This window comes from Streptomyces inhibens (genome assembly GCF_003389455.1).
GTDB lineage: Bacteria > Actinomycetota > Actinomycetes > Streptomycetales > Streptomycetaceae > Streptomyces > Streptomyces inhibens.
On sequence record NZ_QUAC01000028.1, the window covers coordinates 1 to 54,728 of the forward strand.

Sequence of the window (54,728 nt, forward strand, 5' to 3'; positions counted from 1 at the left end):
TCGGCCGAGCCACCCCACACCCCCGGATCAACGGTCCCGGAGTGATCCAACCACCTCGAAGATCATTTCGTTAGGAGTTCTTATAGGGGCTGACCGGTACAGCGGCTGCGGAAATTCAGTCCTCCAGCAGCCGCGCCGCGAGATGCTCGATGCGGTCGTGCCAGGCGTCCAGCGCGGTGGCGGTGTCGAAGCCGTGGGGGCCGGTCTGGGTGAGGACGAGACGGGCGCCATGGCCGGTGCCCCGGCCCAGCTCCCAGCGGACCGTGCCCTGCCGATGCCAGCGGTACGCGAGGACCGACGGGGCCGCCACCTCGGTGACCGGCCCGGCCGGCACCTTGTGCGTCGTGAAGCCCTCCGGCGCGGGCGCATCCGCGATGGGCTCGTCTCCCGAGGTCAGCGCGGCCCAGACGGTCTCGGCAGGCCGTACGAGCTGGCGCTCGAAGCGGATCCGCGGGCCGTCCGGGGTGTCCTCGACCACACCGTGCCCGAGATCGAACTGCTCCAGATAGGCCTCGTGCAGCTCGCCGGTGTCGGGGTCCACCGCCGTCGATTCACCGTCGAGCAGCTGCGACAGCGCGGTGAGGCACAGATGCCAGCCGGAGGCGAAGCTGGCGCTGCCGAACCGGTCGCCGAAGGTGTGCACCAAGGTCAGCAGCGAGCCTTCCCCGTCCGGGGTGAGCTCCCAGCGCAGATGGTCCTCGCCCCAGGTGAAGGCGAACAGCCGGGGCTCGTCGGCATCGGTGACCGTGCCGGTCATGGTGATATCGCCGACGCCGGGCATGGTGAAGGTCATCGCCCCGCCGGGCCGGAGCTCCACGGTGACGTCGGAGGGGAACCACTGCCCGATCTGTGCCGGATCGGTGATCGCCGACCAGACCTTTTCGGGCGGATGGGCGAGCCGGCGCTCCATGTGCAGCGCGGTCCGGCCGTCGGCGGTGGTGAGGGTGTCGGAGTGGGGGTTCATGGCTGATCGTCCTCCATGGCGTCGAGATGCCGTTCCGGAGCGTCCAGGCTCCCGGCCCGCAGATGCCGGCTCGGGCAGTACCCGCCCGTGGATCACACACACGCCGGATCGGTCACCGACGGCTCCTCGCGCTCGACCGGCGCGAGGCAGGGCGCCGAGCTCAGTGGCGCATCGGTGAAGAAGCGGACCGCCAGGTCCGCGACGTCCTGTGCGCGTTCGAGCACCACCCAGTGATCGGCGTCGGGGATCGTCAGAAAGCGGCTGTCGGGAATGGTGGCCGCGAAGTCCCGCTGCCGGTCCGGGGAGGTCACCGTGTCGTGCTCGCCGCTGAAGACGAGCGTGGGGACGTCGGCCAGCCGGCCGGAGAAATCCGGACGGTCCGACATCGCACGGCGCAGCGAGTCGACGGCATGCCGTGAATGCCGGGCGGCATGCATCATCGAGCGCCTGACATAGCGGTAAGCCAGCTTCCGCCGTGTGACATGCCGGCGGGCGTCCAGACACATCAGCGCCTCGGTGACCAACGTGGCGAAGTCCTCGGTATTGCCGCGCGCGAGGTGGTCGGCGGCCCGGCGCCAGAGGTCCAGCTGCGCGGCGCTGATGTGCGCGGGCACGCCGCCGAGGGCGAGCCGCGCGATGCGTTCGGGGAAGCGCCGGGCGCACCCGTAGGCGAGGCCCGCCCCGTAGGAGAAGCCGAAGAGATTGATCTGCGGTACGTCCAGATCGTCGATGATCGACTCGATCGCCGCGCACATGAGGTCGTTGCTCGGTCCCGGGGGCAGCGGGTCGGCGCTGCCCATACCCGGCAGGTCGGCGGTCACCACGTCGGCCACCGGCCCCACATGATCTTCCATCTGCGGCCAGCCGAACATCCCTTGCAGCGCGCCGCCCAGCACCATGACGGGCTCGGTGATCCGCTCCGGCTGCCGCAGCCGCCGGTAGGCGAAGGACACCCCGCTCACCGACAAGGATCGGATCGTTTCCTCGTACATGTCTGCTTCCTTCTCGGGGAGACCGGCGGGAACGGCCGGATGGGCGTCGGCCGCTAGCGGGTCAGTACGAGCGCGGCGTTGTGGCCGCCGAAGCCGAGCGAGGTCTTGACCGCGCAGTCGAACGCCGCCGGCCGGGCCTCCTGGCGCACGATCTCGACCGGGATCTGCGGATCCGGGACCTCAAGATTCGCGGTCGGCGGCACCAGCTGCTCCTCCAGCGCGAGGACGGTGAGCGCGGCCTCGATGCCGCCGGCGGCGCCCAGCGTGTGCCCGGTCATCGCCTTGGTGGAGGTGACCAGCGCATGGTCGCCGATCACCCGCTGCAGCATGGTGGCCTCGATGAGGTCGTTGACCACCGTCGAGGTGCCGTGCGCGTTCACATGGCCGATGTCGCCGGCCTGTACCCCCGCGTCCGCCATCGCGCTGCGCAGGGCCCGCTCGATGCCGTTGCCGTCGGGGTCCGGGGCCACGGCCGCGTAGGCGTCGCTGGAGGCGCCGTATCCGCGGACATGAGCACGGACCGGGGCCCGGCGCGCCGCGGCGTGCTCGGGCCGCTCCAGTACGAGGAGGCCCGCGCCCTCGCCGACGACGAAACCGTCCCGCCCCGCATCGAACGGGCGGCAGGCCGCGGCCGGATTCTCCCGGCGGGTGGAGACCGCCTTCATCTGGCAGGCGCTGGCGATCAGCAGCCGGGAGATCGGCGACTCCGCGCCGCCGGCGATGGCGATATCGCAGACCCCGGCGCGCAGCAGCTGGTGTGCGGTGCCCAGCGCGACGGTTCCGGAGGAGCAGGCCGTGGCCACGGCCAGGCTGGGGCCCCGCGCGCCGAGATCCATGCAGACGCTGCTGGCGGCACTGTTGACGACGGTCAGTGGCGCGAGCTTGGGGGAGACCCGTCGTGCGCCGCGCGCCGCCATCGCGACATGCTGCTGGTCGTAGAAGGTCACTCCGCCGTGCGCGGAGCCGATGACCACCGCGACGCGGCTGCCGTCCCAGGTGTCCGTGTCCAGACCGGCGTCGGCGATCGCCTCGCGGGCGGCGACCACCGCGAGCTGCGAGAAGCGGTCCATCAGCCGCTGGGTCGCCACGCCGAGCAGCTCGGTGGTGTCCAGATCGGCGGTGTACATGAAGTCGCAGGGCAGATCGGCGAGTTCCTCTTGGTGGGCCACTCCGCCGGGCGAGGTTTCCTGGGTGACGGCGTGCCAGGTGGCCTTCGCCCCCACGCCCGCCGCGGTCACCATGCCCAGTCCCGTCACGGCCGCGGAGAACGGCTGCCGGCGGGCCGTCACGCCGGAACCATGCCGTTGACGGCCGCCACCAGCCGGCCCACGGTGTCGCGCGGGGTCAGCGGCACCTCTTCCAGGTCGATGTCCAGCTGGTCCTCGATGAGTACCCGGAGTTCTTCCAGGGCCAGGGAGTCGATGCGCAGGGTGCGCAGCGGGGTCTCGTCGGTGACGTCGGCCAAGGCGACCCCGAATCGCTGGACCAGCAAGGCGTTGACAACTTCTGCCGCATTCACGTGGCGCTCCTCCGCTTGTTGTGGGCGTGCTGCCAACCGCGTCCTGGGCGGGTGTTCGCCGGCGGCCCCGGCTGGTTTGGCCACCCTTTATACGCCTTCGTCCCGATGACTCCCCAGCCTTGGTAGCTCAATGGAGTGATGGGCTCGCCAGGGCGTATGACGGGGTCACGCCTCGCTTTGCGGGCGCTGCGGAAGACATCTACGTTCCTAACGCCGCAGGCGGGCGAGAGGCACGGCAGGGCGCCGGCGGACTGGGGAGGTTTTGGTGTCAGGCCTCGTCGAGTGCGCTGGTCACGCGACCCAACAGGCCCCGGAGCGTGCGGAGTTCATCGATCGTGAGGCCGGTCGCCGCCAGCATCCTGCGGGGGACCGGCAGGGCCTGTTCGCGCAGGTCATCGCCGTCGGCGGTGAGGTGGATGGTGACCGACCGCTCGTCCTCGGTGCTGCGCTCGCGGCGGACCAGGCCGGCTGCCTCCAGGCGCTTGAGCAGCGGGGAGAGGGTGCCGGAGTCCAGCCGGAGCTGTTCGCCGATGGCCTTGACCGGCTGCGAGCCGTGCTCCCACAGGACCAGCATGACCAGGTACTGGGGGTAGGTCAGGCCCAGGTCCTTGAGGGCGTCCCGGTAGACGCTGCCGAAGGCGCGCGAGGCGGCGTGCAGCGAGAAGCAGACCTGGTGGTCGAGGCGGAGCAGTTCGGCGTCGGGGACCGGAGGCCTGGTCGTAGGGGTCATGGGGTCCAGGTTAGCTCGCCGTAAGCGATTTAGTTGTGCGCAACTGAGTTGCTGGCAATTTAGATGTGTGCGATTGTTGCCGTCATCGGGCGGCCGGGGAACGGCCGCCGCGCCAACGAAGGGGAACTGTGATGGACGCGCTGTACACCGCTGTCGCCACCGCCAACGGCCGCGAGGGCCGCGCCGTCAGCTCCGACGGCAAGATCGACCTCGCCCTGGCCATGCCTCCCGAGCTGGGCGGCAACGGCGCCGGCACCAACCCGGAGCAGCTCTTCGCCGCCGGTTACGCGGCCTGCTTCGCCAGCGCGATGAGCAATGTCGGCCGCCAGATGAAGATCGACACCAAGGATGTCTCGGTCACCGCCGAGGTCTCCATCGGCAAGGACGACACCGGCTTCGGCCTGGCCGTCGTCATGCGGGTGGAGCTGCCGGCCGCCCTTGAGGGCGAGACCGGGCGGCAGCTGGTCGAGGCGACCCACCAGTACTGCCCGTACTCCAAGGCCACCCGCGGCAACATCGATGTCGCGCTCGTCATCGAGTAAGGCCGCGACGCGCCCGACGGACCGGCCCCGGCGATGGCGTGGGGGCCGGTCCGTCGGGCGGATGCGGATCAGGCCGCGCGCGGAGTGCTGCGGCGCGGATGGCTGCGGATCAGCTCGGCGTAGTGCCGGCCGCTGTCCTTGAGGGTGCGGGCCTGTGTCGCATAGTCGACATGGAACAGGCCGAAGCGCTTGTCGTAGCCGTAGGCCCACTCGAAGTTGTCCATCAGCGACCAGGCGAAATATCCGGCGAGCGGTGCGCCCTGACGGGCCGCGCGGGCGCATGCCGCCACATGCTGATGCAGATACTCGGTGCGCTCGGGGTCCTCGACGGTGCCCTCGGGGCGGACCACGTCCGGGTAGGCGGAGCCGTTCTCGGTGACGTAGATCTTGCGTGCCGCGTAGTCATGGGTCAGCCGCAGCAGCAGGGTCTCGATGCCGTGCGCGTCGATCTCCCAGTCCATGCCCGTACGGGGGACATGCGGCCGGCGCACCTGCCGGGCGAACGGCGGTGGTCCGGCCGGCTCGGCGGCGACCACGGCCGGGAAGTAGTAGTTCAGCCCCAGCCAGTCCAGCGGCTGGGCGATGGTGTCCAGGTCACCGGGGCGCTCCGGCAGCTCCACGCCGTACACCTCGCGCATGTCCGCGGGGAAGCCACGGCCGTGCACCGGGTCGAGCCACCAGCGGTTGGTGTGCCCGTCCATCCGCCGCGCCGCCGCGGCATCGGCCTCGGAGCCGGTGGCAGGCTCGACGGTGCTGAGATTGTTGACGATGCCGACCTCGGCATCCGGTGCCCCGGCCCGGATCGCCTGTACGGCCAGGCCGTGCCCGAGCAGCAGATGGTACGAGGCGCGCACCGCCGCCGTGAGATCCGTGAGGCCGGGCGCCATCCGGCCTTCGAGATGGCCGATCCAGGCCGAACACAGCGGCTCGTTCAGCGTCGCCCACTGCCGGACCCGGTCGCCGAGCTTCCCGGCCACGACCGCGGCGTACGCAGCGAAGTGCTCGGCGGTCTCCCGCACGGGCCAGCCGCCGCGGTCCTGGAGCGCCTGCGGCAGATCCCAGTGGTAGAGGGTGGCGCACGGGGCGATGCCCGCTTCGAGGAGGCCGTCGACGAGCCGGTCGTAGAAGGCCAGACCTCTGGCGTTGACCCGGCCGTCGCCCTCCGGCACGATCCGCGGCCAGGCGAGCGAGAACCGGTAGGCGCCGACGCCCAGTTGACGCATCAGGGCGATGTCCTCGCGCCAGCGGTGATAGTGATCGCAGGCCCGGTCGCCGGTGTCGCCGTTGTCGGTCTTCCCCGGGGTGTGCGAGAACGTGTCCCAGATGGAAGGCGCGCGGCCGTCCTCGGCGACCGCTCCCTCGATCTGATAGGCCGACGTGGCCACGCCCCATGCGAAGTCGTCCGGCAGGGCGGCGAAGTCGATCCGGTCGGTCACGGCGTTCCTTTCCGTGGGGGGCCTTTCGGCACGGTTCATTTGACGGCCCCGGCGGTGAGCCCGGCGACCAGATAGCGCTGGAGCAGCAGAAACCCGGCGACCACCGGGACGCTGACGACCAGGGACGCGGCCATGACCTGGTTCCAGTAGACGTCGTTCTGTGTGGCATAGCCCTGCAGACCGACCGACAGGGTGCGGGTGGTGTCATTGGTCATGACGGACGCGAACAGCACCTCGCCCCACGCGGTCATGAACGCGTACACGGCGACCGCGACGATCCCGGGGAGCGCGGCCGGCACCACGACCCGGAAGAGCGCACCGAGCGGACCGCAGCCGTCCACGTACGCGGCCTCGTCCAGCTCCCGCGGCACCGACGCGAAGTAGCCGGCCAGCATCCAGATGGAGAACGGCAGGGAGAACGTCAGATAGGTGAGGATCAGCCCGCCGCGGGAGCCGTAGAGCGCGACGCCGGTGGAGTTCCCGATGTTGACGTAGATCAGGAACAGCGGCAGCAGGAAGAGGATGCCCGGGAACATCTGGGTGGACAGCACCGTGAGGGTGAAGACCCGCTTGCCGCGGAAGCGGTAGCGGCTGACCGCGTAGGCCGCGAAGATCGCGATGAGCACCGAGCAGAGGGTGGCCGAGCCCGCCACGATCAGCGAATTGGTGAAGTACCGGGCCAGCGGCACCGTCCGCCAGATGTCGAGATACGGACGGATCGTCAGCTCGCTCGGCAGCCAGTGGAAGGTGCCCGAGACATCCTCCAGCGGTTTCAGCGAGCTGCTGAGCATCACATAGACCGGGAGCAGGACGAAGCCGGTCAGTGCGGTGAGGAAGATCCGGCGGATCCAGCGGAAGGAGCGGGGCGGGGCGGTGGGGGAGCGCCTGCGGACGGCTGTGCGCGGCGGGCGGTGAGCGGTGCTAGCCATCGGCATGCTTCCTTCCGCGCGAGGTGGCCAGCAGATAGCCGGCCGTCACCACCAGCAGGAACAGCAGCAGCAGGACCGACATGGCCGAGCCGGTACCGAAGTTCCAGGTGACGAACGAGGACTGGTAGATGTGGAGGGAGAGCAGATCGGCGGCCTCCGGGGCGGCCTTCCCGAAGAGCACATATGGCGTGTTGAAGTCGTTGAACGTCCACAGGAACAGCACCAGCACCAGCACCTGGTTGACCGGCCGCAGCGACGGCAGGGTGATCCGCCGGATCTGCCGGACGAGGCCCGCGCCGTCGAGCGCCGCGGCCTCGTAAAGATCCTTGGGGATGCTCTGCAGCGCCGCCGTCACGACGAGGAAGGCGAACGGCCAGGTCTTCCAGACGGCGACGACGAGCAGCGCGACGAAGCTGTTGTCGCCCAGCAGCCAGAAGGGCCGGCCGTCGGTGAGGTGCAGCTGGTCGTGCAGCACATGGTTGACCAGGCCGTTGTCCCTTTGGAACATGAACGCCCAGGTGATCACGGCGGCGTAGATCGGCAGTGCGTACGGGGTGAGGAAGAGGGCTCGCAGCAGGCCGCGCCCCCGGAAGTTGTCCTGCAGGAAGATCGCGGCCGCGGTGCCGATGAGCCAGCACAGTCCGACCGCCAGCACGCTGAACGCACAGGTGACCAGGAACGAGTGCAGCAGCGCGGCGCCGACCGGTGCGTCGAGGTCGACGGTGACCCGGTAGTTGCCCAGTGCCTTCCAGGGGGCCGCGTCCCAGTTGCCGATGGTGAGCTGCGTCAACTCCTTGAAGCTCATGACGATGCCGATGACCATCGGTACGAGATGGACCAGCAGTTCCAGCAGCAGTGCGGGCAGCAGAAGCAGATAGGGCAGGCCGGCGCGGCGCAGCCGGGCGGGCAGCAGGACCCGGCGGCGCGTGGCGGGGGCCTTGCCGCCAGGACGGCCGCCGCGGCCCGGCGGCGCCTGCTCGCGCGCGGTGGTCGTGGTGGTGGTCATGGCCGGCCGCTCACTTCGCCATCTGCTGCTCGGCCTTGGTCAGCCGCGCCCTGACCGACTCGGTGGTCACGGGATGGCCGGCCGCCGCATCGGCGAACAGATCCTTGATCGCGGTGCCGACGGACGTCTCGAACTGCGCCTCGTCGGCGACCTGGGGGAGCGGCGCGGCACTCCTGGTGAGGGTTTCGCGCAGCACCTTGGTGTCCTGGCGGTTGAACGCCGGGTCCTGCTGGGCGGCCTTGACGGGCGGCACCGAGCCGTAGGTCTTGTTGAGCAGCTTCTGCTCGGCGTCGCTCGTCATGAACTTCACGAACTTCCGCGCGCCGTCGAGATTGTGGGTGTTCTTGAAGACGGCGATATTGATGCCCGCGAGCATGGAGTTGATCTGCCGGCCGGTGCCCGGAGTGCCGGACGGTACGGGTACCGGGACGACGCCCCAGTCGTCCGGCTTCATCCCGTCGGCCGCGAAGGTGGTGGCCGCCGCCTGCCACAGCACCATCGCGGTCCGGCCCTTGGCGAAGTCCCTGAGCGACTGATTCTGTCCGTACTCGGCGTTGCCCGGGGCGATGATCTGGTCCTTGGCCATGAAGTCGACGTACTGCTTGACCGCCGCGACCGCGCCGTCCGAGGTGAAGGTGGGCTTGCCGGCGGCGTCGAAGAAGTCCGCGCCGTGCTGCTTGCCGAGGGCGAAGGCCTGATGGATGTTGTTGGTCAGCTGGCCGCCCTCGGCACCCAGGCCCCACGTGCCGTCCTTGGAGATCTTCTTGCCGTCGGCGACCAACTCATCCCAGGTCGCCGGGGGTTCGCTGATCCCGGCCTCCTTGAACATCTGCTTGTTGTAGTAGAGCGCGTACGTCAGCGAATACAGCGGAACCGCGGCCGGGTCCTTGCCCGCCGCGCCCGTGGCGCCCAGCGCCGGCGCCACGAACCGGTCACGTCCGCCGATCTCGTCGAGGTTCCGCTTGTCCCAGGGGAGCAGCGCGCCGGTGGCCTGGAGGGACGCGGACCAGGTGTTGCCGATGTTGAGGACATCGGGCCCCTGCCCCGATGTGGTGGCCGCCAGGATCCGGTTGAGCAGATCCGGCCACGGAATGACCTCCAGCTTGACCTTGATCCCGGTCCGCCGCTCGAACTTCTTCAGCTCGGGACCGAGGATCTTCTTGTCCGCCTCGACATTCGGCCCCTGGTTGGACGCCCAATACGTCAGCGTCTTGGGGGAGTCGTTGCTTCCCCCGCCACCGGGGCTGGTCCCGCCGCCGCATCCGGAGGCCGCCGCGGCGAGCGCGGTGACGGTGGCGGTGACGGTCGCGGCTCGGAGTATGCGCATGACGGATACGCCTCTCTCTGAGGAGTCCGGAGGTCGGCCATGTTCAGTTCCTGAACGGCCTCATGGCTTAACTTAGGGTGTGAGTTAAAGCCCGAGAGAAGGGCGCGTCAAGAGCCCGAACGGCGGTAGGTTGCGGGCCGGGAGGGAACCAGATGGTCGAGCGCACCCAACGGACCGTGCGTGACCTGCGGCGCGCCAACCGCACCGCGGTTCTGCAACGGTTGTATTTCGACGGGCCCATGAGCCGGCAGGAACTCGGCCCCGCAACAGGCCTCAGTTCAGGATCCGTCAGCAATGTCGTCGCCGAACTCACCGAGGACGGACTGCTGGAGGAGGCCGGCATGGTTGGATCCGACGGCGGCCGGCCGCGCACGCTGCTCCGGGTGGCCCCGGCGAGCGGCGCTCTGATCGGCGTGGACGTGGGAGAGACCCGGGTCAGGGTCGAGCTCTTCGATCTGTCCCTGGCTGAACTGGCAGGCGCCGACCTGCCGTTGGCGAACGGCGAATACGACGTCCAGCTGATCACCCGTCATATCGCCGACGGCATCGCCACCGTCCTGCGCAAGAGCGGTATGGCCCCCGACCGGCTGCTCGGCGTCGGTGTCGGCGTCCCCGGAATCGTCGACCGGACCGGCCCGGGCGGCGCGGTCGTCCACGGCCAGACCATCGGCTGGGACGCCGTACCGCTGGAAGACCTGCTGCGTGACGCCGTCGAACTCCCCGCCGACGTGGGCCTCTTCATCAACAACGGCGCCAAGGCGCTCGGCCAGGCCGAGATGTGGTTCGGCGGCGGCCGCGGCACCAAGGACGCCGTCATCGTGCTCTTCGGCTCCGGCGTCGGCGCCTGCATCGTCACCGACGGCGTCATCCACGGCGGCACCCGCGACAGCGCCGGCGAATGGGGGCATCTGACGGTCAGCGTCCGCGGCCGACGCTGCCGGTGCGGTGCCCGCGGCTGTCTGGAGGCGTACACCGGATCCGAGGCACTGCTGCAACGCTGGCGGGAGGCGGGCGGCCAACTGCCCGTGGACGCCGACGAGGAGACGGCGATCAGCGTCCTGGTCGCCGCCGCTCACCCCCAGGACAGCACCCTCACCCCCGATCCGGTCGCGCTCTCCGTCCTGGACGAGACCGCCGAGTACCTCGGGGCCGGTATCTCGGACCTGATCAATCTCTTCAGCCCCGAACGCGTGCTCATCGGCGGCTGGGCCGGTCTCCAGCTCGGCCCGCACATCCTGCCCGCCGTCCGCACCTACGCCACCGCCTACTCCCTCGCCCACCCCGCCGGCCGCGTCACCATCGACCTCGGCATGCTCGGCCCCGACGCCGTCACGGTCGGCGCGGCGACGCTGCCGCTCGCGGACTTCTTCGCTCAGGGCGGTCGGCGGGCGATGCCGCCGGGGAAGCCGGGGGAGCGGGTGACGGTGCCGGTGTGGCGGACGGCGCTGGAGGGGCGGGTGCGGCGGACGCCGGGGTGAACCGCCGCTCCCGCACCAGCAGCAGCGCCACCGCACAGGCAGCCACTCCTGCCGCGCAGCTCAGTGCGAACGCGGCGCGGAACCCGTAGGCCTGCGCCAGCGGACCGGCCACCACCGCGGCCACACACTGCCCGACGATCAGCCCCGACCCCAGGAGCGCCATCGCCTCGCCCATCCGCGCGGGCGGTGCGATGCGCTCCCCGAGGCCGAACACCGCGATCAGATGCGGCGCCACCGCCGCCCCGATCCCGGCGATCGCCAGCGCCGCGCCGACGAACCCGTCCACGACGAGCAGCGGCAGCGCCAGCAGGGCCTGCGCCACGATCGCGAGCCGGAGCCGGACCGTCGGATCCCGTTTCCCCGGCAACGCCGTGCCGACCAGCCCCGCCAGCGTGCTGGTCACGGCCATCGCGCCCCAGACGAACCCGGCCATGCCCGCATCGCCCAGATGCTTGGACAGCGCGCTGACGCCGGCGTTCGCGGCGCCCCAGATGATTCCCTGCGCCAGCGCCATCGCGAACAGCACCATCAGCGCGGGCGAGATCAGCCGCACTCCGGCCGCGGCCGCCCGTTCGCCCCGTACCGGCCCTGGAGCCGTTGGATGCAGCGCGAACAGCACACCGAAGACGGCACCGAGCACGGCCGCGAGCAGAAGCCCCGCGGCGGGGTGGCACAGGACCACGACCGTGGCCGCCAGCGCGGGCCCGGCCATGAAGGTGATCTCGTCGATCGTGGTGTCCAGGGACAGTGCACGTCCGGTCAACTCCCTTCCCTCTGGACGCGATGCGGTGAGCGCGATCCACCGCGTCCGCGACAGCGCCCCCACCTGAGGCATCGTCACCCCGACCAGGCCCGCCAGCAGCGCCTGCACCACCACCGGCAGCCCGCCGAGCACCGCCCCCACCAGCGCCAGGATCGCCACCGAATTCGCCGCCGAAGCCACCAGGATCACCGGCCGATGCCCCCGGCGGTCGGCCAGCCGTCCGATCGGCGTTCCGCCCACCGCCTGCCCCAGCCACAACATCCCCGCGACGACCCCGGCCCGGCCGATGCCGTCCAGCTCGGTCAGCATCAGCAAGGTGCCGATCGGACACAGCGCGGCGGGCAGCCGGGCCAGGAACGAGATCACCGGCAAGCGGATCCCGGCAACGGAGAACACCGCGCGAAATCTCGTAAAGGCAGCCACAGAAGCGGACGCGGCATGGGCCACGGACGCGGACACAGACGCGGACACAGAACCCCCGATGAACGACTGGGCCCAGTAGATCCGCACCTCGTCACCGGAAACCATCCGCACGTCATCCGAAAGGGCGCCGCCAGAAGCCCGCCGGGTGTGGAGGAAAGCCCAAGTCGGTTCGGGCGCCGACGCCAGGCCGGCGCGTGACCGTGCGCCGGCGCGGCGCGCCGCGATGATTCCGGTGCGGTCCGGATATCTGCCGCCCCGGAATCCGGAGGCGGCCGTACCGGCCCGCGGCTGAGCGCCGCGGGCCGTTTCCTCAGGCGTTGTCGGCCGCGTACACCCGGCGTCCTCCGACGAACGTCTGCAGAACGCGGGTCGACGCGATCTCCTCGTCGGGGCCGTCGAACGGGTCGCGGTCCAGGACGACCAGATCGGCCAGCTTTCCGGGCTGGATGGTGCCGGTGTCGTCGAGGTGGTTCGCATAGGCGCTGCCCGCCGTGTACGCGGCGAGCGCGGCGCCCAGGTCGATGCGCTGCTCGGGCAGGAAGGCCGGTGTCGACGGCGGGTCGTCCGGCGTACGGCGGTTGACCGCGACATGCAGCGCGGCGATCGGGTCGGGGGAGCTGACCGGCCAGTCGCTGCCCGCCGCGAGGGTGGCGCCCGAGCGCAGCAGATCGCCGAACGGGTACTGCCAGGCGGCCCGTTGGGCGCCCAGGAAGGGAATGGTCAGCTCGTCCATCTGCGGCTCGTGGGCCGCCCACAACGCCTGGATGTTCGCGGTCGCCCCGAGCCTGCGGAAGCGCGGGATGTCATCGGGGTGCACGACCTGGAGATGGGCGAGGTGCGGCCGGGTGTCGCGCCGGCCGTTCGCCTGCCGGGCCGCCTCGACCGCATCCAGCGCCTCCCGCACGGCCCGGTCGCCCAGGGCGTGGAAATGCACCTGGAAGCCTTCCGCGTCCAGGCGGGTGACGTAGCTCCGCAGCGCCTCGGGGTCGATGAACGAGATGCCGCTGTTGTCGGACGCACAGCCGCACGCGGTCAGGTAGGGGGTGAGCATGGCCGCCGTATGGTTCTCGGCGATCCCGTCCTGCATGATCTTCACGCTGGTCGCCCGCAGCCGGCCGCCGGTCAACACCGAGCGCTGTTCCAGGAGTTCGGGGATCTGCTCGGCGCCACGCGCCCGGTCCCACCACAGCGCCCCGGTCACCCGCGCGGTGAGCTTCCCCTCGCGCCTGGCGGCCACGTACGCGGGGATGGTGTCGACCATTCCGGGAGCGCGCCCCAGCATCGCGTCCTGCCAGGCGGTCACTCCGTACCCGTGGAGCAGGCGCTGCGCCCTGAGCAGGCCGGCGGTCTGCTCGGCGAGGCTCGGTTGCGGAATCAGGTCGGCGACCAGCTGCATGGCGCCCTCCTGAAGCATGCCGGTCGGGCGGCCGTCGGCGTCCCGCTCGATCCGCCCGTCGGCCGGGTCCGGCGTGCGGGAGGTGAGCCCGGCCCGTTCCAGGGCAACGGAGTTGGCCCAGCCGCCGTGGTGATCGCGGTTGACGAGGAACACCGGGCGGTCGGGCACCAGGGCGTCCAGGAACTCCCGGGTCGGCATGCCGCCGGGGAACGCCTCCAGGGACCAGCCGCCGCCGGTGATCCATGGCGCCTGCGGATGCGCGGCCGCATACCTGCCGATCAGTTCGCGGTAGGCGTCGGCCGTTTCCGCCGCGCTCAGATCGCACTGGGCCAACTCCAGCCCGCCGCCGACCGGATGGACATGCGCGTCCTGGAACCCGGGGATCAGCAGCTTGCCCCGCAGATCGACAACGTCCGTGGCGGGCCCGATCAGGTCGCGGACCTCCGCGTCGTGCCCGACGGCGACGATACGGTCCCCGCGCACCGCCACCGCGCTCGCCCGGCTGCGTGCGGGGTCGACGGTGTGCACGGGGCCGGAGAGGAAGACGAGGTCGGCGGGGCCGTTGCCGGGGGAATCGAGGGTGGTGGCTTCCGGGGTCGGCTCGGGGTCCACGGTGGTGCTGAGGTCCATGTGGCAGTTGCTCCAGTTGCGTTGGGGATATACGTAAGTGTCGCTGGGGTTCGGTGTGCACGGGGGCGGTGGGCGGATCCGGCGTACGGTCAGCCATTCGACGGGCTCGGCAGCGGCGCCCCGTCCGCGTCCATCGGCAAGGTGATCGCATCGGCGTCCGTGCCCCGGCCGGTACGGAAATACGGGGCGCGGCGTACCCACTTGGCCCACGCGGCGGCCGCCAGACCCAGCAGCACGAACAGCGCGGGCAGCGCCAGCATGAACCAGCCGTTGTCGGGGCTCGCCTCGAAGTGATCGGTCATGGTCGCGTAGTCCCAGACGAGGTATGCGCCGAGTCCGAACAGCGTCAGCGCACTGGCCGCCGGGACGACCACGTCCCGTAGCGCGCGCACCGCGCCGCCGCGCAGGCTGTCGCGGAAGCGCACCGCGCAGGCGAGCGCGGTCAGTCCGTAATAGAGGGCCACCGTCAGGCCGATCGAGTTGACGGCGGTGAGGATCATGTCGTTGAGCTTGGGGATGCCGACGGCGAGCACGGCGAGCAGTGCGGCGACGGCCATGATCAGCAGGGTTCCTATGGCGGGGGAGCCGTAGCGCGGGTGCACCCGCTGCCACACCGGGCCCAGCGTCCGGTCGCGGGCCATCGCCAGCGCGCCGCGGGCGGTGGGGATGACGCTCGACTGGAGGGAGGCGAACGCGGAGCACATCAGCGCGGCCAGCGGAAGGGAGGCCCAGGGCTCCGGTGCCAGTTTGCTGCCGAGGAAGGTGAGCGCCTGCGGCCCGTTGCGGATGAGTTCTTCGGTGCTCATCACCCGCTGGAAGGCCAGCGCACCGACGAGGAACAGGCCCAGCATCGCGACCAGCGCGATTAGTCCGCCGCGGGCCGCGTCGGAGGAGCTACGGGTCTCCTCGTTGACGCTGAACGCGGCGTCCCAGCCCCAGTAGAAGAACACCGCGAGCACCATCCCCTGCGCCAGCGCCTGCGGCGAGCCGATGTCGAACGGGTTGAGCCAGGACAGCGAGAACGGCTGGTCGCCGGCGAACAGGGCGTATCCGCAGAAGATCAGCAGGACCGCGTACTCGAAGATCAGCAGCCACATCTGCATCCGGGTCGCGGCCCGTACGCCGGTGATGGCGGTGACCGTGACGGCGACCAGCGCGACCAGCCCGACGGCGGTGCTGATGCCGGTCGAGGCCGGATCCAGCTGGAGCCCGAGCACGCTGTGCAGGCCCAGCTTGTTGAGGAACTGGAGCACGACGGACCCGGTCACCGCACCCGTGTACGCCATGAAGATCACGTTGCCGACCAGCACCACCCACCCGGTCAGAAACCCGGACCAGGGGCCGATCGACCGGCCCACCCAGGTGTAGCCGCTGCCGCAGTTCGGCTCGCTGCGGTTGAGCCGGGCGTACGACAGCGCGATGCCGAGGATCGGCAGGAAGGCCAGTAGCAACAGGGCCGGTGTCTGCCGCCCGGTATACGCGGCCAGCGCGCCCATCCCGATGCCGATGCTGGTGGTCGCTGCGGTGCTGGACGCGGCGATCGCCACCCCGTCCTTCACCCCCAGAGAGCGGCGCATTCTCGCCGGGCCGGGGTCCTGCTGCACTGCGGAGGGCATGGCATTCACTCCTTGGGCGGGGCGGGCCGGACCGGTCGCGGCCAGGCCGTGGGGAAGGCGGAGAGGCGTGAGAAAAGGCGGGGGAGGCGTGAGAGAGGGCGCGGGGTGCGGCGCCGCGGTGGTGATCCGTGCCGGTGTCCGCTGATGAAACCTCCCGTACATTCTTGTGTCAACGGTGTTGACGTAACCTGATGGTTAACTGGCCCGTAGAGGCCCCGGCATCGCCCAGGCATTGCCCAGGTGCGGCCCACGCCGGGGCTCGGGGTGGGAGTGGAGCGGGAGGGGTCCGGTGGCGGAGAGCGAGCGCGTCCCGGCCGAGCGCAAGCGGCGCCGGCCGACCAGTTCAGGCGTCGTCCTGTCGGCCGATCTCATCGTCGACGCGGCCTGTGAACTCATCGACTCCCAAGGCGCGCAGGCATTCACCGTACGCAAACTGGGAGCGGCCCTCGGCGCCGATCCCTCCGCCGTCTACCGCTACTTCCGCAACACCGAGGATCTGCTGCTGGCGGTGGCCGACCGGCTCATCGGCGAGTCCATGGCCGGGTTCGCGCCCAGCGGCGACTGGGCCGCCGACCTGCGCGACCTCGTCCTGCGTGCCTACCGGTCCGCGCTGCGCCACCCGCAGATCGCCGTGTTCAGCACCGTTCGCGTCACCGGCCGGCCCCATGAGCAGCGCGCCGTGGACACCGGTATCGGCCTGCTGCTCCAGGCCGGATTCGACGACGCCACCGCCGTGCGCCACTACCACACGCTTGTCGACACGGCCCTCGGTCACGCGGCCGTGGACGCCGGCGTAATGCGGCTGGCTCCCGCCCAGCGCGCGGCCGACGAGCAGGCCTGGCAGGACGAGTACGGCAGCCTGCCCGCGGACGAGTACCCCAGCGTGCACCGCGTACGGGAGCACCTCACCCTCATGGGAGGGTCGGCCGTCGAGCCCACGCTCGACCTGCTCATCGCGGCGCTGCGGCGAGAGGTGGCTCAGCGGGCGGAGTAGCAAGGTCGGCGCTACAGGTAGGGCGAAAGGGGTGATCCGGGCTTTTCACTCTTCTGAGTGCAAACATGAAGCATGCCCTTTGAACGGCTGATGCACCTTCGGGGACGACAGGAACTGAGTCATGTCCTGGTGCTGATCCCGATCGGGCTGATCGTCGCGGTCTGCACCATCGATGTCCTCGCGCCGCCCGACATCCACCTGGGGCCTCTGCTCGTCGCGGCTCCCGCGATCACCGCGGCCTTCGCCGGGCCCCGTCTGACGGCGGCGATCGGTGCGCTGGCGGTGGCCGCCCAGGTGTTCATCGGCATCGCGCGCGGCGTCCTGTCCACCGAGAACCTCGAAGCGCAGATCGCCGCATTGGTGGTCGTCTCCGCCCTGCTCGTGCTCTTCGCCGTCGTACGGGACCGCAACGAGCGCCGGCTCACCAAGAGCCGCTCGGTGGCCGGTGTGGCCCAGCAGGTCCTGCTCCGGCCGCTGCCCGCGCGCAGCGGCCGGCTTGAGATCGCCTCCTGGTATCTGCCGGCCGAGGAGGAGGCGGAGATGGGCGGTGATCTGTTCGCGGCGGCGCGCACCACGTCGAGCACCCGGCTGATCATCGGCGATGTCCGTGGCAAGGGGCTGCCCGCCTACAGCCACGCCGCGCTCATCCTCGGCGCGTTCCGGGCGGCCGCCCACCGCCAGGCCACTCTGCCCAAACTCGCCATCCATCTGGATGGCGCCGTCCGCTGGGACAGCAGTCAGTGGCGCAATGTGCCGGGGGCTGGGGCTGGGGCTGGGGCTGGGGCTGGAGACGGGGCTGGGGACGGGGACGGGGTAGAGGCGGAAGCGGTAACGGCGGACGGTGCCAGGGCCGATGCCGCTCCCGGCGCGGCCGCCGGCCTCGTCCCCGCTGCTGCTCCAGCCCCCGGCTCCGATCCCGTCCCCGCCACCACTCCCGGCCTCGGTTCCGCCGCCGACCCTGTCCCTGCCACTGACCCCGCCCCCGAACCCGATTCCGCCCCCGATGCCGCCCCCGTCATCGAGACCGACACCGACGAGACCTTTGCGACCGTAGCCCTGCTGGACATCCCCGACCACTGGCCCGTACTCCGCACCATCAGCTGCGGCCACCCGCCCGCGCTGCTGCTGCGCGACGGGCAGGTCATCACCCTCCACCCACGGCGGCCGGCGCTGCCGATCGGGCTGGGCTCGTTGGCCGGCGGCCCGGACTACGAGGTCGAGACGTTCCCGTTCGAGCCCGGAGATCTGCTGCTGCTCTACACGGACGGTGTGACCGAGGCCCGGGACGACAAGGGCCGCTTCTACCCACTGGTCGAGCGCGCCGGCGCCTGGAGCGGATGCAGCCCACAGCTGCTGCTGGGACAGCTGCGGGCGGATCTGCTGGTGCATACGCGGGGGCGGCTGGGCGACGACGCCGCGGCGGTCGCGGTGCGCCGGCTGCCCGGCCCGTCACCGCGCGCCGGGGGCCCGGCCGCTTCCTAGGCCCCGTTCGGACCCGCGGGGCGTCCAGCCCCGTCAGCCGCCCAGCCCCCGCTGGACGGCCAGGCACCCACCACAGTTGTAGTACGTCACATCCCAGTGATCGCCCTCCTTGTAGTAGACGTTCCCGCTGCCGGACTTCCACTTGGAGCCGCCGATGGAGGTGAAGGTTCCGGTGATGTAGTTGGTCAGACACGAGGAGAGGCTGAATTCGACCTTGTAGCCGTTCCAGTGGCTGTACGTGCCGCTGGCGTGGCCGGTCTCGGTGCCGCCGGTGAGGTTGATCGCACAGCCGGTGGCGCCCTTGAGTGTGATCACGCCGTCCACGGTGGCCGAGTTGATCTGGTCGAACGAGGTGCAGGTGGCGTTGTTCCGGTCCGAACAGCCGCCGCTGGAGGACCAGCTGATGCCGGCCGCGCGGAACTTGCTGGTGGCCTGCGCATGGCTGAGCTTGGCGAGCAGACCGGGCCCGGCCTGAGCGGTGGCGCCGGCCGTGTCGGGGATGCCGGGAGCGGCGGCGTACGTGGTGTTGGCGGTGCCCACCAGAGCGCCCGCCGCGAGCATGACAATGCTGAACCCGGTCGCCGCCGTACGTCGGAGTATCGATACCTCCTGGGAGAGGGGTGAAGGCCCCGAGCGTGACCGGGGCGGCGAGGCGCGTCAACAAGGCCGCCCGACGACGAACCGGCCAGCGGGCCGCCGTGGCAGGGGGCGCGGGAGAGGTGCAGGGCGGGGCGGGGCGGGGCGGATGCGAGAGCGGGATGAAGTGCATCACACCTCGAATTCATGGATATATCGGGCGCATCCGTAGAAAAATCCGACCTGTAAATTCCCTTTTGCTCGGTTTCATACCGCTTCGATGCTTCACGCTATGCCATCGCCTCTTCCGGCGATCAAGCCCCCGAGCCGGTGCCCTCCGTCTGACGCTTCCTCAGCGCCGTCCCTCTTGATAGACACGTCCGAATCATCCGCAAGTGGTATGGGACGCGCACGATGAACGACCGCAACACCTCGGACCACCAGATATTCGAGCTCGACCTCGCCGACCACGAAGCCCGGCGGCGGACCGAAGTCCTCGCGGCGCTGGGCGATGCCTGGGACCCCATCGCGGTGATGGAGGGCGAGGCGGACGCGTACCGGCTCCTCTACTCGGGCCTGGACGCGGAGCAGCAGGCCACCTACGACATGCTGGTCGCCGCGGGCGTGCTGCCGGCCTCCGGACAGGGCTGAGCATGCTGCCGCTCGACCCCACCGCCGATATCGGCCGCCGGGCCTGGGTCCCCTGCCCCAGGTGCCAGGACCACCAGGGCTGCGGAACCTGCCTCGACGGCCGCACCTGCGGCGACCACTGGCGCTACCTCCTGTCGAACAAGGGCAGCGTGCTGCATCTGCAGTGCCCCAACTGCACCCACCTGTGGGCCTGGGAGTCGGGCTTCGGAGCGGGCGGCCGCACCGACGGCTGACGGCCGGGGCGCGCTCTGCTACGCCAGGCGCCGTATCGCCTCCTCGTACGCCACATCGAGCGCCTTGTCGGCCGCTACGGCACGATCAGGCTGCACGCCGACGCCCTCCCAGTTCGTGCCCGTGACGGCGTTGATGGTCCGCGCCGTCGGCACGGTGACCGTGATGTGCTCCGTCACCGGGTGCCGGTTGGTGGGGTGCGCACCACCCCGGGTCGTCTCCCCGACGAGTTCGGCCCGCCCGTACGCCTGCAAGGTGTACGCCACGTCCTCCCCGCCGGAAAACGTGGTCGCGCTGGTGAGCACGTACACCGGGCGGTCCAGATAGCGGGGCGCGGGGAGGTGCGAGGCGGTCCAGTACTGCCGGGTGGAGTCGGTGGCGCGCTCGTAGATGTCGTTGAGGTGCACCTGGCCGTCGGGGAAGAAGTAGCTGCACCACATCGCCGCGCCGTCGGGTGCGCCGCCCAGGCACTCCCGTAGATCGAGAATGAGGGCACGGGTGTGCGCGACCAGCTCCATCGCCGCGCCGATCGCCCGGCCGCCCTCCCCGGCGTCGGCTATCCGCCGGACGTCCAGATAGCCGACATTGCCGTCGAGGTGCTCGACGCGACTGATGCCCTGGTTCTCGGCCCTCAGCAGCGCCAGGAAGGCCGCCCGGCCCGCGTCGTCGTCCGCCGGCTCGGTGGACTGGGGCTCGTCCTGCCACAGCAGCCTGAGGTGCTTGTCCGGGCAGGCTTCCTGCAGATGCGCGGTCACCGCCTCGCAGAACGCGGCACCGCTCAGCGCGTCGTACTCGCCGGCCGCCAGCCGGCCCCGGATCGCCCGGTCGGCCTCGGCGGCTCGCTGCGGGAAGACGTAGTCCGCCACTATGCGGCCGAGGGCGCTGTCAATGATCTCTGCGGGGGTGGGCATTGCTGCTGGTCCTCGATTCCGGTCGGGGTGGTGACGGTGTGCCGGGGGCGACGATGGCCGATTCCGGCGCTCGGTGCGCTGCGTGGCGCCGCGGGCGGCGGTAGCGTGCGACGCATGGACCTGCAAGCACGATCGCTCTGGCTGGTGACCGAGCCGCTGCACGCGGTCTGCTACTTCGACGAGAAGTGCCGGGACCTGGGGAAAGACCTCGGCCTCAAGGGCTTCTGGATGGGCTATTTCGCCTCGCGCACCGCTCCTCTGGGAGCCGTGGAACCCGCGGCGGCCACGGCCGTACTCGGCGTGTTCGCCCCAGGGATGGTGGCCCGAGCGCTGCCCGCGGCATGGGACATCGCCGGCCCGGCGCATGTCCTCGACGAGCGTGGCAGCCGCGCCGCACACGCACTGCGCGCGATCGACCCCGAGGTGGAGCACCGAGCCGCCGAGCTGCTGCCCCCGCTCCAGACGATCGTCGACGACGCATCGGCCACCGCGCGGCCCCTGTTCGCGGCCAACCGCGCGCTGTGCGACCACGCCGACCCCGTCGAGCGGTTGTGGCAACTGGTCACCACCCTGCGCGAGTTCAGGGGCGATGCGCACCTTGCCGTGCTCGCCGACGAGGGATTCGACGGATGCGAAGCCCTGGTCCTGGCCGCCGCGGCCGGCCGCGTCCCCAGGGACACCATCCGGCAGGACCGCGGCTGGAGCGAGGAGGAGTGGGCGGCCGCGGCGGACCGGCTGCGCTCCCGCGACCTCGTCGACGCACGGGGCAGTGCGACCGAACACGGTCTGGAGGAACGGGACCGCATCGAGCACGCCACCGACCGGCTGGCCGGCCGCCTCCTGCGTTCGCTGTCCGAGGCGGAGACCGAGGGGCTGCTGGCGGCGCTGGAACCCGTGGTCCGGCGCATCCTGGCCGCGGATGTGCTGCCCTTCCCCAACCCGATCGGTCTGCCGCATCTCGATGAGCCCGTGCTGCGCGGCGGTGGTGACGGCTAGCCCCGCAGGCGTCCTGCCTCCTTCAGCTTCTGACCCAGGTCCATCGTGTCGGAAGCGGGCGGTGCCTGGACCGTGACCGGCTTGTTGACGTCGAGGAAGCGTATGGTCAGGTCGAGCGGGCCCTGGTTCGCCTGCGCGCGCTCGCGGAACTTCAGCATGCGGTGGCCGGGACCGACCCACATATCGAGGTTCAGCTTGCTCACCCCGAGCTGCTTGTACTGCTCGACCACCCTCTGGTGGCGCTTGGCGTCCAGCGGGCTCTTGGCGGCCCGCCGCTTCAGGAGGTCCGCCACGGCGACCGTGCCGGAGTAGTGCGTCGTCCGCACACCGTCCACGGTCTCCTCGCCGACCTTCTTGACGTCATGGGACTGCGGGAGCAAGGACGCCTGCGCCGCCGGGTCCTGGTCGGCCTGCCGCTGCATCCCCCCGAAGCCGCCCGCCCCTTCGGAAACCTTGCGCTTCATGGGGAACTTGATCCAGTGCTTGCCGCCCATCGAGGCCGCCGCGGCCTTGCCTCCGCCCAGATACACCGCGCCCCCGACGAGCCGTACCGAGAACTCGCCCTCCTCCTTGCCCCCGGACGCCTTCATCCGCATATCGATGGCGCGCGGGCGAAGACTCAACGACACCTTGCCCTCCACGGTCCCCGAGCCCGGGATCGTGCCGGAGAGGCGGTAGGACACGGACTTGAGCTTGGCGCCCTTGGCGACGGCCTGCTGCACCGCGGCCACCGGCGTCGCATTGATGCTCTCCGACGCGCCGGACCGGTCACCGGACTTGCCGCCGGACCCCGTACAGGCGGCCGTTCCGCACAGCACCGCGCCGGTGAGCAGCGCCGCCGCCGTACGGGACGACGTACGGGAACGCGCGGAACGGGAAAGCTGAGACATGGTCCCCCCATGAACATACGGAACTCTGAATATGTGACCGATCAAGACAGTAACCCACGGCACTGACAATCCGTGCCGAGTATTTTCCCGGTCGCGTGACCAGGGCATATGGCAGCGGGTGATGTCAGGAGCAGTTCAAGGCCGGGCGTGCAGGGTGATTTTCATCTGGTGGTTCGATGGGTGCTTTGGGGTGCTTTGCCGAGCCAGATCGGGACACCTCCGCTGAAGAGCCGTTGACTGGGTATGGATCCTAGAGAGTTGTGGGACCGCAACGCCGTTCTGGCGGAAGCGTTTTGTCTTGGGGACGAACGTGTGCGGGAGGCGCAGGCCAGACTGGACGAGGCACAGGCCGACCGGTCACGGGTGCTGGCGGCATTTGCGGTGACGGTGGGCAGTACGGGCGCGGTGGCCGGTCTGTTCGGGTTGAACGAGCGCGAAGTGCGGATCGCCCGGCGCACGGTGGGCAAGGATGATGCCCGCGCCGTCGCCGAGGAGTTGCTCGCAGCCGCCGGACCGGCCGCGCCACCCCGGGAGCCCGACGAGGCCTCGCCAGGGCCCGATCTCTCTGCCGAATATTCCCACCAGAACCCGTCCACCGGGACCCGCCCCGCCGGTTCGACGCGCGAGGCCACGGGCGGAACGGGGGCATCGGAACAGACCTGGTCCCCGGCCATGGACGCGGTACTCATCGGCAGTTGGCAGACCGGGGTCGATTTGCGCGAACTCGCCGCCGAATTCGGGCTCGACCTCACCCGCCTGGTCACCCGCGCGCAACAGCTCTCCGCCCAGGGGCGGTTCTATCCGGGCCCGGGGGAAACCCATGCGGGACGCCACCGGCGCGGCCCCGGCGACGTACATGAAGCCGAATACACCATCCCGGCACAGCAGACGGCGTCCTGGAACCCCACGCCTTCCGCGCACCCGATGGCGTCCGCCTGGCACCCCGGCGGGATGCCGTCGGCGGAGTCCGTCCCCGACGTGTCCGCCCTTACCTCCGAATGGGACAACGCCCTCGCCCCCTGGGGCACCATCGCCCCCTCCCACGAGGAGCCCGCACCGTCCCACCAGCCCTGGACCCAATACCACCTCAGCTCCTGATACTCGCCGGCCCGATTCCGCTACGCACGTACGTACCTGTCTCGTCGGCCGCTACGGGTATGCCTGAGGCCGACGCGTCCGCCCCCGGATGTCCCGGGGCGGGGACGACGGGAAGGGAGCAGGCCGGGCCATGGCGAAGGGCGAAGCGCAGGCGGGTGCGCTGAACGGGAAGGTGGCGTTGGTCGCCGGCGCCACACGAGGCGCCGGCCGTGCGATCGCGGTGGAACTCGTCCGCGCGGGCGCCGTCGCCTACGCCACCGGGCGCAGCAGCCGGACCGCGGGCCGGTCGGAGATCAACCGGCCGGAGACGATCGAGAAGACCGGCGAACTGATCACCGCGGCCGGGGGCACCGGGACGGCGCTGCGGGTGGACCACCTGGACAGCGATCAGGTCCGCGACCTCATCCGGCGCATCGACCGGGACCACGGCCGCCTCGACGTACTCGTCAACGACATCTTCGGCGGCGATGCGTACGCCCAGTTCGGCACCACACTCTGGGAGCACGACCTCGCCGGCGGGCTGCGGATGCTGCGCATGGGCATCGACACGCACGCGATCACCAGCCACCACGCGCTGCCGCTGCTGATCCGTCACCCCGGTGGGCTGGTGATCGAGATGACCGACGGGACCGCGGAGTACAACGCCGCCTACCGCCACCACGAGGGCTTCTACTACGACCTGGTCAAGGCCGCCGTGCAGCGGATGACCCTGGCCCAGAGCCATGAGCTCGCCCCGCACCGGGCCTCCGCCGTCGCGGTGACCCCCGGCTGGCTGCGCTCGGAGAACATGCTCGAGGCCTTCGGCGTCACCGAGGAGAACTGGCGGGACGCGACCGCCAACGTGCCGCGCTTCTGCATCGCCGAGTCCCCGACCTATGTCGCACGGGCGGTTGCCGCACTTGCCGGCGATCCGGATGTAGCGCGCTGGACGGGCAAGGTCGTCTCCAGCGGACAACTCGCCCCCCTCTACGGGTTCACCGACACCGACGGTACCCAGCCGGACTGCTGGCGCTACCTCGTCGAGGTCCAGGACCGCGGCCTGCCCGCCGACGACACCGGCTACCGCTGAAGCCTGCCCGGTGTCGCGCCGATGGGACAGTTCGTGCATCAGCCGAGGCGTCCTGGTCCTGACCACTACTGACGCCGACTGCTCGCCCCTCTGACCGAGGCTGGACGGCACATCGGTCATCCACCGTGACGCGGTACAACTCGTGTCCGGTTTGCCCCTTGTCGTGATGGCCTGCGCCCCTCACTGTCGATGTCGACAGCAGTTGATCAGTCAGGAGGCGGCATCTTGTTCTCGCGAGCAGAGCGGTACCGGTCCCGCGGTCGTGTCCTTCCGTGCGCACACCAGGGAGAGAGATGAACACGCCGGACACAGCCATCCGTCTTGAACTTGAACAATTCATCCAGACCACGGAGTTCAGTTGCCTCGGTGCCCGCGCGGCACTGAAGAGGAACGCCCTCACCCATGGGCACTACCGATGCCTGGGCGACGAGGAGTCGGCACGGGCCACCTACCGCGACCTCCTGGACTATGCCCTCGCATTACCGCGAACGCTTTCGAGTCAGAGTTTCCGCACCTTTGTGGCGACGTTCGACGAACCCGGCATTGTCGACGAGCTCGCCCATGAGGAGCTCATATGGCAGCACCTTCAGTTCATGCATGACATCGACAGTCGTACCTACGGCCTCGAACGGGGCGCCACGTCCGACCCGACCCAGCCCAACTTCGGGTTTCACGCCGGCGGGCACGCCTTTTTCATCGTGGGCATGCACCCCGGATCGTCGAGGGCCAGCCGCCGTTTCGTGAAGCCGGCCATCGCCTTCAATTCGCTCGCGCAGTTCATGCTTCTCGGTGAGAAGTTCTACTCGATGCAGGGCGCGATTCGTCGGCGCGAGGTGACGAACAACGGTTCGGTCAATCCGAGTTTTGTGGACTACGAGTACGAGCAGCCGGCGCGCCACTTCTCGGGCCGCTACACCGAAGATGACTGGAAATGCCCTTACGTACCGCGGCACGAGTCACCCGCAGGGGGCATCGCCGGAGAACTCATGCACCCCCGGAGCGACGCGCGGTGAGTCAGGGGGGCGGGCGGTGTGACGGTTCTCGACCCCGCCGGTCGGGCCCGTTCTGAGAGTGCGTGGCGACGGCCGGAGCTTTCAGAGCGGTAACAGGGGCCGTAGCACTGATGCGGTCTGTCAGTCCAGGCAGCTACGGTGCTGCGCATGCTGACCCAACGTCCTGCTCTTGCCCCGGCCGATGCCCGCCTCCTGCTCGCCGAGTCGTCCACGGATCCCCTGGCGCATGTCGCCGTGACCCTGTCGCTGGTCGCCGGCCTACGACCGGATGAGGTGGAAGACCTGCGCGTCGCCGACTACGAACCGTCCGCACCGCGCTTGACTACGGGCACGGAACGGGAGCCGCGCACCATCCAGATCGCGCCAACGGCCCGCCAGGCGCTGGATGTGTACCTTGCGGCGCAGAACGCCGATTCCGACCACTTTCTGCTGCCGCAGTTGCGGCGCGAGCGGGTCATGCGGATCGTGCGTAACACCGCGGTCTCCGCCGGGGTGACGGTCGGCATGTACGCCTTGCGGCAGGCGGCTATCCGGGCCGCTCTCGAGAGCGGGGCACCAGTGCAGCATGTTCACGCGTACTTCGGATTCAAGGAGAAGGACGGGCTGCCGCCGGTGGAGGAGTCGCCGTTGCCGGAAGGGTGGGATGCGGAGATCGCTGCGGTGCTGGAGGAGGCGTTCGTCAGCTGAGGTGCGGCCCGGAATTCGGGCCTTCAGGCCGTGGGTATCGGCCCAGTCGACGACGATGCGCCGAGCGGCTTCGGGAGCCGAGGGGCGAACCGCGTCTCTGGAGCATGGCCGAGGGCCGCAAGTCCGGCGGTAGGTGAAGGATCGTGGCGATCCTCTGACAAAACTGTGCGTCCAGGGCGATGATGTGCGCGTGGACCCAGCCAGCAGCATTGCCACTGCACTCGCCGGACGCATCGCAGGAGAAGCCGTTCAACCTCTGCTGGGCCGAGCCCGGCGCGAGTTGATCAAGCGCGGCGTCAAGAAACCACGGGACGCCGCGAGCGTGCTGGCGCATCTCGGAGGCCCGCACCGGGGAAATCTCAGCACGCTGGGCCTGCTGGACGAGCTCCCCGCCGGCGTGACCGACACACAGATCAAGCACATCGTGCAACAGCCGACGTTCACCGCCCTGGCGCGTCAGCTGATCGCCATTCACCTCTGCACGGATGACCCCTGGCCGATCGGGGAGAGCCGGGAGGAGGCCGCACCGGACCGTCACGACGTGGTGTGGCGGGTGCAACGCGAACGTATCGAGGAGGCGCTCGGCATTCTGTTGTCCGAGTCCCTGGCCGGTACCGATGTCCACGCGCTCACGCCGTACCTCCGGGCGCTCTTCGCCGCTTTGGACCGCGGCTGCCGAGATGTCGCGGCCTCCATGAGACTCGCGCTGTCCGAGTCGGACGGAGGCTTCTCGTGGGCCGGGCACACCCTGGAACTTGCCGCGATCAGCAGCGTGGAACGTCACTTGGCCGCCCTCCGGAGCAAGGGGCGAGCCTCAGCGGCGGAACGAGAGCGCTGGCAGCAGGAATACCTCGATGCCTTTCTGTACCGCAACGAGAAAATAGAGCTTCCCGACCTGGAACTGCGGACTCTCATTCCGTACCGCGAGATCTTTGTCGAGCCGGATGCCGCCATGCTGCAGATGGACGTGAGCGGCAGCTCGGACACCACGGGAACCAGGGAGCCGGTTTCGCGCCTGCATTTCGCCGATATGCTCGACGCCTTGGACCGTACGGTGATCCTCGGCGACCCCGGTGCCGGGAAGTCGACCGTGAGCCAGGTACTCGCCTGCCAATGGTGTGAACGTGGTAAGGGAGTGGCCTTTCTGCTCAAGGTGCGGCAGATCCGGTTCAGTCGGGGCGGGGTCAACCTGGTCGAGGAGATCGAGCGCGCGCTGCGCGACCTTTACCAGAAACCGGCACCGCCCGGAATGGTCGAAGAACTCTTGCTCAACGGCTCGGCCCTGGTCATCTTCGACGGTTTGGACGAAGTGCCGACCACCGTCCGGGGCCGCGATGTGAGCGATGTGATCGAGGCAGCCAGCAACGTCTACCCGCTGTCCCGCTTCGTGGTGACGTCTCGTCGACTGGGCTACTCCTCCGTCCGGCTCGATCAAGAGCTCTTCTGCGACTACGTGCTACGTCCCTTCAACGACGGCCAGGTGAAGGAGTACGTGGGAAAGTGGTTCGTCCGACGCGCCGGCGGTCGCGACGCGACGGTGGACCAGCTGGTAGAGAACTTCATGGAACACAGCAAGACGATCACCGATTTACGCCAGAACCCGTTGATGCTTGCGGTGATCTGTCTGCTGCACGCCGGTTACAACGAAATCCCGCGCAGTCGCCCCAAGATCTACAAAAAATGCGTCGAACTGCTCTTGCGCACCTGGGACTCGCACCGGGGGATCGGTGATCCGGTATGGGACATCGAAGCCTTCGAAGTGGTGCTCGCAGAGATCGCCTATCACACGCTTCTGACCCCCGAATACCAGTACGGAATGACGGAAAGTCAGGTGCGCGAGGTTGCGGCCAAGAACCTGTTGCAGGAAGCCGTACCGGACCGTGCAACCGCGGTGCAGCTCGCGCGACGCATGATCGACCTGTGCCGCGGTCGCGCCTGGATGTTCACCGACGTGGTCGGAGGAATACCCGGCGAGGAACGTTACTCGTTCACGCATCAGAGTTTCCAGGAGTACTTCGCCGCCCAATACCTGGTGCGGCACGCCGACTCTCCTGAGCAGGTCGGGGACGAAATCACCCGCAATATCGTCTCGGGCCGACTTGAGATCTTCTCGCAGATCTGCCTGTCGCTGGCCAGCGGGAAGTTCCAGTACGGTGCCTCGCTGGTCTACCATCACTGCCTGGCCGCGAACTCCGGCCGCTCGGCCGCGGAAGACGCGGCGCTCGTCGAGTTCCTGGCGAAGAGCGCCGATATCATCATGCTCAACGGGAGCGCTCTTCAGCTGACCGCTGACCGCGTCGTCCAGTGCTTGACGAAGGGTACGCACGCCCAATTCGCAAAGCATCTGTTGCGCGCCGACTTCCGGCATGCCGATTCCATGCAAGGGATGGTCGCGCAAGCCTTCGTGCGCTTCCGGGACGATCGCCCGTCCGAATTCGTGCGGATCATGAATACGAACCTCTGGGCATGGGAGAACTGTCTCCAGGAGGGCGTGATCGGCCTGACCGGTGAACTCGGCTTTGCCGGCCGGCTGAGCCGGCTCTTCGAGGGCGGGCTGTACTATCTGCGCGGCGGCGGAGAGTCGTGCACCGCCATGTGGCTCATGCGCCGGCTCGCCGACCCGGCCACCGACCAACCGACACGCGATCGATGCGCTCGGATCCTTGAGCAGCTGGCTGCGCTTACCCCGGACGACATCGTTCCGGAGGATGCTCCCACTCCTCCCTACGCCCTTTTCAAAGGCAGTGAGCGCAGCAGTCGCACCGTTTCCACGGCGTTGCTGAGGTCGCCGCGCTACTCGGTTGACGCGAGGGCCGGTTTGGCGTACCTCACCATGGCATTCTGCGAATTGATGGCGCAGAACCAACCAGGTGTGATCGCGGAATCCCACTCGGTGCTGAATGACTTCATGAGAGCGCGGACCCTGCGGCAGCCCGCACGCCTGCCGGAGGGGGTCGGTCATCTGCCGAGGAAAGATCAGGAACGCATCAGAAGCTGGGCCGCAGGCGACATCGACTTCTTCGAATGGGCCGACGAGAGCGTGGCTGTCTCGTAGTCGGAAGGCGCAGGCCATCGACTCTTCGCTTCGCCCCGCACCTTCAGGGTGCGGGGCGTTGTGCTGTGTCTGCTCAACTCCCGTTGCAAATGATCTAGTTGGCGATGTAACTATTCTTGCGGCTCGTGCGTCTGACTCGCGAAAGGACCGTCACACTCCCCCCACAACTTCATAAGGAGAACCCATGCGGAAGACCCTGGTCTTAGCTGCGGCCCTCGCGGCGAGCGCGTGTGCGCTCGCCGCCACACCCACTCAGGCGGCGACGATCACCACCAAGGGCATCGGGTGGAAGCTGGCCACCCAACTGGGCGTCACCAGCCTCAGTCCCAGCCGTCAGTACACGATCACCTTCGCCACGGCCGCCATGAAGACCCGCTACACGCCCTATCTGACGGCTGCCGTATCCCAGATCAACGCGGCCCGTGTTCACCTGAAGATCGGTGGCGTCGAGACCGTCGACCCCAGCAAGTGCGGCCCGGTCGGCCACATCCAGATCACGGAGATGTACCGGCCTATGGGGCGCGGCGGCTACAGCCAGGGCATGCCCTGCCCCAACCCACCGAAGGGTGTCGGCGCCGGCGGCATCGTCGCCATCGACTCCGAGTACTGGGATGGCACGTGGCCGATGCAGACGTACAAGCTGCGCAACACGATCGTCCACGAGCCGCTGCATGCCCTGGGCCTCGACCATCCGAACGTCGACCTCAACAGGGACGGCAAGGCTGCCGACTACGAGTGCGTGGCCACCGCCTACGGCAACACGCCGATCATGTGCAGTCCCAACGGCGGCTACAGGACGGCCGCGAACATGGGCAAGCTCGTCGGCCACGACATCGACGGGCTGAAGGCTCTGCTGGCCAACGCCCGGGCGCAGGGCATCGAGTAGCCCGCCGAGCGACTGGTGCCGCTCCTCTTGGGGGCTTGTTTTCCGTTCGCTCAGCCCGCCGTTTCGCCCGCGGGGTCCGCTTGATATATCAAGACGCTGCCGGCTGCAGGCGCTGTCGGTGGTAGCTGCACAGGCTGCCCATTGGCGGTCACTCGCCATCGGCAGGAACGCCGCTCCTGCGCCACGCATAGGCAGCACGTTAGGTCACCAATCCGAGCCACCGTCCGGCGCGCCAGCGCCGAGGTCGGGGCTCGATTGGGCAAGACGCCGGCCCCGGATCGCCAACCCCACCTCCCAAGTGGGTGATCCGGGGTCGGCTTTTCGTCGCCCGCAAGTGGGAGATGGGAGACGAGTGGGAGATGATCTAGGTAAATACCTGCGCAGAGATGCAAATTTCTACGAGGAACTACCAAGACGTGGCTGTGCGGGAAGGGCGCCGGCCGACCCTGATGCGAGCTGTCTAGCCCGCCGTTTCGCCCGCGTCCGGTGACAGGGTCCCCGAGGCGACCAGGGCGAACAGGGCTATGCCGAGGAGGATTCGGTAGATGACGAAGGGCATGAAGGACTTGTTCGAGATGAACTTCATGAACCAGGCGATCACGACGTAGCCGACGACGAAGGCGATGATCGTGGCGAAGATGGTGGGGCCCCAGGAGACATGGCCCTCGCCGGCGTCCTTGAGTTCGAAGACGCCGGAGGCCAGTACGGCCGGGATGGCGAGCAGGAAGGAGTAGCGGGCGGCAGATTCGCGGGTGTAGCCCATCAGCAGACCGCCGCTGATGGTGGCGCCGGAGCGGGAGACGCCGGGGATGAGGGCCATCGCCTGGCAGACGCCGTACAGCAGGCCGTCCTTGATGCTGAGGTCGGTGAGGGTCTTGCGCTGTTTGACGGCGCGGTGCCGGCCGCCGGTCTCGTCGCGGGCGGCCAGCCGGTCGGCGATGCCGAGCACCACACCCATCACGATGAGCGTGGTCGCGATCAGCCGCAGATCGCGGAACGGGCCCTCGATGGCGTCCTTGAGCGTGATGCCCAGCACGCCGATCGGTATCGAGCCGACGATCACCAGCCAGCCCATCTGGGCGTCGTGGTGGTGCCGCAGCTCCCGGTTGAACAGGGAGCGGGACCAGGTCGAGATGATCCGCCCGATGTCCTTGCGGAAGTAGATGATGACGGCCGCTTCGGTGCCGATCTGGGTGATGGCGGTGAAGGCCGCGCCGGGGTCCTGCCAGCCGGCGAACGCCGCGGTCAGGCGGAGATGCGCGCTGGAGGAGATGGGCAGGAACTCGGTCAACCCTTGGACGAGTCCGAGGACGAAAGATTCAAACCAAGTCATGGAAAGTACGCTGTCCAAGGGTGATCAAGCGCTTACCTGCGCGAGCGGGGAGAAAACGGACGACGGCGGCAGAGGTGGGTCACCGCCGACCCGGGCAGCGTAACGTCCGAAGATGTCCGGGTGGCCAAGGGGTCCTGGACGGACTGTGCCTGCCCAGTGGTAGCCCAGCCACAGAACCCGTGTCGTCCGGCCCGCGTTCAGTGTCCGCGCAGTGCCTTGCGTTTGCACCAGGCCACGATCAGCGCGGCCAGTCCGCTGAGGGCGATGAAGCCCATGGAGAGGAGGAACGCGGGGGAGGTGGGTGTCGAGGCGCGCGCGCCCGCGATGACGTACGCCGCGGTGTTCGGGATGCTGCCGAGCGCCGTCGCGAGGAGATAGGGGAACCAGCCCATACGGGAGACCGCGGCGCAGTAGTTCGTGGCGCAGAACGGCAGTCCGGGGAAGAGCCGGATCGCCAGCATCGAACGGAAGCCGTGTTCGCTCAACTGCCGGTCGGCGGCGGTCAGCCAGCGGGCGCGCAGCAACGGGCGCAACGCGTCCTGGCCGAGCAGCCGGCCGAGTCCGAAGGCCAGGCCGGCGCCCAGCACCGTACCGGCGAGTGCGGTGGCCAGACCGGACTCGCTGCCGAAGAGGGCACCCGCGGCGATGTTGAGGACCGGGCGCGGGACAAAGGCGGTGGTGCACACGGCGTACGCCAGCGCGAAGACCACCAACGCGGCCGGGCCGGACATCTGCGTCGGCCAGCCGCCCGCCAGCAGGCGCTGCGGCTGCCACAGCAGCATCGCGGCCGCGGCGCAGGCCAGCAGGGTGAGCAGCAGGCCCAGCCGGGACCAGGGGGAGAACAGCACACGCGTGCAGCGCGCGGCGAGGCCGTCGGGCGTTGCGGCGGGTTCGAGCATCCCGGGAGCGTAACCGACAAGGGTGTCCAGGAGCCGTAATCCTGCCCGCGTGGTCGTGAACCGCGTTGCTGCATCAACTGCGGTTCAAGGAGCGTACGGACGCGGACCGGCTCTTCGCGTACTGCCTGCGCCGGGCCGGGTACCGGGACTTCTTCATCCGTAAGGCGAGCACCTGTACGGCGGGCCCCTTCCCTTCGCACCCTCTGTACGGTGCGCCAACGCCGCCACCTGATAAATCGTTCGACGCCGGCGCGGCCGCTCGGCACCATAGGACGCATGTTCCGGCACGCCTTCCTCCCGCTCCCGTCCGCAGTCGCGGACGAGCCGAAGGCTGCCGTCGACCTCCTCGCGGCCATCGCCGCAGCGGACTGCGCACCCGCAGGCGCCGCCATGGTGGCAGCAGCCACCGCCGTCGCAGCAGCAGCCGTCCCGGCCGCTGCAGCGGCAGACGGCGTCCGAAGCTGACCCTCTCCGGATTGTCCGGCGGACCCCGCAGGGGGAGGGTCGGCCGGGTCCAGGGGTCCCCACGGCGCCAAGTCGCCGTCCTCACCGCATTGTTGCGAGGAAGAACACCATGCCCAAGACGGCATACGTACGCACCAAGCCGCACCTGAACATCGGCACCATGGGCCACGTCGACCACGGCAAGACCACGCTGACCGCGGCCATCACCAAGGTCCTCAGCGACCGGGGGAGCGGCACCTTCGTCCCGTTCGACCGGATCGACCGGGCCCCGGAGGAGGCCGCCCGAGGGATCACCATCAACATCTCGCATGTCGAGTACGAGACCGGCACCCGGCACTACGCGCATGTCGACATGCCCGGCCACGCCGACTTCATCAAGAACATGGTGACCGGCGCGGCGCAGCTCGACGGCGCGATCCTCGTCGTCTCCGCGCTCGACGGGATCATGCCGCAGACCGCCGAGCATGTGCTGCTCGCCAAGCAGGTGGGCGTACGGCACATCGTCGTCGCCCTCAACAAGGCCGACGCCGGCGACCCGGAGCTCACCGACCTGGTGGAGCTGGAGGTGCGCGAGCTGCTGAGCGCGCACGGCTACGACGGGGAGCACGTACCCGTCGTACGGGTCTCGGGGCTGCGCGCCCTGGAGGGCGACCCGCGCTGGACGGCGGCGATCGACGCGCTGCTGGACGCCGTGGACACCTATGTCCCGATGCCCGAGCGGTATGTCGACGCACCGTTCCTGCTGCCGGTGGAGAACGTGCTGACCATCACCGGGCGCGGCACGGTCGTCACCGGGGCCGTCGAGCGCGGCACGGTGCGGGTCGGCGACCGGGTGGCCGTGCTCGGCGCGGAGACCGAGACGACGGTCACCGGGCTGGAGACGTTCGGCAAGCCCATGGAGTCCGCCGAGGCCGGGGACAATGTCGCGCTGCTGCTGCGCGGGCTCCACCGCGACCAGGTGCGCCGCGGGCATGTGGTCGCCGCGCCCGGCAGCGTCACTCCGCGGCGCCGCTTCACCGCCGAGGTGTATGTGCTCTCCACCGAGGAGGGCGGCCGCCGGACGCCGCTGTCCACCGGCTACCGCCCGCAGTTCTACATCCGCACCGCGGACGTGGTCGGCAACCTCGACCTCGGCGAGCGCGCCGTCGCCCGCCCGGGTGAGACGGTGACGGTGTCGGTCGAACTGGGCCGGGAGGTGCCGCTGGAGACAGGCCTCGGCTTCGCCATCCGCGAGGGCGGCCGGACCGTCGGCGCGGGCACGGTGCGCACCGTCGAGGAGTGAGGCACCGCGTGCCGTCCTAGGGCTGCGCCCCGTACCTTCCCAGGTGCGGGGCGCCGTCATGTGCTGTCCCGACGGCCGGTGGAGTGCGAGACTGCTCGCCCGGATCAATGGTTGGACGGATGGACAGGGTGGCCCGGCTGCGCCGCGTGGTGCGGGCCGGCAGCCAGGACACGGGAGGGACGTCTGATGGCGGGTACGGCACTGGTCCTGGGCGGCGGAGGGCTCACCGGAATCGGCTGGGAGGTCGGCATGCTCGCCGGTCTCGCGGACGCGGGCATCGACCTCGCCGACGCCGATGTCGTCGTCGGCACCTCCGCCGGATCGATCGTCGGCGCCCACCTGGCCGCGGAGCACCTCACCCCGGAGGCGATGTACGAGCACCAGCTCGCCGCGCCCGAGGGCCGGTCGGCCGCCCGGATGGGGCCGGCCGCACTGGCCCGGTTCGCGGCCATCGCGCTGCGCTCCCGGGACACCGTGTCGTTCGGCGTGCGGATGGGAAAGCTGGCGCTCGCGGCCCGTACCGTCCCCGAGGCGGAGCAGCGCGCGGTGATCGCCCGGACCCTGGACCTGACCGACTGGCCGACCCGCCGGCTGGTGATCACGGCGGTGGACGCGGCCACGGGTGAGCGCACCGCCTTCGACGACACCAGCGGTGTGCCGCTGCTCGACGCGGTGGGTGCGAGCTGCGCGGTCCCCGGCATCTATCCGCCGGTCAGCATCGATGGCACACGGTGGATCGACGGCGGGGTGCACTCCAGCGCCAATGCCGATCTGGCCGCCGGATACGGCCGGGTGGTGGTCGTCGCGCCGATGGCGGTCAGCGGCGGGCCGATCGCCGGACCGCGGTCGCAGGGTGCGCAGCTGGCGCGCGAGGGCGCCCGGGTGTGCGTGATCACTCCCGACCGTGCGGCGAGGTCGGCGTTCGGCCGTAACGTCCTGGACCCCGCCAAGCGCGCCGACGCGGCCCGCGCGGGGCGCCGGCAGGCGGCCGACCATGTCGCGGAGATCCGGCAGGTCTGGTCGGACTGACGACCGGACGTACGGGGCCAGGGCCCCAGACGTACGGGGCCAGGACCGGACGTACCGCGGCCGGGACGCCGTGCCCGCACCGGCACAATGGGACGGTGGACGAAGCACCTGAGCCGATACCCGTCACCCGGACCGTGGACTGCGGCACCGCCAAGCTGCTGCCGGACGTCGACCGGCCGCGCGCCTGGCTGCTCACGGTGGACGGCGCACCCCAGTCGTACGTCGACCTCGACGCGCCCACCCATCTCGAATTCGAGTATGTGCGCCGGCTCGCACACGTCCTGGACGAGGCGGCCGCCCCGGAGCGGCCGCTCGATGTGCTGCACCTGGGCGGTGGGGCGCTGACCCTGCCGCGCTATCTGGCCGCCACCCGTCCGCACTCCCGGCAGGACGTCATCGAAGCCGACCGCGGGCTGCTCGCGCTGGTGACGGAGGAGCTGCCGCTGCCCGGCGACTGCGGCATCGCGGTGCGTGCGATGGACGCCCGTACGGCGCTGGAGACGGCGCCGGAGGACAGCGCCGATGTCATCGTGGCGGATGTCTTCGGCGGCTCGCGGGTGCCGGCGCATCTCACCTCGGTCGAGTACGTACGAGCCGCCGCCCGGGTGCTGCGACCGGACGGCTGCTATGCGGCGAACCTCGCAGACAGCGCGCCCTTCGGCTTTCTGCGCGGCCAACTCGCCAACTTCGCCACGGTCTTCGAGCATCTCGCGCTGATCGCCGAGCCCTCGGTGCTGCGCGGCCGCCGTTTCGGCAACGCCGTGCTGCTCGCCTCGCGCGCCGAGCTCCCGATCGCCGCGCTGGCCCGGCGGGTGGCCGGTGATGTGTTCCCGGCCCGGGTCGAGCACGGTGCGTCGCTGCGGCGGCTGATCGCGGACGCGGTGCCCGTACGGGATGCCGAGGCGGTGGCGTCCCCGGTGCCGCCGGAAGGGGCGTTCAGCGTCGGCTGAGAGCTGCGGCGCGGGACGGATCGCTCATGCCGTCTCCGCGCCGTCGCGTGCGGGCGCATTCTCCCCGGCCACTGCCACTGCCACTGCCTCCGGCGTCGTACGCCGCGTCAGCCGCCGCACATCCGGCACGCACAGCACCGCCGCCGTCAGCAGCACGATCAGCGCCGAGCAGCACCACAGTGCGGTCGTCCGGCCGATGAGGTCCTGTACGGGGCCGGCCAGCGCGGTCGCCAACGGGACCATGCCGAGGGATTCGAGCCAGTCGTAGGACGAGACCCGGGAGAACTTCTCCTCGGGAATCTCCTGGTGCAGCGCCATCATCCACGTCACCGCGAAGACCTCGATCGCGATCCCGGTGCCGAACATGATCGCGGTGAGTCCGGCCGCCGGCAGCGGTACGGCGAGCGCGGCGGACGGGAGGGCGAGCGGAAAGACGCACAGTGAGCCGACGAGCAGGATGCGGCGCGGTCTGAACTTGGTCATCAGCAGGGCACCGCTCGCGGTGCCCGCGCCGAACGCACCCAGCGCCAGCCCCCAGGGGCCGGGCCCGCCCAGATGCTGCTCCGCGACCAGCGGTCCGTAGACCGCCTCGGCCGCCGACACCACCGCGTTGACGAGCGAGAACTGCACCACCACCGCCCACAGCCAGGGCCGGGAGGCGACCTCCCGCCAGCCGTCCCGCAGATCGCGCAGCATCCCGCCGCCGGGAGCACGCGCGGGCACCCCGCTGACGTCGAGGAATGCGCGCAGCGCCGCCGCGAGGGCGAAGGAGGCCGAGTCGATCGCCAGCACCCAGCCGGGGCCGACCGCGGCGACCAGTGCGCCGCCGAGCGCCGCGCCGCCGATGCTCGCGCCGTTCATGCCCATACGGAACACGGCGAAGGCGCGCCCCGCGTGATCGCCGGAGACGCTGGCCAGGACCATGCCCTCGGAGGCGGGCGCGAAGAACGCCTGCCCGGTGCCGCCGAGCGCGGCCAGCACCGCCATCTGCCACAGCCGCGGCTCTCCGGCCAGCACGAGCAGCGCGAACAGGCCCTGGGAGACGCAGTTGAGGGCGTTCGCGGCGACCATGACGCGATGCCGGGGGAGCCGGTCGGCGACCGCGCCGCCGATCAGCAGGAACAGGACGAGCGGGACCGTACGGGCGGCGGCGACCAGGCCGACGTCGGTGGCGTTGCCGCCGGCGGCGAGCACCGCGAAGGCGGTGGCGATCAGCGCGCCGGAGCTGCCGAGGTTCGCGATCACCGTGGCGCCGGTGAGCAGCAGATAGTTGCGCCCCGCCCAGCTCGGGAGGGCCAACCGGTACCGCGTCCGCCCGTCCCTGCCGCGTTGCTGTTGTCGCCACATGGGCGTCAACGATATGCGCGGCAGGGGGCCGTCGGCACGGCGTTATCGCCGGGCGGCCGCACGGGTCCCGACGCCCAGATCGAGGCCGGCTCTTCACACCTAAGCTACCGCTAGGTAACATGGTGCCATGTCCTCCGAGACCCTGCCGTCGATCGGCGAAATGATGGCGGCATCCGTGCCGATGGTCCGCACCCTGAACCTTGAGTTCACCGAGACCACCGCCGAGCGCGCCGTGGTCCGCATGCCCGACCAGTCCGACTTCCACAACCACGTCGGCGGACCGCACGCCGGCGCGATGTTCACCCTCGCCGAGTCCGCGAGCGGCGCGATCGTGATGACGGCCTTCGGTGACCAGCTCGGCCGCGCGGTGCCGCTGGCCGTGCGCGCCGAGATCGGCTACAAGAAGCTCGCCATGGGGCCGGTCACCGCCACCGCGGAGCTGGGCCGCCCGGTGGCCGAGGTGGTCGCCGAGCTCGACGCCGGCGGACGTCCGGAGTTCCCGGTGAACATCGCGATCACCCGCGAGGACGGCGCGGTGACCGGCGAGATGAGCATCGTGTGGACCCTGCGCCCCAATAAGTGAGCCGATCCGCGTAGCGATCTTCCCGGCCCGCCGTGCACCGCGCGGCGGGCCGTCCTCGTGCCGCGGCGCCCGATGTCGCTCGGCGCACGTGGTTTCGGCCCGCTGACGGTGCGATCGAGTACGCTTCCCGGGCGCGCTGCGGCGCGCCAGGGGATCGACCGGCGCCGAGTCATGGACGTCGGGCAACGGCCCACACGGGGGCCCTACACCAGCGGAGGAATCGGCGTTGCACATCCAGGAGTGGCTCGAGACCGTACCGGCCGTGAGCGTCTACCTCCTGGTGGGGGTGGTCATCGGACTGGAGAGCCTGGGCATTCCGCTGCCCGGCGAGATCGTCCTCGTCAGCTCGGCGATTCTCGCCGCGACACAGGATCACATCAACCCGTTCGTGCTCGGCGCCTGCGCCTCCGTGGGCGCGATCGTCGGTGACTCCATCGGGTATCTGATCGGACGCAAGGGCGGCCAGCCCCTGCTGCTGTGGGCCGGCCGGAAGTTCCCCAAGCACTTCGGTCCCGACCATGTCGCCATGGCCGAGGCGAAGTTCGACAAGTGGGGCATGTGGGCGGTCTTCTTCGGCCGCTTCGTCGCGCTGCTGCGCATCTTCGCCGGCCCGCTCGCCGGTGTACTGAAGATGGCGTACTGGAAGTTCCTGATCGCCAACGTCCTCGGCGGCATCATCTGGGCCGGCGGCACGACCGCGCTGATCTACTACGTGGGCATCGTCGCCGAGCCGTGGCTCAAGCGCTTCTCGTCGTACGGGCTGGTCGCCGCCGTGCTCTTCGGTGTCGGCTCGTTCATCGTCATGAAGCGCCGGGCGAAGAAGGCGGCCGCCGCGCGCGAGGCGGCGGAGGCCCCGGTCGCCGCGACGGTCGACTGACGCGCGCCCGGCGCTCCCGGCCATGACTGCCGGGCGGTTTCTGCACGCGGGGCGTCACACGTTCAAGAGGCTCAACTCAGTTGATTGTTTTGATCGGTTGAGGAGCGGTGCACATCAGGGCATCGACCAGATGTCGGGTCCGCCGTCACGCCATTCGAAGACGCCGGTGTCGTCCCAGACGAACTTCGCGGTGCAGAAACCGGCCCGGCGCAGGATCGCGGCCACGTCACCAGGGCGCAGCGCTCGTCCCAGATCCTGTCCGTAGAGCGTCACACGGCGACCGCCTGTGGAAGGCGGATGCACGATCACGGGGGCACGCTTCATACCCTCCAGCATGCGACCGGCCGGTCGCTCCCGCATCCCGAACGGGGTCGGTGCGTCACACAGCGTGGCCACCGGCCCGGCGGGACACCGGAGCCCTCTCGGGCCTCAGGACCTGGCCCGCAGCCGTGAGAAGAAGGGCCGCGCCGCCGGTCCGGAGCCGCCGCGCTGCCACCACCGGCCCCCCTCGTCGGGCCGCGACGCCCCCGCCCCGCCGCGCACCTCACGCCGCAGAGCGGCCAGCATGTTGCGGACCCCCGCGATGAACAGCGGGTCGCCGATGAGCTTCTTGGCCACCAGCGCCTTACGGCAGGCCCGCAGCGCCGCCGCCGGGTCGCCGTGGGCCCGTTCGATCAGGGCCTGCGCGTACAGGATCGTCGAGTACAGCCAGAAATCGCCGTCGGAGTGCCGGCTCTCCCAGGCGCGGCGGGCCGCCGCCTTCGCCCGCTCCGCGTCGAGCGCCGGCAGGGCGATGGCGAGCAGCGCCCAGCTGTGGGCGGGCCCCGGGCCGTACCACGGATCCCTGGAGCGGTGCCGGGCCGCCTCCTCCAGACACACCACGGCCGCCGCGGTGTCCTCGCGGTACAGCGCCAGCACGCCGTGCACATGCGCGATACGGGCCAGCCCATCGGAGTCCGCATGCATCACGGCCGCCGACCACGCCTCGTCGAGCAGCGCCTCCGCGGTGGCGAGCGCATGTTCCTGCGCCGCCAGATAGCCGGCCAGCCACAGCGCACGGGCCCGCAGCGCGGTGTCGTCCCGGGAGAGCAGCAGCAGCCGGTCCAGATGCGCCCGCCCCTCGCGGCGGAAGCCGCAGGCCGCCCAGTGGAACCACAGCGAGACCGCGATCTCCAGCGCGCTGAGCGCATCCTCCGCGTCCTGCGGGGGGCGGGTCAGCGCCGCGTCCAGGTTGTGCAGCTCGTCCTCCACCAGACGGACCGCGACCTGCTGGTTGGGGCCCTGCCAGGCGATCTGCGCCTCGGCCGCGAGCGCCGCGCAGGCCTGCCGGAACCGGCGCAGCGCCGCCAGCTCCTCGCCCGCCTCGCGCAGCTGGGTCCGGCCGAAGTCGCGGGCGGCGCGGGGGAGTCGGTAGCGCGGCGGCAGCGCGGCCCCGCTGTCCTGGTGGGCGCCGCCGGCCTCCCGTACGCGTTCGACGACCGAGGCCGTACGGAGCCGTTCCAGCGCGCCGTCGACCGCGGCTGCAGGAACGTCACTGCTGGTGCAGACGCAGCCGGCGAGCCAGGGGTCGAAATCTCCGGGGAGTACCGAGAGTCTCGCCCAGACCCGCCGGTCGGTGGGCGAGCAGAGGGCGTAGCCCGCGGCGTGAGCGGCGTAGAGCGAGGTGTGCCGCACGGTCGCCGCCGGCCCCGAGTACAGGAGCGGACCGTCCGCGCCCACCTGCGCCGCGAGCTGCGGCAGCGACATCCGGTCCAGCTGCTGTGCGGCCAGCGCGATCGCCAGCGGGGAGCCCTCCAGCGCCTGGCACACCGCGACCAGGAGCTCCGGCGCGGCGGGCCCGGTCCGCGCGGCCAGCAGCTCGACGGCCGGTCCGGCGATCCCCTCGCCCAGCGTCACCGGGAGCGGCGCGATCTCGACGACCTGCTCCTCGGGCAGGCCCAGGGCGCGGCGCGCGGTCACCACGACCCGCAGCGCCGGTTCCGCCCGCAGCAGCCGCCGGACCAGCTGTACACACTCGTCGAGCAGCGGGTCGCAGTCGTCCAGCAGCACGGTCGCGCGGTATTGCCGGCAGTGCGCGGCGAGCGCCGCGAGGGCCGTACCGCCCGCCGGGGAAACGGCCGTTGGGGCATCCGCCCGGTCCGTCCGGCCGCGCGCCGGCCTGCTGACGCAGGGATGTGCCGTACGCCGGGCGAGCGCCTCGGCGGCGTCCCGGCGGGCGGTGTCCGGCAGCCCCGCCGCCCGGAGCAGCGCCTCGGTCAGCCCGCCCTCGGCCAGACCGTCCCAGCAGCCGACCCGGATGACCGTGCGGTCGTGCCGGGCGCAGTGCTCCTCCAGCACGGCACGGGCCAGGACGCTCTTGCCCACTCCGGCGGCTCCGGTGAGCGTCACCAGCGGAGCGTTGCCCAGCAGACCGGATACGTGCTCGTGCTCAACGGCCCGTCCCACAACGGCGGGCAGTGGCCAGTGATCGGCCCACGCGGTCATCGGTCATCCCCAACCACGGCACAGCGCCGCGCCCTTCCGAACTGGGAACCAACCATGCCAGAACCGACCGTCCGGTAAACAGGCAGCAGCCGTATCTAACGAGGGAAACGCGGTCGGTGCATTTGACGTGACGGTCCACGTCCTTGAGCGCACGGAAGAGCGGACCCGCAGGTCACCAGGGCCGGGGTGGGCGTCGAGAGCGCTCCGGCCGATCTTAAGGTGGTGTCTTTCGACCGGTCTCGCGGTGGCAGCGTGGTTGCCCGCGGCCGGCCCAAGGATCCAAGGAGAACGTCCCGATGAAGTGCCTGCGCGTCGGTGCTGCGGTGAGTGTGGTGGCTCTGGGGCTGCTGGCCGGTTGCGGCAGCGGCGGGGACGTCGTCGACGCATCGAGCGTGCCACGGCTGCGGGCCCACGCCGCGGACGCGATCAACGGCAAGCCCCGGGTGGTGCCGCCCCGTGGCCCGCGCTCCGTCTTCACCCCGTTCCGTACGACGGGGGATGACGGCACACAGGTCGTGACGACGAAGTGGCACGGCCGCAAGTCCGGTTTCACCGGCGACATATGGGCCTGGGTGCCCCCGCAGTACCACCAGCCGCAGTACGCCAAGAGCGGTTTCCCGGTGCTGATCGCGCTGCCCGGTGCCTATGGCTATCCGTTCAACTACTGGGCCGGGGCACCGTTCGCGCTGGAGGAGCGGATCGCGGAGTGGTCGAAGCAGGGCAAGACGCTGCCGTTCATCGTGGTGATGCCGGTGCTCAATCCCGCCAAGAAGTACTACGACGGCAGCGACATCCCGGGGCAGCCGAAGATGGGCACCTGGCTGACCGAGGATGTGCCGGACTTCGCGCGGGCCAACTTCCGTACGTACGGCAGCCGTGACGGCTGGGCGTTCATGGGGTCCTCGTCCGGTGGCTTCGCCGCGCTGAAGGCCGTGCTCAAGCAGCCGGGGAAATTCAAGGCGGCCATCGTCAACGGCCCTGACACGGTGCCGGATTCGCCGATGTGGCAGGGGTATCCGGCCGAGATGCGCGCCAACGACCCACGCCATCTGGCCCGGCAGCTGGCCGCGCGGGGCGGCCCGGAGGTCTATCTGGCCTTCGAGCTGGGCAGCAAGGAGGATGCGGTGCCCGATGTGAAGCGCTTCATCAGCGAGTACACCGGCGGGCCGATCCACTCCACGCTCTTCGAAATACCGGATGGTGTGCACAGCGGGCACACCTACATCCAGCGCATGGCCGACTCGCTGCACTGGATCAGCGAGCAGATGCAGGGCCCCTTGCCGTCCGTTTGACGCCTCGTCGCCTGGGTGGCCGCACGGTAGGGGGTCTCGTGTTGCCGACGCCGGGCGACCCGTAAGAATTGTCCCTGATCCGGCCGGTGGGCACGGCCGGGGAATCATGAGTGCACGCTGGAAGGAGAGCCGTGCGGTATCTGCGAGCTGTCGGCCTGGTGCTGGTCGGTACGGCTCTGCTGGCGGGGAGCCTCACGGCAGGCAACCAGTGGCTGACGGACCGGGACGCGACGAGTGAGGTCGACGGTACGACCGACTCCGTCCCGCGCGCCGAAGTTGCCCGCTCGATCTCGGGCCATCTGTCGCTTCCGGTGATCCTCCGGGGGCCGCGGTCCGTCGACTGTACGAGGGATCTGCGCGCGGTCAAGGGCGCATGGGTCCATTGCACGGCGCACTACCTGCGCGGGACCGACCGGGGAATGACCGTACGCGTCGTCCGGGTCCGCGGCGGCCAGATCACATATGTGCACGACGCCCCGCACCGCTGACCTTCGCTGACCGATTCTTGCCCGTTGCGTTCGCGACGGTGCAGGAGGACAGGGTGTCAGCGGACCGTCAGGAAGTGGGCCTCCCGGTTGCCCCGCGGCCCGGCATCGGCGCCCAATGGCCCCAAAGGGAGCCTTTGTTGAATCTCCTTCAGATGCCGTAACGGTTAGATCGCCGTTGGACGGCGGGCGTTGCTGTGATGCTAAGATCATCGCACTTGCCAACGGGGTAGTCACCTGCTATGGCAAGAAAGAAATTCCGCGCATTGGCCATATGAAAACCGCCACCCCGGGGAGAACTATGCCATTAGCCGGGCCTTCGATGGCTTTCTGGCAGGCGATTGCGCGCGGCCGTTCACGTATGTCTGGGACCGCGAGTGTTTCTGCGCGTCGCAGCCAGGCATACGACACCTGGTGGCTCCGTCGTCCGAAGAGAGTCCTATGACGCAATACTTCCAGGATCCAGCGCTGTGGGGATTGATCGCTGGTACCCCTGTCGCCGCGACCGCGATTATTCGCGGCAGAAAGAAGATCGCGGAGCTACGAAAAGAAAAGGTTGAGCTCAAGCAGCACTACGCCAATCTTGAGAACCACTACACGGAAGCCGTCGAGGAGGCCAAGGACCGCGCGGAAGAGGCGACCAAGACCACTCTGAAGGCCGCCATGCGGACCTTGCAGGGTCTTGCGAGCGAGCAGCAGCTGGCGATTTCCAAGCTGCAAGAGGCATACGGCGAGCACAAGATTCTGCAGGACCTGCTCGACATCGACCACATGAATTCGCAGTTTGCGCGGCGCGCCCAGTCCATCGCCGTGCTCTGCGACGGCTGGCTCGGCCGGCGCCGGAACAACGCGTCGCTCTACGACGTGGTCCGCAGCGCGAAGGGCCGTATTCGCCACTTCACGCGCGTCGAGATCCGGTCGCAGAGTCATTTCGCCATCGTGAGCCGCGCCGTCGAACCCGTGGCGCTGGTGCTCGCCGAACTGCTGGACAACGCCACCAGCTATTCGGCGCCGGAAACGATGATCGAGATCAACATCCGGCCGGTGCCCAAGGGCGTATGTATCGTCGTCGACGACGCCGGTGTCGGCATGAACGAGGAAGAGAAGGCGCGAGCCGCCCAGCTGCTGTCGAGTGAGAATTCGGCCAGCGTCTCCAGCCTCGGTAATCCGCCGCAGTTCGGATTCACCGTCATGGGTGTGCTGGCCGCCCGTTACGGCTTCAGCGTCTCGGTGGATTCCACCTCTCCGTACGGCGGCGTGCGCGCGGTCGTCCTGCTGCCCGAGGATCTACTCACGTCCCTGCATGAGCCGGAGGAGAGTCCTGCCGTGGCCGCGTCCACCCCGTTGCCGCCCGAGAACCCTCCTGGTCACCAGGCATCCGGCGCCTCGGCGCCCGTATATCAGGCAGCCCCCCGGCCGCCCGTTCCCCCACCACCAGCTCCCGTCCCCCAGGCTCACGACACGACGGCCGGCGGTCTGCCGAAGCGCCGTCGCCGCGGTGCGATATCCATCGTGCCGACCGAGTCCGAGAGCACGGAAACCCCGGCCCGCGACAGCGCAAGGGCCGCTTCCGTCATGGGGGCATTCCAGCGCGGCACACAATCCGGCCGTCGTTCCACCAATGCAAGCAGTGAAGGGCATGAGGTTCAGTGAACTACGATCTGTCGTGGATGCTTGACAGCGCGCTGGAATTGCCCGAAGCGCAGCATGCCATTCTCGTATCCGCCGACGGCCTGCTCATGGCCCGCTCGAAGGACGTCGGCCGGGACCATGCCGACACCGTCGCCGCCGCAATGAGCGGAATGCAGTCGCTGAGCCGTACGGTCGCCGACTTCTGCACCGGCGGAGTGCCCACCAACCGGCCGCAATGGCGTCAGACGCTGGTGGAGTTCGACCATGGCTGGGTCTTTCTCATATCGGCCGGCGAAGGCGCGTATCTCGCGGTTTCGGCATCACCCGACGTTGACATGGCGGAGATCACGTTCCGTATGCAGCAGCTCGTCGGGCAGCTTGGCAAGGCACTGACCAGTCCGCCTCGTGAGAGGGCTGATATTCAGCCATGACAACCGATGACGAGCACGAGCCGGAGCTGACGCACGAAGCAGCGGAATTAGTACGGCCGTATGTCATCACCAACGGCCGGGATCTTCTTGACGACGACCGCTTCTCGCTGATCACCCTGGTCACGGTAGCCGCGGAACCGCCCCGGACAATGCCTCTCGATCCGGAGAAGCTCCGTCTGCTGGAGCTGTGTTCGGGAGGCTTTCTCTCGATCGCCGAGATAGCCGGACACACCCGATTGCCGGTGGGTGTCGTCAAAATTCTGGTGTCCGATCTGACGCAGGAGGGCTATCTCTATTCTCGCGCGCCCATACCTAGCGCTCAGCTTGTCGACCGGCAAATCCTTGAGGAGGTGTTGAATGGGCTCCAGGCTCGCTTTGGATGACGGCGTTTACCTGCGCAATTCAGTGCAGACCGCGGCGAAGATCCTTGTGGTCGGACACTTCGCCGTGGGCAAGACCACGTTCATCGGAACCATGTCGGAGATTCCACCGCTGCGTACCGAAGAGGTAATGACCCAGGCGGGCCAGGGAATTGACGACCCGAAAGGTGCGCCCGGCAAGACCACGACAACGGTCGCCATGGATTTCGGCCGGCTCACGCTCAGCGAGAAGCTGGTCCTGTATCTGTTCGGAACGCCTGGCCAGCAGCGCTTCGTTCAGGTCTGGGAAGACATGACGCGCGGGGCGCTCGGGGCACTGGTCCTGGTCGATCCCGAGCGTCTGGAAGAGTCCTTCCCTGTCATGGACCTGGTGGAACACTACGGAATCCCGTACGCCATCGCCGTGAACCGCTTCGACGGGACCCCCGCGCACTCGCTCGACGAGATCCGTGAGGCGCTGGACCTGCTTCCCGAGACGCCTGTTGTCAGCTGTGACGCACGGGATCAGCGTTCCTCGGCGGATTCACTGATCGCGCTCGTCCGTTATCTACAGTCCCGCCTCAACTAGGAGTTCAGGCATGCAATCTCACTCGGAATTCCAGACTCCGCCGCCCGGCTGCCCCGCGCACGCCGGTGGCCCAAGAGCACCCCTGTACGGGCCCGAATTCGCCGCCGCTCCGGACACTTTCTATGAGCACTTGCGGCAGAACGGCCCCAGTGCGCCCGTCGAGCTGGCTCCCGGGGTGGAGGCCGAACTCGTCACGGACTACGCCGCGGCGCTCCATGTCCTGCAGAACCCGGACACCTTCGCACGGGATTCGCGCCGTTGGCGCGCCCTGAACGAGGGCCGGGTCCCGCTGGACAGCCCCGTACTGCCGATGATGATGTACCGGCCGAACTGCATGTTCTCCGACGGCGCCGATCATCTGCGGCTGCGGCAGGCGGTGACGGACAGTCTGGCCCGTCTGGACATGCACCGGGTGAGCCGGCACGTCGACCGTGTCGCCGCATACCTCATCGACCAGTTCCGTGTCCGGGGCAAGGCCGATCTGATAGCCGACTTCTCGCAGGTCCTGCCGCTGCTGGTCTTCAACGATCTCTTCGGGTGCCCGGCGGATCTCGGGGACCGGCTGATCGTGGCCATCTCCAGCCTGTTCGACGGTATCGACGTGGAGCGGGCCAACGAGGCCATGGCCGGGGCGCTGTTCGAGCTGGTCGCGCTGAAGCGGACCACCCCGGGCGAGGACATCACCTCGTGGCTGATGCAGCATCAGGCGCAGCTGTCCGACGAGGAGATGGTCCACCAGCTGGCCCTTCTCATAGGCGCCGGCACCGAGCCCGTGCAGAACATCATCGCCAGCGCGCTGCGCCTGCTGCTGTCCGACGAGCAGTACCCCGGGGGCCAGCACGGCGGTGTTCTGGTCGAGGACGCCATCAACGAGGTGCTGTGGAACAGCCCGCCGATCGCCAACTACGGCACGCACTATCCCGTGCATGACGTGGACCTCGCCGGGACCAAACTGGCGGCCGGCGAGCCGGTGCTCATCAGCTTCGCGGCGGCCAACGCGGACCCGAGTCTGTCCGCGAGCCGGCAGACGTTCAGCAAGCGGGCCCACCTTGCCTGGGGTGCGGGTCCGCACGCCTGCCCGGCCAAGGATCCCGCCCAGCTGATCGCCATCAGGGCCATCGAGAAGCTCCTCAACATGCTGCCCGACATCGAGTTGGGCGTGCCGGCGGAGACCCTGACCTGGCGGCCCGGCCCGTTCCACCGGGCGCTCATCGCGCTGCCTGCCCGCTTCACGCCGGTACGGGAGGAGAAGGGCGGCTCCAGGTCTTTCCAGGCGGGTGGGCCCACCGCCGGAAATGCACCGGCCCCTCAGGGCAAGTCACAGAAGGGCAGCTGGTGGAGCGGATTCCTAAGCTGGTGGAAGGTGTGACGTTTGCAACAGTGTAAACGTTCTATGTCCGCATGAACGTTCAAGCGCAGGGGTATGCAGGGCTGGCAATTATCGTGTGAGCTTCTGGAAGAAGGAGTCGCCGTGGAGTCCGCCCTGGCCACCGCACCCGTTGACCGGCGTACTGTGGTTTCACTTTTCTCTCGTCTGCGCACGGCCGGTGGACAGTCGAATCCATTGCCGTTGTACGCAAAGCTCAGGGCAATGGGGGAAATTGTTCAAGCTCCGTGGGGCGGGCACCTGGCAACCTCCTACACCGTGTGTCACCAGGTGTTGAGGAGCAGATCCTGGCGGGTGCCCGATACCGACTGGCGGACTCGCCAGGATGATGCGGGGCGTTGGAGTGCGGCTGCCTCGCGTCAGATGGGCGATACCCTGCCCATGCTCAACTCGCCGTATCACACCCAGGTGCGGCGGTCGCTGGGAAATATGTTCGACCGAAAGTCTCTGGGCATAATGAAGTCTTCGGTCGAGCGGACGACGGAGCGGCTGTTTGACCGGCTCGCAGAAGAACTGCGGGACGGTCCAGCCGATTTTGTCGCGCTGGTCACCGACGAATTGCCGGTGATTACCATCGGCGAATGGCTGGGAATCCCCCCTGCGGATTACCCGCTTCTGCGGTCGCTTACCCACGACCAGGTTTTCACCCAGGAATTGTTTCCGTCGCCGAGTCAGCTCGCACTTTCCGACGCCGCGACGCATCGTCTGCGGCAGTACTTCACCGGGCTGGTGCAAGAACGCCGGAGGTCGCCCGGGGACGACCCGGTGTCGAGCTGGCTCCGGACCTGGGACGCACTCGAATCGGACCGGCACGCCGCGGACGAAGCCGTCTACGCCCTCGCGCTCTTCATGGTCCTGGCGGCGCTGGAGACGACCTCGCATCTGCTCTCCGGCATGGTGCGGCTGCTCCTGGAGCACCCCCAGCAACTGGAGTGGCTGCGGGTGCATCCCGAGTACATACCGGGTGCGATCGACGAGGTGTTGCGCTACGACGCCCCGATACACATGATCAGCCGGGTGGCCCCCGAGGACACCGAACTCGCCGGGGTGACCGTGCGCCGGCACGAGATGGTGCAGCTGATGGTCGGTGCCGCCCATCACGACCCGGACCAGTACGCCGAGCCCGGCCTCTTCGACATTCGCCGCAAGGCACCCCACCTGAGCTTCGGTGGGGGAATGCACTACTGCCTCGGCAACGCACTGGCCCGCCTGGAAGCAACGTGCCTGCTCACCTCGTTGCTCAAGCGCCTGCCGAGCCTGCGTATCAGCTCCGCTCCCGTCTGGGCGCCGCGGGTGGCCTTCCGCCGTCTCATGGCGCTTCAGGTAGTGCATGCCTGATGCGCCGCACCCCTCAGAAGCGTGGAACAACGAACAAGGAAGACCATGATGCACGACTTCAAGACCCTTCTCGTGACACACGAAGGGCCGGTCCTCAAGGTGCAGTTGAACAGCCCGGAGACAGGTAACGCGATATCCGGGCTGATCCTCGACGAACTCCTCGCCGTCCTCGGCGCCCTGGACGATGAGTCCGGCGCCCGGGTGCTGGTCCTGTCCGGCGCGGGGGACGACTTCTGCCTGGGTGGAGACCGCAAGGAGTTCCCGGCACTACTGGCCGAGGACCCCAGCGGAGTGGCTCTGCGCGGTCTCGGCAACAAGGCGCGCCGGGTGTGCGACGCCCTCGCGACCACCGACGCGGTCACCGTTGCGCGGCTGCACGGTGGGGTGGTCGGGGCCGGTGTGGGACTCGCGGTGTTCTGCGATCTGCGGGTCGGGGCCGACAACTGCCGCTTCCGGCTGCCGGAACTCGGTCTCGGGGTGCCTCCCGCCTGGGGAGGCATCATGCCGCGGCTGCTGAACGAGGCAGGAGCGGCCAAGGTCCGTGAGCTGATACTGACCGCCGATAACTTCGACGCCGCGCAGGCGCAGGAGCTGTCCATCCTCCACAAGGTCGTACCGGAGGAAGAGCTGGACAACGCGGTCGCACGGTGGACCAAGCCGCTGGTCCGCAGGTCCCCCTCGGCTCTGCGGACCGCCAAGCTGATGATGAACGCGTACGCCAACGCCAACCGCCTCGCGGATGCGTCCCTCTTCGACGCGGAGCTGCTGACGTCCGCGCTGACCGTCGCCGAACTCTCCCGGCGCCGCTGAGGTCCCTGGCCGTGGTGCGGTCCCGATACGGGCCGCACCCGGCGCGTCGTGGCCGGAGCGGCCCGGCGGTGGAGTCGCGCCGGCGGTGCGGTCGGCTCAGCCCTCCGCGTCCGTCACCGCTTCCCGGTGCCGCGCCGCCAGTTCCAGGTACATCGCCGCATTGAGCTTGATGGTCTCGCGCTCCTCGTCGGTCAGCTCCCGCTTGACCTTTGCCGGGACCCCGGCGACCAGCGAGCCGGGCGGTACCCGCATGCCCTGGGGGACCAGCGCCTGCGCGGCGACCAGCGAGCCCGCGCCGATGTGCGCCCCGTTCAACACCGTGGCGCCCATGCCGATCAGTACATCGTCCTCGACGGTGCAGCCGTGCAGGACCGCGTTGTGCCCGACGGAGACCCGGTCGCCGACGGTCACCGGGAAGCCGGGATCGACGTGCACGGTGCAGTTGTCCTGGATGTTGCTGTCGGTGCCGAGCACGATCGGGCCGCAGTCGGCGCGCAGCACCGCGTGGTACCAGACGCTGGCGCCCGCGGCCATGGTGACCTCGCCGAGCACGACGGACGTCGGGGCGGTGAATGCCTTCTGATCGACCCTCGGCTCCTTGCCGCCCACCGGTGAAATCAACGCCCGTCCTGCCATCTCTGGATCTCCTCGCCACTTCTGTGCCGCGCCAACAGCACCGTAGACGACGGGCGCACCGGCGGGCGGGGGCGGACGCCGGTGGGGCGAAGATCACAGCCCGGCGCGCGGCCGGTCGCCCGGCGGGCTGAGTACCGTGTGCGGGTGCCGACAAACCAGAACGTGTTCTCATCCCTCGCGGCCTGGCGGCGCCGGGCCGTGTCGCGGGCCGTCCATCGCGGTGCGCGCTGGGTGCGAGAGACCGCGGCCGTCACGGCCGATCGCCCGGGCCCGTACCGCTTCCGCCGGATCGGCACCGGCACCCGGCTCGCCTTCCCGCAGGGCACGGTCTTCGGCGACCCGTGGATCGAGATCGGCGACCACTGCATCATCGCGCAGGACGTGACGCTGACGGCGGGGATGATGCCGGACCTCGATCTCGGCCCGGAGCCGATCCTCACGCTGGGGAACGGTGTGGTGCTGGGCCGCGGCAGCCATGTGATCGCGGATGTCCGGCTGACGATCGGCGACGACTGCTTCTTTGGTCCCGGGGTCTACCTCACCACCACCAACCACAGTTACGACGACCCCGATGTGCCGGTCGGAAAGCAGTGGCCGCGCACCGCCCCGGTCGCCATCGGCGCCGGCAGCTGGATCGGTACGGGTGCGGTCATCCTGCCCGGCGCGCGGCTGGGCAGGAATGTGGTGGTCGCGGCCGGCGCCGTCGTCCGCGGTGAGGTCCCCGATCATGCGGTGGTCGCCGGCGCGCCCGCCAAGGTCGTCCGTAGCTGGGACCCGCAGGAGGGCTGGCAGCCGCCGCTGCGTACGCCGGCGCCGGTGCCGATCCCCGAGGGCGTCACCCCGGAGCAACTGGTCGCGCTGGGGGAGTGGCGGGCCGAGGAGTCCGTGCAGGCCGGGGAGGCGTACGAAGCGTCCTGAGGCGCCGTCAGGCCGGCCCGTGTCGGGCCCGCCCGCATCAGCCGCCGGAGGCGAGCAGGACCGTGCCGACCAGCGCGAGCGAGGCGCCCGCCGTCTGGATCGCCCGCATCCGCTCCTTGAGGACGCCGAGCGCGGCGAGCGAGGTGACCACGGGGTAGAGCGAGGCGAGCACCGCCGCCATGGTGACTGGGCCGTGCTGGGCGGCGATGGCGTAGGTGCCGTTGGCGGCGACATCGGCGATACCGACGAAGCCGAGCGCGGGCAGCGAACCCCGGAGGGCCGCGAGACCGCCCTCGGGCAGCGCCGGGGTGCCGCGCCGCACCGAGGCGTACAGGGCGGCGCCGCCGACGGCGACATTGCACACTCGCTGCACGAACAGCGCGAGGAAGAGCCCGGTCACCGTCGTGGACGCCTCGGAGATCAGCGCCATCACCGCGCCGAAGCCGAGCGCGGGCAGCGAACCCCGGAGGGCCGCGAGACCGCCCTCGGGCAGCGCCGGGGTGCCGCGCCGCACCGAGGCGTACAGGGCGGCGCCGCCGACGGCGACATTGCACACTCGCTGCACGAACAGCGCGAGGAAGAGCCCGGTCACCGTCGTGGACGCCTCGGAGATCAGCGCCATCACCGCGCCGAAGCCGAGCGCCGAGATCAGCGTCAGCACGATCGTCTGGCGGGCGACGGAGGCGCCGCTGATCCGCGGACCGCCGGCCAGCAGTACGCCGATCACGGCCACCACCATGCCGGTGGCCTGCAACAGCCCCGGCCGTTCGCCCGCCACGAACCCGACGCCGAGCGGTACCAGGACGGTGCCGAGCGAGGCGAGCGGGGAGACCACGCCCATCGGGCCGAGCGCCAGGGCGCGGTAGAAGCAGAGCATCGCGGCGGGCCCCACGACACCCGCCCCGACCGCGAACCACAGCTGCGGTCCGGCCTCCCGCCAGCCGCCGGTGGCCAGCACAATGGCGCCCAGCACGACAGTGGCCAGCATCTGCGAGACGACCACCACGGTCAGCGCCTGCAGTCGTCGGGTGAGCAGTCCGCCGCCGAAGTCGGCGAGCCCCCACAGAAGGCTGGTGGCCAGGGCGAAGACCGCTGTCATGGTGAAACCTCGCAGTACAGTGAACCGGACGCTGAAGTACACCACACCGTAGTGCAGGAAACTGAACTGCGGAATCGAATATATTGACCTCCGACTTGGACGGACCGTGACGGACCTCGACCAGCTCACGCAGTCGCTCGCCCGCAACCTCAAACACTGGCGCGCCGAGCGCGGCTACACCCTCGATGCGCTGGCGGCCCGGGCCGGGGTCAGCCGCGGCATGATCATCCAGATCGAGCAGGCTCGTACGAACCCGAGCGTGGGGACCACGGTCAAGATCGCCGACGCGCTCGGCGTCAGCATCACCACGCTCCTGGACTACGAGCAGGGCCCGCAGGTACGCATCGTGGCGCCGGACGAGGCCGTCCGGCTGTGGTCCACCGAGGCCGGCAGCTTCACCACGCTCCTGGTCGGCGCCGAGGCGCCAGGGCCGTACGAACTGTGGGACTGGCGGCTGATGCCCGGCGACAACAGCACCTCCGATCCGCATCCGCCCGGCACCGTCGAGCTGATCCATGTGCGGTCCGGCACGCTGACGCTCATCGTGGACGGCGAGGAATACACTGTGCCCGCCGGCGCCTCGGCGACATTCGAGGCCAAGGTCGCGCACGGCTACCGCAACGACGGTACGGAACCGGTCGAGATGACCATGTCGGTGAGCATCCCGCTCGCCCGCTGAGACGGCCCGGCGCCGGGAGAGCGCGACTGTTAACTTGTCGCGTATGCCCGTGCCGATGGATGCTTTTGACGATGTCCGGCCCGCCGTCGAGTGCCTGGACCTGCTGGTCGAGCCGGTGGCCACCGCGATCCGCGCCTGGAGCGGATCGGTAGCGCCCGAAGAGCTGCGCTACGTCGATACGGACCCGGCCATCGCGGACACCGCGCTCCTCGTCGAGACCTATGGCCCCTGGCTGCTGGAGCAGTCGGCGAACTGTGTGGTGGTGGCCGGCAAGCGCGGTGGCGAGACCACCCTGGCCGCCTGCGTCGTCCTCTCGCACACCCGGGTCGACGTCAACGGCGTGGTGCGTCGTCAACTGGGCGCCCGCAAGGCGTCGTTCGCGCCGATGGACAGGGCGGTCGGCGAGAGCGGCATGGAATACGGCGGGATCACCCCGATCGGTCTGCCCGCCGGCTGGCCGCTGCTCGTGGACGCCGCTGTCGCCGATACCCCGTACGCCCTGATCGGCAGCGGCGGCCGCCGCGGCAAGCTCATCGTGCCCGGCAAGGCGCTGGCCGAACTGCCCGGCGCCACGGTCCTGGACGGGCTGGGCATCGCCTAGCGATCGCCGACCGGCAACCGGCCCGCCAACCGACCCAGCGATCGCCCGGGGCCCAGGCCTACGGGACGGAGCCTCGGTCGTGGCGCGCCATCGCCTCCGCATCCTGCTCCCAACTCCCGCGGCGATCACGCCCGTTCATCGCCAGGAACATCGGACGACGCAGCCGGACGAGCTCGGCGGCATCCTCGGGAACAGCGGCCCGTGTCACGATCACGCACGGACGCCAACGCACCCGGCGCTCAGCCCAAACGCGGTATCTCGATCGCCGGACAACGGTCCATCACCATGTCCAGACCGGAATCGCGCACCCGGTCCCAGGCCGCCTCGTCGACCACTCCGAGCTGGAACCACACGGCCCTCGCCCCGAGTGACACCGCCTCATCGGCGATCCCGCCCGCCAGCTCGCTGTTGACGAAGACATCGACCACATCGACCGGGAAGGGGATCGCGTCGAGCGAGGGGTATCCCGGCTCGCCGTGCACCGTCTCGGCCTTCGGATGCACCGGCACGATGCGCTTGCCGTAGCGCTGGAGCACATCCGCGACGCCGTGCGCCGCGCGCTGCTCGTTGTTGGACAGGCCCACGACGGCCCAGGTGTCGCCGAGCTCGGTGAGGATCCTGCGGATCGTGCTGGGGTCGCCGTACACGCACTGCCTCCTGGGATGGAACGGTCCTGTGCTGATCAACGGCCGCCACCACCCGGAGATTCCCGCCTCGGGAAGGAAAACCGATGCCTGCGGAGCAACCCACCGCACGCAGACAACGGCAGACGCCCCGCCCGAAGGGGAAGACGGGCGGGGCGGGTCTCTGTGCCGGCGGCTCAGTTCGCGGCGCGGGCCACTCCGCTGCCGGCCAGCCCGGCCCCGACGACCGTGCTGCCTGTGGCGGCCCGGGCCGGCTTGCCGATCGCCCGGCCGCCGCTGCCCACCGGCT

At 69.7% G+C, this 54,728-nt stretch carries 53 protein-coding genes and 3 pseudogenes; 32 read left to right on the plus strand and 24 right to left on the minus strand.

Translation table 11 applies throughout. The annotated features are described in order from the left end of the window. Positions 1-115 precede the first annotated feature (115 nt). The 5 genes from DY245_RS04490 to DY245_RS04510 all read right to left on the minus strand — a co-directional run bounded on the left by DY245_RS04490 (position 116) and on the right by DY245_RS04510 (position 4,205). Positions 116-964 (minus strand): SRPBCC family protein, encoded by an 849-nt coding sequence (locus DY245_RS04490; protein WP_128503716.1) that lies wholly within the window; start codon positions 962-964, stop codon positions 116-118. 92 nt (positions 965-1,056) lie between these two features. After that, positions 1,057-1,956, minus strand: a complete 900-nt coding sequence (locus DY245_RS04495; protein ID WP_128503718.1) for an alpha/beta fold hydrolase — start codon at positions 1,954-1,956, stop codon at positions 1,057-1,059. 53 nt (positions 1,957-2,009) lie between these two features. After that, positions 2,010-3,245 carry a beta-ketoacyl-[acyl-carrier-protein] synthase family protein gene (locus tag DY245_RS04500; RefSeq protein WP_128503720.1) on the minus strand — a complete coding sequence of 412 codons (1,236 nt, stop codon included), beginning with the start codon at positions 3,243-3,245 and terminating at the stop codon, positions 2,010-2,012. Then, complete coding sequence (locus DY245_RS04505; RefSeq protein WP_128503723.1) at positions 3,242-3,475, minus strand: acyl carrier protein; 234 nt, start codon at positions 3,473-3,475, stop codon at positions 3,242-3,244. The genes DY245_RS04500 and DY245_RS04505 overlap by 4 nt, the downstream gene beginning before the upstream one ends. Before the next feature lie 268 nt (positions 3,476-3,743). Beyond that, positions 3,744-4,205, minus strand: a complete 462-nt coding sequence (locus DY245_RS04510; protein ID WP_128503725.1) for a MarR family winged helix-turn-helix transcriptional regulator — start codon at positions 4,203-4,205, stop codon at positions 3,744-3,746. A 131-nt stretch (positions 4,206-4,336) separates the two neighbouring features. Between DY245_RS04510 and DY245_RS04515 the strand changes: the two genes are divergently transcribed. Beyond that, positions 4,337-4,747 (plus strand): organic hydroperoxide resistance protein, encoded by a 411-nt coding sequence (locus tag DY245_RS04515; RefSeq protein WP_128503727.1) that lies wholly within the window; start codon positions 4,337-4,339, stop codon positions 4,745-4,747. Positions 4,748-4,815: 68 nt separating this feature from the next. Here the strand turns inward: DY245_RS04515 and DY245_RS04520 are convergent, their stop codons facing one another. From DY245_RS04520 to DY245_RS04535, 4 genes are read right to left on the minus strand one after another with little or no spacing between them, the layout of a single operon-like run. After that, positions 4,816-6,222 (minus strand): GH1 family beta-glucosidase, encoded by a 1,407-nt coding sequence (locus DY245_RS04520; RefSeq protein ID WP_128503729.1) that lies wholly within the window; start codon positions 6,220-6,222, stop codon positions 4,816-4,818. Continuing rightward, positions 6,219-7,112: a carbohydrate ABC transporter permease gene (locus tag DY245_RS04525; RefSeq protein WP_128503731.1), complete on the minus strand. Its 894-nt coding sequence runs from the start codon at positions 7,110-7,112 to the stop codon at positions 6,219-6,221. Before DY245_RS04525 ends, DY245_RS04520 begins: the two co-directional genes overlap by 4 nt. Next, positions 7,105-8,118, minus strand: a complete 1,014-nt coding sequence (locus tag DY245_RS04530; protein WP_128503733.1) for a carbohydrate ABC transporter permease — start codon at positions 8,116-8,118, stop codon at positions 7,105-7,107. The genes DY245_RS04525 and DY245_RS04530 overlap by 8 nt, the downstream gene beginning before the upstream one ends. A 10-nt stretch (positions 8,119-8,128) precedes the next feature. After that, positions 8,129-9,445, minus strand: coding sequence for an ABC transporter substrate-binding protein (locus DY245_RS04535; RefSeq protein ID WP_128503735.1), 1,317 nt, complete (start codon positions 9,443-9,445; stop codon positions 8,129-8,131). Positions 9,446-9,597: 152 nt separating this feature from the next. Between DY245_RS04535 and DY245_RS04540 the strand changes: the two genes are divergently transcribed. After that, positions 9,598-10,923 (plus strand): ROK family transcriptional regulator, encoded by a 1,326-nt coding sequence (locus tag DY245_RS04540; RefSeq protein WP_128503737.1) that lies wholly within the window; start codon positions 9,598-9,600, stop codon positions 10,921-10,923. A gap of 181 nt (positions 10,924-11,104) precedes the next feature. Here the strand turns inward: DY245_RS04540 and DY245_RS04545 are convergent. From DY245_RS04545 to DY245_RS04555, 3 genes and pseudogenes are all read right to left on the minus strand, one after another. Next, positions 11,105-12,214 (minus strand): annotated as a pseudogene (locus tag DY245_RS04545) (MFS transporter); the annotation flags it as partial. Positions 12,215-12,419: 205 nt separating this feature from the next. Continuing rightward, entirely contained in the window at positions 12,420-14,135 is a 1,716-nt protein-coding gene (locus DY245_RS04550) for an amidohydrolase (RefSeq protein WP_128503739.1), read from the minus strand. A gap of 89 nt (positions 14,136-14,224) precedes the next feature. Then, complete coding sequence (locus tag DY245_RS04555) at positions 14,225-15,751, minus strand: APC family permease (protein WP_244942826.1); 1,527 nt, start codon at positions 15,749-15,751, stop codon at positions 14,225-14,227. A gap of 289 nt (positions 15,752-16,040) precedes the next feature. On the opposite strand from DY245_RS04555, the gene DY245_RS04560 reads away from it, so the two are divergent. Beyond that, positions 16,041-16,745: a TetR/AcrR family transcriptional regulator gene (locus DY245_RS04560; RefSeq protein ID WP_128503741.1), complete on the plus strand. Its 705-nt coding sequence runs from the start codon at positions 16,041-16,043 to the stop codon at positions 16,743-16,745. 72 nt (positions 16,746-16,817) lie between these two features. Beyond that, entirely contained in the window at positions 16,818-18,227 is a 1,410-nt protein-coding gene (locus DY245_RS04565; RefSeq protein ID WP_244942827.1) for a PP2C family protein-serine/threonine phosphatase, read from the plus strand. A 33-nt stretch (positions 18,228-18,260) separates the two neighbouring features. On the opposite strand, the gene DY245_RS04570 is transcribed toward DY245_RS04565, so the two are convergent. Then, positions 18,261-18,788 carry a hypothetical protein gene (locus DY245_RS04570; RefSeq protein ID WP_425329344.1) on the minus strand — a complete coding sequence of 176 codons (528 nt, stop codon included), beginning with the start codon at positions 18,786-18,788 and terminating at the stop codon, positions 18,261-18,263. 429 nt (positions 18,789-19,217) lie between these two features. Here DY245_RS04570 and DY245_RS04575 point away from each other — a divergent pair, with 429 nt between their 5' ends. Both DY245_RS04575 and DY245_RS04580 read left to right on the plus strand, forming a co-directional pair. After that, positions 19,218-19,454 (plus strand): DUF6400 family protein, encoded by a 237-nt coding sequence (locus DY245_RS04575; RefSeq protein ID WP_128503745.1) that lies wholly within the window; start codon positions 19,218-19,220, stop codon positions 19,452-19,454. A gap of 2 nt (positions 19,455-19,456) precedes the next feature. After that, positions 19,457-19,687, plus strand: coding sequence for a hypothetical protein (locus DY245_RS04580; RefSeq protein WP_128503748.1), 231 nt, complete (start codon positions 19,457-19,459; stop codon positions 19,685-19,687). Between the two features lie 18 nt (positions 19,688-19,705). On the opposite strand, the gene DY245_RS04585 is transcribed toward DY245_RS04580, so the two are convergent. Next, positions 19,706-20,596 (minus strand): S41 family peptidase, encoded by an 891-nt coding sequence (locus tag DY245_RS04585; protein ID WP_128503750.1) that lies wholly within the window; start codon positions 20,594-20,596, stop codon positions 19,706-19,708. Positions 20,597-20,710: 114 nt separating this feature from the next. On the opposite strand from DY245_RS04585, the gene DY245_RS04590 reads away from it, so the two are divergent. Next, complete coding sequence (locus DY245_RS04590) at positions 20,711-21,592, plus strand: SCO6745 family protein (RefSeq protein WP_128503752.1); 882 nt, start codon at positions 20,711-20,713, stop codon at positions 21,590-21,592. Here the strand turns inward: DY245_RS04590 and DY245_RS04595 are convergent. After that, the gene (locus tag DY245_RS04595) at positions 21,589-22,482 is read right to left on the minus strand and encodes an SCO4651 family lipoprotein (RefSeq protein ID WP_244942828.1); all 894 of its coding nucleotides are present in this window, start codon (positions 22,480-22,482) and stop codon (positions 21,589-21,591) included. The two genes, DY245_RS04590 and DY245_RS04595, sit on opposite strands and share 4 nt — an antisense overlap. Positions 22,483-22,794: 312 nt before the next feature. Between DY245_RS04595 and DY245_RS04600 the strand changes: the two genes are divergently transcribed. The 6 genes from DY245_RS04600 (at position 22,795) to DY245_RS04625 (ending at position 30,290) form a co-directional block, all read left to right on the plus strand. Further along, positions 22,795-23,580 (plus strand): hypothetical protein, encoded by a 786-nt coding sequence (locus tag DY245_RS04600; RefSeq protein WP_244942829.1) that lies wholly within the window; start codon positions 22,795-22,797, stop codon positions 23,578-23,580. Positions 23,581-23,710: 130 nt separating this feature from the next. Further along, positions 23,711-24,649: an SDR family oxidoreductase gene (locus DY245_RS04605; RefSeq protein WP_128503756.1), complete on the plus strand. Its 939-nt coding sequence runs from the start codon at positions 23,711-23,713 to the stop codon at positions 24,647-24,649. A gap of 293 nt (positions 24,650-24,942) precedes the next feature. Continuing rightward, complete coding sequence (gene gntA / locus DY245_RS04610; RefSeq protein WP_128503759.1) at positions 24,943-25,662, plus strand: guanitoxin biosynthesis heme-dependent pre-guanitoxin N-hydroxylase GntA; 720 nt, start codon at positions 24,943-24,945, stop codon at positions 25,660-25,662. 147 nt (positions 25,663-25,809) lie between these two features. After that, positions 25,810-26,349 carry a tyrosine-type recombinase/integrase gene (locus tag DY245_RS04615; RefSeq protein ID WP_244942831.1) on the plus strand — a complete coding sequence of 180 codons (540 nt, stop codon included), beginning with the start codon at positions 25,810-25,812 and terminating at the stop codon, positions 26,347-26,349. Between the two features lie 190 nt (positions 26,350-26,539). Beyond that, a complete protein-coding gene (locus tag DY245_RS04620) occupies positions 26,540-29,404 on the plus strand; it encodes an NACHT domain-containing protein (protein ID WP_128503763.1) in 2,865 nt (954 codons plus the stop codon). Positions 29,405-29,588: 184 nt separating this feature from the next. After that, positions 29,589-30,290, plus strand: a complete 702-nt coding sequence (locus DY245_RS04625) for a zinc metalloprotease (protein WP_128503765.1) — start codon at positions 29,589-29,591, stop codon at positions 30,288-30,290. A 460-nt stretch (positions 30,291-30,750) separates the two neighbouring features. On the opposite strand, the gene DY245_RS04630 is transcribed toward DY245_RS04625, so the two are convergent. Together DY245_RS04630 and DY245_RS04635 are read right to left on the minus strand one after the other, a co-directional pair. Next, a complete protein-coding gene (locus tag DY245_RS04630; protein WP_128503767.1) occupies positions 30,751-31,623 on the minus strand; it encodes an undecaprenyl-diphosphate phosphatase in 873 nt (290 codons plus the stop codon). A gap of 197 nt (positions 31,624-31,820) precedes the next feature. Beyond that, on the minus strand, positions 31,821-32,522 hold the full coding sequence (locus tag DY245_RS04635) for a TVP38/TMEM64 family protein (RefSeq protein ID WP_128503770.1): 702 nt from the start codon (positions 32,520-32,522) through the stop codon (positions 31,821-31,823). A gap of 59 nt (positions 32,523-32,581) precedes the next feature. On the opposite strand from DY245_RS04635, the pseudogene DY245_RS45790 reads away from it, so the two are divergent. From DY245_RS45790 to DY245_RS04660, 5 genes and pseudogenes are all read left to right on the plus strand, one after another. Next, positions 32,582-32,689, plus strand: a pseudogene (locus DY245_RS45790) (DNA alkylation repair protein); the annotation flags it as partial. 109 nt (positions 32,690-32,798) lie between these two features. Continuing rightward, on the plus strand, positions 32,799-32,987 hold the full coding sequence (locus DY245_RS04645) for a hypothetical protein (RefSeq protein WP_128503772.1): 189 nt from the start codon (positions 32,799-32,801) through the stop codon (positions 32,985-32,987). 109 nt (positions 32,988-33,096) lie between these two features. Beyond that, on the plus strand, positions 33,097-34,269 hold the full coding sequence (gene tuf / locus DY245_RS04650) for an elongation factor Tu (protein ID WP_128503774.1): 1,173 nt from the start codon (positions 33,097-33,099) through the stop codon (positions 34,267-34,269). A 186-nt stretch (positions 34,270-34,455) separates the two neighbouring features. Further along, positions 34,456-35,298: a patatin-like phospholipase family protein gene (locus DY245_RS04655; protein WP_128503776.1), complete on the plus strand. Its 843-nt coding sequence runs from the start codon at positions 34,456-34,458 to the stop codon at positions 35,296-35,298. Between the two features lie 95 nt (positions 35,299-35,393). After that, positions 35,394-36,248, plus strand: coding sequence for a spermidine synthase (locus DY245_RS04660; RefSeq protein ID WP_128503778.1), 855 nt, complete (start codon positions 35,394-35,396; stop codon positions 36,246-36,248). A 24-nt stretch (positions 36,249-36,272) separates the two neighbouring features. Here the strand turns inward: DY245_RS04660 and DY245_RS04665 are convergent, their stop codons facing one another. Further along, positions 36,273-37,595, minus strand: a complete 1,323-nt coding sequence (locus DY245_RS04665) for an MFS transporter (RefSeq protein WP_128503780.1) — start codon at positions 37,593-37,595, stop codon at positions 36,273-36,275. Between the two features lie 127 nt (positions 37,596-37,722). Here DY245_RS04665 and DY245_RS04670 point away from each other — a divergent pair, with 127 nt between their 5' ends. Beyond that, positions 37,723-38,178 (plus strand): DUF4442 domain-containing protein, encoded by a 456-nt coding sequence (locus DY245_RS04670; RefSeq protein WP_128503783.1) that lies wholly within the window; start codon positions 37,723-37,725, stop codon positions 38,176-38,178. A gap of 226 nt (positions 38,179-38,404) precedes the next feature. After that, the gene (locus DY245_RS04675; RefSeq protein ID WP_128503785.1) at positions 38,405-39,055 is read left to right on the plus strand and encodes a DedA family protein; all 651 of its coding nucleotides are present in this window, start codon (positions 38,405-38,407) and stop codon (positions 39,053-39,055) included. A 114-nt stretch (positions 39,056-39,169) separates the two neighbouring features. On the opposite strand, the gene DY245_RS04680 is transcribed toward DY245_RS04675, so the two are convergent. Continuing rightward, positions 39,170-39,379 (minus strand): hypothetical protein, encoded by a 210-nt coding sequence (locus DY245_RS04680; protein ID WP_181923519.1) that lies wholly within the window; start codon positions 39,377-39,379, stop codon positions 39,170-39,172. Positions 39,380-39,484: 105 nt separating this feature from the next. After that, on the minus strand, positions 39,485-41,539 hold the full coding sequence (locus DY245_RS04685) for an ATP-binding protein (RefSeq protein WP_128503787.1): 2,055 nt from the start codon (positions 41,537-41,539) through the stop codon (positions 39,485-39,487). A 296-nt stretch (positions 41,540-41,835) separates the two neighbouring features. Between DY245_RS04685 and DY245_RS04690 the strand changes: the two genes are divergently transcribed. From DY245_RS04690 to DY245_RS04730, 9 genes are all read left to right on the plus strand, one after another. Next, positions 41,836-42,831, plus strand: a complete 996-nt coding sequence (locus DY245_RS04690; protein WP_128503789.1) for an alpha/beta hydrolase — start codon at positions 41,836-41,838, stop codon at positions 42,829-42,831. A 131-nt stretch (positions 42,832-42,962) separates the two neighbouring features. Then, entirely contained in the window at positions 42,963-43,319 is a 357-nt protein-coding gene (locus DY245_RS04695; RefSeq protein ID WP_128503791.1) for a DUF4333 domain-containing protein, read from the plus strand. A gap of 438 nt (positions 43,320-43,757) precedes the next feature. Continuing rightward, positions 43,758-44,969 (plus strand): ATP-binding protein, encoded by a 1,212-nt coding sequence (locus tag DY245_RS04700; RefSeq protein WP_128503793.1) that lies wholly within the window; start codon positions 43,758-43,760, stop codon positions 44,967-44,969. Beyond that, positions 44,966-45,379, plus strand: a complete 414-nt coding sequence (locus tag DY245_RS04705) for a roadblock/LC7 domain-containing protein (protein ID WP_128503795.1) — start codon at positions 44,966-44,968, stop codon at positions 45,377-45,379. Before DY245_RS04700 ends, DY245_RS04705 begins: the two co-directional genes overlap by 4 nt. Further along, complete coding sequence (locus DY245_RS04710) at positions 45,376-45,762, plus strand: DUF742 domain-containing protein (RefSeq protein ID WP_128503797.1); 387 nt, start codon at positions 45,376-45,378, stop codon at positions 45,760-45,762. The genes DY245_RS04705 and DY245_RS04710 overlap by 4 nt, the downstream gene beginning before the upstream one ends. After that, positions 45,737-46,327: a GTP-binding protein gene (locus DY245_RS04715; RefSeq protein ID WP_128503799.1), complete on the plus strand. Its 591-nt coding sequence runs from the start codon at positions 45,737-45,739 to the stop codon at positions 46,325-46,327. Before DY245_RS04710 ends, DY245_RS04715 begins: the two co-directional genes overlap by 26 nt. Positions 46,328-46,337: 10 nt before the next feature. Beyond that, on the plus strand, positions 46,338-47,696 hold the full coding sequence (locus DY245_RS04720; RefSeq protein ID WP_128503801.1) for a cytochrome P450: 1,359 nt from the start codon (positions 46,338-46,340) through the stop codon (positions 47,694-47,696). A 102-nt stretch (positions 47,697-47,798) separates the two neighbouring features. Next, positions 47,799-49,052, plus strand: coding sequence for a cytochrome P450 (locus DY245_RS04725; RefSeq protein WP_244942830.1), 1,254 nt, complete (start codon positions 47,799-47,801; stop codon positions 49,050-49,052). 45 nt (positions 49,053-49,097) lie between these two features. After that, the gene (locus DY245_RS04730; protein ID WP_128503805.1) at positions 49,098-49,862 is read left to right on the plus strand and encodes an enoyl-CoA hydratase/isomerase family protein; all 765 of its coding nucleotides are present in this window, start codon (positions 49,098-49,100) and stop codon (positions 49,860-49,862) included. 96 nt (positions 49,863-49,958) lie between these two features. Here the strand turns inward: DY245_RS04730 and DY245_RS04735 are convergent, their stop codons facing one another. Further along, positions 49,959-50,498, minus strand: a complete 540-nt coding sequence (locus DY245_RS04735) for a gamma carbonic anhydrase family protein (protein ID WP_128503807.1) — start codon at positions 50,496-50,498, stop codon at positions 49,959-49,961. A 144-nt stretch (positions 50,499-50,642) separates the two neighbouring features. On the opposite strand from DY245_RS04735, the gene DY245_RS04740 reads away from it, so the two are divergent. Continuing rightward, complete coding sequence (locus DY245_RS04740; RefSeq protein ID WP_128503809.1) at positions 50,643-51,416, plus strand: acyltransferase; 774 nt, start codon at positions 50,643-50,645, stop codon at positions 51,414-51,416. Between the two features lie 37 nt (positions 51,417-51,453). Here the strand turns inward: DY245_RS04740 and DY245_RS48620 are convergent, their stop codons facing one another. Beyond that, the gene (locus tag DY245_RS48620; RefSeq protein WP_483409809.1) at positions 51,454-51,846 is read right to left on the minus strand and encodes an EamA family transporter; all 393 of its coding nucleotides are present in this window, start codon (positions 51,844-51,846) and stop codon (positions 51,454-51,456) included. A 9-nt stretch (positions 51,847-51,855) separates the two neighbouring features. Further along, a pseudogene (locus DY245_RS48625) lies at positions 51,856-52,515 on the minus strand (EamA family transporter); the annotation flags it as partial. Positions 52,516-52,621: 106 nt separating this feature from the next. On the opposite strand from DY245_RS48625, the gene DY245_RS04750 reads away from it, so the two are divergent. After that, a complete protein-coding gene (locus DY245_RS04750) occupies positions 52,622-53,194 on the plus strand; it encodes an XRE family transcriptional regulator (protein ID WP_128503813.1) in 573 nt (190 codons plus the stop codon). 55 nt (positions 53,195-53,249) lie between these two features. Beyond that, positions 53,250-53,795, plus strand: a complete 546-nt coding sequence (locus DY245_RS04755) for a YbaK/EbsC family protein (RefSeq protein ID WP_425329345.1) — start codon at positions 53,250-53,252, stop codon at positions 53,793-53,795. Between the two features lie 239 nt (positions 53,796-54,034). On the opposite strand, the gene DY245_RS04765 is transcribed toward DY245_RS04755, so the two are convergent. Continuing rightward, on the minus strand, positions 54,035-54,442 hold the full coding sequence (locus DY245_RS04765) for a CoA-binding protein (protein ID WP_128503817.1): 408 nt from the start codon (positions 54,440-54,442) through the stop codon (positions 54,035-54,037). Between the last annotated feature and the right edge of the window lie 286 nt (positions 54,443-54,728).

Bases quoted from the DNA above. Each gene is read 5' to 3' on its own strand.
- DY245_RS04490 (WP_128503716.1), bottom strand. From the start codon at position 964: ATGAACCCCCACTCCGACACCCTCACCACCGCCGACGGCCGGACCGCG.
- DY245_RS04495 (WP_128503718.1), bottom strand. From the start codon at position 1,956: ATGTACGAGGAAACGATCCGATCCTTGTCGGTGAGCGGGGTGTCCTTC.
- DY245_RS04510 (WP_128503725.1), bottom strand. From the start codon at position 4,205: ATGACCCCTACGACCAGGCCTCCGGTCCCCGACGCCGAACTGCTCCGC.
- DY245_RS04515 (WP_128503727.1), top strand. From the start codon at position 4,337: ATGGACGCGCTGTACACCGCTGTCGCCACCGCCAACGGCCGCGAGGGC.
- DY245_RS04520 (WP_128503729.1), bottom strand. From the start codon at position 6,222: ATGAACCGTGCCGAAAGGCCCCCCACGGAAAGGAACGCCGTGACCGAC.
- DY245_RS04525 (WP_128503731.1), bottom strand. From the start codon at position 7,112: ATGGCTAGCACCGCTCACCGCCCGCCGCGCACAGCCGTCCGCAGGCGC.
- DY245_RS04530 (WP_128503733.1), bottom strand. From the start codon at position 8,118: ATGACCACCACCACGACCACCGCGCGCGAGCAGGCGCCGCCGGGCCGC.
- DY245_RS04535 (WP_128503735.1), bottom strand. From the start codon at position 9,445: ATGCGCATACTCCGAGCCGCGACCGTCACCGCCACCGTCACCGCGCTC.
- DY245_RS04540 (WP_128503737.1), top strand. From the start codon at position 9,598: ATGGTCGAGCGCACCCAACGGACCGTGCGTGACCTGCGGCGCGCCAAC.
- DY245_RS04550 (WP_128503739.1), bottom strand. From the start codon at position 14,135: ATGGACCTCAGCACCACCGTGGACCCCGAGCCGACCCCGGAAGCCACC.
- DY245_RS04555 (WP_244942826.1), bottom strand. From the start codon at position 15,751: ATGCCCTCCGCAGTGCAGCAGGACCCCGGCCCGGCGAGAATGCGCCGC.
- DY245_RS04565 (WP_244942827.1), top strand. From the start codon at position 16,818: ATGCCCTTTGAACGGCTGATGCACCTTCGGGGACGACAGGAACTGAGT.
- DY245_RS04570 (WP_425329344.1), bottom strand. From the start codon at position 18,788: ATGCTCGCGGCGGGCGCTCTGGTGGGCACCGCCAACACCACGTACGCC.
- DY245_RS04575 (WP_128503745.1), top strand. From the start codon at position 19,218: ATGAACGACCGCAACACCTCGGACCACCAGATATTCGAGCTCGACCTC.
- DY245_RS04580 (WP_128503748.1), top strand. From the start codon at position 19,457: ATGCTGCCGCTCGACCCCACCGCCGATATCGGCCGCCGGGCCTGGGTC.
- DY245_RS04585 (WP_128503750.1), bottom strand. From the start codon at position 20,596: ATGCCCACCCCCGCAGAGATCATTGACAGCGCCCTCGGCCGCATAGTG.
- DY245_RS04590 (WP_128503752.1), top strand. From the start codon at position 20,711: ATGGACCTGCAAGCACGATCGCTCTGGCTGGTGACCGAGCCGCTGCAC.
- DY245_RS04595 (WP_244942828.1), bottom strand. From the start codon at position 22,482: ATGTCTCAGCTTTCCCGTTCCGCGCGTTCCCGTACGTCGTCCCGTACG.
- DY245_RS04605 (WP_128503756.1), top strand. From the start codon at position 23,711: ATGGCGAAGGGCGAAGCGCAGGCGGGTGCGCTGAACGGGAAGGTGGCG.
- gntA (WP_128503759.1), top strand. From the start codon at position 24,943: ATGAACACGCCGGACACAGCCATCCGTCTTGAACTTGAACAATTCATC.
- DY245_RS04615 (WP_244942831.1), top strand. From the start codon at position 25,810: ATGCTGACCCAACGTCCTGCTCTTGCCCCGGCCGATGCCCGCCTCCTG.
- DY245_RS04625 (WP_128503765.1), top strand. From the start codon at position 29,589: ATGCGGAAGACCCTGGTCTTAGCTGCGGCCCTCGCGGCGAGCGCGTGT.
- DY245_RS04630 (WP_128503767.1), bottom strand. From the start codon at position 31,623: ATGACTTGGTTTGAATCTTTCGTCCTCGGACTCGTCCAAGGGTTGACC.
- DY245_RS04635 (WP_128503770.1), bottom strand. From the start codon at position 32,522: ATGCTCGAACCCGCCGCAACGCCCGACGGCCTCGCCGCGCGCTGCACG.
- DY245_RS04645 (WP_128503772.1), top strand. From the start codon at position 32,799: ATGTTCCGGCACGCCTTCCTCCCGCTCCCGTCCGCAGTCGCGGACGAG.
- tuf (WP_128503774.1), top strand. From the start codon at position 33,097: ATGCCCAAGACGGCATACGTACGCACCAAGCCGCACCTGAACATCGGC.
- DY245_RS04655 (WP_128503776.1), top strand. From the start codon at position 34,456: ATGGCGGGTACGGCACTGGTCCTGGGCGGCGGAGGGCTCACCGGAATC.
- DY245_RS04665 (WP_128503780.1), bottom strand. From the start codon at position 37,595: ATGTGGCGACAACAGCAACGCGGCAGGGACGGGCGGACGCGGTACCGG.
- DY245_RS04670 (WP_128503783.1), top strand. From the start codon at position 37,723: ATGTCCTCCGAGACCCTGCCGTCGATCGGCGAAATGATGGCGGCATCC.
- DY245_RS04680 (WP_181923519.1), bottom strand. From the start codon at position 39,379: ATGAAGCGTGCCCCCGTGATCGTGCATCCGCCTTCCACAGGCGGTCGC.
- DY245_RS04685 (WP_128503787.1), bottom strand. From the start codon at position 41,539: ATGACCGCGTGGGCCGATCACTGGCCACTGCCCGCCGTTGTGGGACGG.
- DY245_RS04690 (WP_128503789.1), top strand. From the start codon at position 41,836: ATGAAGTGCCTGCGCGTCGGTGCTGCGGTGAGTGTGGTGGCTCTGGGG.
- DY245_RS04700 (WP_128503793.1), top strand. From the start codon at position 43,758: ATGACGCAATACTTCCAGGATCCAGCGCTGTGGGGATTGATCGCTGGT.
- DY245_RS04710 (WP_128503797.1), top strand. From the start codon at position 45,376: ATGACAACCGATGACGAGCACGAGCCGGAGCTGACGCACGAAGCAGCG.
- DY245_RS04715 (WP_128503799.1), top strand. From the start codon at position 45,737: ATGGGCTCCAGGCTCGCTTTGGATGACGGCGTTTACCTGCGCAATTCA.
- DY245_RS04720 (WP_128503801.1), top strand. From the start codon at position 46,338: ATGCAATCTCACTCGGAATTCCAGACTCCGCCGCCCGGCTGCCCCGCG.
- DY245_RS04730 (WP_128503805.1), top strand. From the start codon at position 49,098: ATGATGCACGACTTCAAGACCCTTCTCGTGACACACGAAGGGCCGGTC.
- DY245_RS04735 (WP_128503807.1), bottom strand. From the start codon at position 50,498: ATGGCAGGACGGGCGTTGATTTCACCGGTGGGCGGCAAGGAGCCGAGG.
- DY245_RS48620 (WP_483409809.1), bottom strand. From the start codon at position 51,846: ATGGCGCTGATCTCCGAGGCGTCCACGACGGTGACCGGGCTCTTCCTC.
- DY245_RS04755 (WP_425329345.1), top strand. From the start codon at position 53,250: ATGGATGCTTTTGACGATGTCCGGCCCGCCGTCGAGTGCCTGGACCTG.